Origin of the sequence: Actinoplanes solisilvae (assembly GCF_003999975.1) — a bacterium.
GTDB classification, from domain to species: Bacteria; Actinomycetota; Actinomycetes; order Mycobacteriales; family Micromonosporaceae; genus Actinoplanes; species Actinoplanes solisilvae.
The window spans coordinates 1-56,781 of the sequence record NZ_RJAC01000021.1 but is presented as its reverse complement, the minus strand read 5'-3'; the positions used below and the strand labels follow the sequence as shown (position 1 = coordinate 56,781).

The 56,781-nt window shown below is 70.4% G+C and carries 49 protein-coding genes and 2 pseudogenes (1 of these 51 only partly in view); 28 read left to right on the top strand and 23 right to left on the bottom strand.

Features of this window, described 5'->3' with window-relative positions; translation table 11 throughout:
- The 3 genes and pseudogenes from EER30_RS36235 to EER30_RS36225 all read left to right on the top strand — a co-directional run.
- Positions 1-987: the 3' portion of a serine/threonine-protein kinase gene (locus tag EER30_RS36235; protein ID WP_127505512.1), read on the top strand. Its footprint begins 981 nt before the window's first position; the window shows 987 of its 1,968 coding nt (coding positions 982-1,968); the start codon falls outside the window, past its left edge; the stop codon is at positions 985-987.
- Positions 988-1,022: 35 nt separating this feature from the next.
- A pseudogene (locus EER30_RS50085) lies at positions 1,023-1,484 on the top strand (phospholipase D-like domain-containing protein); the annotation flags it as partial.
- Positions 1,485-1,656: 172 nt separating this feature from the next.
- The gene (locus EER30_RS36225) at positions 1,657-2,151 is read left to right on the top strand and encodes a phospholipase D-like domain-containing protein (protein WP_127505510.1); all 495 of its coding nucleotides are present in this window, start codon (positions 1,657-1,659) and stop codon (positions 2,149-2,151) included.
- Here the strand turns inward: EER30_RS36225 and EER30_RS36220 are convergent.
- A complete protein-coding gene (locus EER30_RS36220; protein WP_127505508.1) occupies positions 2,078-2,881 on the bottom strand; it encodes an ABC transporter ATP-binding protein in 804 nt (267 codons plus the stop codon). The genes EER30_RS36225 and EER30_RS36220 overlap by 74 nt on opposite strands.
- A 72-nt stretch (positions 2,882-2,953) precedes the next feature.
- Between EER30_RS36220 and EER30_RS36215 the strand changes: the two genes are divergently transcribed.
- Positions 2,954-3,538 (top strand): phosphoesterase PA-phosphatase, encoded by a 585-nt coding sequence (locus tag EER30_RS36215; protein WP_240670515.1) that lies wholly within the window; start codon positions 2,954-2,956, stop codon positions 3,536-3,538.
- A 74-nt stretch (positions 3,539-3,612) separates the two neighbouring features.
- Here EER30_RS36215 and EER30_RS36210 read toward each other — a convergent pair whose 3' ends face one another.
- A complete protein-coding gene (locus EER30_RS36210) occupies positions 3,613-4,779 on the bottom strand; it encodes an RtcB family protein (protein ID WP_127505506.1) in 1,167 nt (388 codons plus the stop codon).
- Between the two features lie 189 nt (positions 4,780-4,968).
- On the opposite strand from EER30_RS36210, the gene dacB reads away from it, so the two are divergent.
- The 3 genes from dacB (at position 4,969) to EER30_RS36195 (ending at position 8,490) form a co-directional block, all read left to right on the top strand.
- Positions 4,969-6,495 (top strand): D-alanyl-D-alanine carboxypeptidase/D-alanyl-D-alanine endopeptidase, encoded by a 1,527-nt coding sequence (dacB, locus tag EER30_RS36205; protein WP_127505504.1) that lies wholly within the window; start codon positions 4,969-4,971, stop codon positions 6,493-6,495.
- A 9-nt stretch (positions 6,496-6,504) separates the two neighbouring features.
- Positions 6,505-7,890, top strand: coding sequence for a serine hydrolase domain-containing protein (locus EER30_RS36200; RefSeq protein ID WP_127505502.1), 1,386 nt, complete (start codon positions 6,505-6,507; stop codon positions 7,888-7,890).
- Positions 7,891-8,046: 156 nt separating this feature from the next.
- Complete coding sequence (locus tag EER30_RS36195) at positions 8,047-8,490, top strand: PH domain-containing protein (RefSeq protein ID WP_127505501.1); 444 nt, start codon at positions 8,047-8,049, stop codon at positions 8,488-8,490.
- A 170-nt stretch (positions 8,491-8,660) separates the two neighbouring features.
- Here the strand turns inward: EER30_RS36195 and EER30_RS36190 are convergent, their stop codons facing one another.
- The gene (locus EER30_RS36190; protein ID WP_127505498.1) at positions 8,661-14,081 is read right to left on the bottom strand and encodes an ATP-binding protein; all 5,421 of its coding nucleotides are present in this window, start codon (positions 14,079-14,081) and stop codon (positions 8,661-8,663) included.
- Between the two features lie 136 nt (positions 14,082-14,217).
- Between EER30_RS36190 and EER30_RS36185 the strand changes: the two genes are divergently transcribed.
- Positions 14,218-14,580, top strand: coding sequence for a response regulator (locus EER30_RS36185; protein ID WP_240670514.1), 363 nt, complete (start codon positions 14,218-14,220; stop codon positions 14,578-14,580).
- Here the strand turns inward: EER30_RS36185 and EER30_RS36180 are convergent.
- Complete coding sequence (locus tag EER30_RS36180; RefSeq protein WP_205650575.1) at positions 14,558-15,202, bottom strand: response regulator transcription factor; 645 nt, start codon at positions 15,200-15,202, stop codon at positions 14,558-14,560. The genes EER30_RS36185 and EER30_RS36180 overlap by 23 nt on opposite strands.
- A gap of 7 nt (positions 15,203-15,209) precedes the next feature.
- Here EER30_RS36180 and EER30_RS36175 point away from each other — a divergent pair, with 7 nt between their 5' ends.
- Positions 15,210-15,563: a DUF5999 family protein gene (locus EER30_RS36175; protein ID WP_349290903.1), complete on the top strand. Its 354-nt coding sequence runs from the start codon at positions 15,210-15,212 to the stop codon at positions 15,561-15,563.
- Here the strand turns inward: EER30_RS36175 and EER30_RS36170 are convergent.
- Positions 15,560-15,934 carry a winged helix-turn-helix transcriptional regulator gene (locus EER30_RS36170; RefSeq protein WP_127505490.1) on the bottom strand — a complete coding sequence of 125 codons (375 nt, stop codon included), beginning with the start codon at positions 15,932-15,934 and terminating at the stop codon, positions 15,560-15,562. The genes EER30_RS36175 and EER30_RS36170 overlap by 4 nt on opposite strands.
- Before the next feature lie 102 nt (positions 15,935-16,036).
- On the opposite strand from EER30_RS36170, the gene EER30_RS36165 reads away from it, so the two are divergent.
- The gene (locus tag EER30_RS36165) at positions 16,037-16,402 is read left to right on the top strand and encodes a DoxX family protein (protein WP_127505488.1); all 366 of its coding nucleotides are present in this window, start codon (positions 16,037-16,039) and stop codon (positions 16,400-16,402) included.
- On the opposite strand, the gene EER30_RS36160 is transcribed toward EER30_RS36165, so the two are convergent.
- The 4 genes from EER30_RS36160 to EER30_RS36140 all read right to left on the bottom strand — a co-directional run bounded on the left by EER30_RS36160 (position 16,352) and on the right by EER30_RS36140 (position 19,412).
- On the bottom strand, positions 16,352-17,767 hold the full coding sequence (locus tag EER30_RS36160) for a GAF domain-containing sensor histidine kinase (RefSeq protein ID WP_240670513.1): 1,416 nt from the start codon (positions 17,765-17,767) through the stop codon (positions 16,352-16,354). The genes EER30_RS36165 and EER30_RS36160 overlap by 51 nt on opposite strands.
- Positions 17,768-17,983: 216 nt before the next feature.
- Positions 17,984-18,598, bottom strand: coding sequence for a dihydrofolate reductase family protein (locus EER30_RS36150; RefSeq protein WP_127505484.1), 615 nt, complete (start codon positions 18,596-18,598; stop codon positions 17,984-17,986).
- The gene (locus EER30_RS36145) at positions 18,598-19,071 is read right to left on the bottom strand and encodes an SRPBCC family protein (RefSeq protein ID WP_240670512.1); all 474 of its coding nucleotides are present in this window, start codon (positions 19,069-19,071) and stop codon (positions 18,598-18,600) included. Before EER30_RS36145 ends, EER30_RS36150 begins: the two co-directional genes overlap by 1 nt.
- A complete protein-coding gene (locus EER30_RS36140) occupies positions 19,071-19,412 on the bottom strand; it encodes an ArsR/SmtB family transcription factor (protein WP_127505480.1) in 342 nt (113 codons plus the stop codon). Before EER30_RS36140 ends, EER30_RS36145 begins: the two co-directional genes overlap by 1 nt.
- Before the next feature lie 141 nt (positions 19,413-19,553).
- Here EER30_RS36140 and EER30_RS36135 point away from each other — a divergent pair, with 141 nt between their 5' ends.
- Both EER30_RS36135 and EER30_RS36130 read left to right on the top strand, forming a co-directional pair.
- The gene (locus EER30_RS36135; RefSeq protein WP_127505478.1) at positions 19,554-20,417 is read left to right on the top strand and encodes a LysR family transcriptional regulator; all 864 of its coding nucleotides are present in this window, start codon (positions 19,554-19,556) and stop codon (positions 20,415-20,417) included.
- Positions 20,414-20,968: a DUF6518 family protein gene (locus tag EER30_RS36130; RefSeq protein ID WP_127505476.1), complete on the top strand. Its 555-nt coding sequence runs from the start codon at positions 20,414-20,416 to the stop codon at positions 20,966-20,968. Before EER30_RS36135 ends, EER30_RS36130 begins: the two co-directional genes overlap by 4 nt.
- A gap of 25 nt (positions 20,969-20,993) precedes the next feature.
- On the opposite strand, the gene EER30_RS36125 is transcribed toward EER30_RS36130, so the two are convergent.
- Positions 20,994-21,620, bottom strand: a complete 627-nt coding sequence (locus EER30_RS36125) for a carbohydrate kinase family protein (RefSeq protein WP_240670511.1) — start codon at positions 21,618-21,620, stop codon at positions 20,994-20,996.
- A gap of 251 nt (positions 21,621-21,871) precedes the next feature.
- On the opposite strand from EER30_RS36125, the pseudogene EER30_RS50080 reads away from it, so the two are divergent.
- Positions 21,872-22,514 (top strand): annotated as a pseudogene (locus EER30_RS50080) (class II fructose-bisphosphate aldolase); the annotation flags it as partial.
- A 141-nt stretch (positions 22,515-22,655) separates the two neighbouring features.
- Here the strand turns inward: EER30_RS50080 and EER30_RS49025 are convergent.
- Entirely contained in the window at positions 22,656-23,408 is a 753-nt protein-coding gene (locus EER30_RS49025) for a hypothetical protein (RefSeq protein ID WP_127505473.1), read from the bottom strand.
- Positions 23,409-23,501: 93 nt separating this feature from the next.
- Here EER30_RS49025 and EER30_RS36110 point away from each other — a divergent pair, with 93 nt between their 5' ends.
- On the top strand, positions 23,502-24,518 hold the full coding sequence (locus tag EER30_RS36110) for a LacI family DNA-binding transcriptional regulator (RefSeq protein WP_127505472.1): 1,017 nt from the start codon (positions 23,502-23,504) through the stop codon (positions 24,516-24,518).
- A gap of 47 nt (positions 24,519-24,565) precedes the next feature.
- Here the strand turns inward: EER30_RS36110 and EER30_RS36105 are convergent, their stop codons facing one another.
- The 3 genes from EER30_RS36105 to EER30_RS36095 all read right to left on the bottom strand — a co-directional run bounded on the left by EER30_RS36105 (position 24,566) and on the right by EER30_RS36095 (position 26,509).
- Positions 24,566-24,895 (bottom strand): ArsR/SmtB family transcription factor, encoded by a 330-nt coding sequence (locus tag EER30_RS36105; RefSeq protein ID WP_127505470.1) that lies wholly within the window; start codon positions 24,893-24,895, stop codon positions 24,566-24,568.
- The gene (locus tag EER30_RS36100; RefSeq protein WP_127505468.1) at positions 24,882-25,316 is read right to left on the bottom strand and encodes an SRPBCC family protein; all 435 of its coding nucleotides are present in this window, start codon (positions 25,314-25,316) and stop codon (positions 24,882-24,884) included. The genes EER30_RS36105 and EER30_RS36100 overlap by 14 nt, the downstream gene beginning before the upstream one ends.
- Before the next feature lie 128 nt (positions 25,317-25,444).
- Entirely contained in the window at positions 25,445-26,509 is a 1,065-nt protein-coding gene (locus EER30_RS36095) for a class I SAM-dependent methyltransferase (RefSeq protein ID WP_127505466.1), read from the bottom strand.
- Between the two features lie 107 nt (positions 26,510-26,616).
- Between EER30_RS36095 and EER30_RS36090 the strand changes: the two genes are divergently transcribed.
- Positions 26,617-30,684, top strand: a complete 4,068-nt coding sequence (locus tag EER30_RS36090) for an ATP-binding protein (RefSeq protein WP_127505464.1) — start codon at positions 26,617-26,619, stop codon at positions 30,682-30,684.
- Here EER30_RS36090 and glpK (EER30_RS36085) read toward each other — a convergent pair.
- On the bottom strand, positions 30,655-32,145 hold the full coding sequence (glpK, locus tag EER30_RS36085) for a glycerol kinase GlpK (RefSeq protein ID WP_127505462.1): 1,491 nt from the start codon (positions 32,143-32,145) through the stop codon (positions 30,655-30,657). The genes EER30_RS36090 and glpK (EER30_RS36085) overlap by 30 nt on opposite strands.
- Positions 32,142-32,915, bottom strand: coding sequence for an IclR family transcriptional regulator (locus EER30_RS36080; RefSeq protein WP_127505461.1), 774 nt, complete (start codon positions 32,913-32,915; stop codon positions 32,142-32,144). The genes glpK (EER30_RS36085) and EER30_RS36080 overlap by 4 nt, the downstream gene beginning before the upstream one ends.
- Positions 32,916-33,056: 141 nt before the next feature.
- On the opposite strand from EER30_RS36080, the gene EER30_RS36075 reads away from it, so the two are divergent.
- The 4 genes from EER30_RS36075 to EER30_RS36060 all read left to right on the top strand — a co-directional run bounded on the left by EER30_RS36075 (position 33,057) and on the right by EER30_RS36060 (position 38,180).
- Entirely contained in the window at positions 33,057-33,902 is an 846-nt protein-coding gene (locus EER30_RS36075; protein WP_127505459.1) for an MIP/aquaporin family protein, read from the top strand.
- The gene (glpK, locus tag EER30_RS36070; protein WP_127505457.1) at positions 33,895-35,412 is read left to right on the top strand and encodes a glycerol kinase GlpK; all 1,518 of its coding nucleotides are present in this window, start codon (positions 33,895-33,897) and stop codon (positions 35,410-35,412) included. Before EER30_RS36075 ends, glpK (EER30_RS36070) begins: the two co-directional genes overlap by 8 nt.
- 80 nt (positions 35,413-35,492) lie before the next feature.
- Positions 35,493-37,196, top strand: coding sequence for a glycerol-3-phosphate dehydrogenase/oxidase (locus EER30_RS36065; protein WP_127505455.1), 1,704 nt, complete (start codon positions 35,493-35,495; stop codon positions 37,194-37,196).
- Between the two features lie 171 nt (positions 37,197-37,367).
- A complete protein-coding gene (locus tag EER30_RS36060; protein WP_164842602.1) occupies positions 37,368-38,180 on the top strand; it encodes a helix-turn-helix transcriptional regulator in 813 nt (270 codons plus the stop codon).
- Between the two features lie 19 nt (positions 38,181-38,199).
- On the opposite strand, the gene EER30_RS36055 is transcribed toward EER30_RS36060, so the two are convergent.
- The 3 genes from EER30_RS36055 to EER30_RS36045 all read right to left on the bottom strand — a co-directional run bounded on the left by EER30_RS36055 (position 38,200) and on the right by EER30_RS36045 (position 41,790).
- Complete coding sequence (locus EER30_RS36055; protein ID WP_127505452.1) at positions 38,200-39,165, bottom strand: NmrA/HSCARG family protein; 966 nt, start codon at positions 39,163-39,165, stop codon at positions 38,200-38,202.
- Between the two features lie 145 nt (positions 39,166-39,310).
- Entirely contained in the window at positions 39,311-40,171 is an 861-nt protein-coding gene (locus EER30_RS36050; RefSeq protein WP_127505450.1) for an LLM class flavin-dependent oxidoreductase, read from the bottom strand.
- Positions 40,168-41,790 carry an FAD-binding oxidoreductase gene (locus EER30_RS36045; RefSeq protein ID WP_240670509.1) on the bottom strand — a complete coding sequence of 541 codons (1,623 nt, stop codon included), beginning with the start codon at positions 41,788-41,790 and terminating at the stop codon, positions 40,168-40,170. Before EER30_RS36045 ends, EER30_RS36050 begins: the two co-directional genes overlap by 4 nt.
- Before the next feature lie 72 nt (positions 41,791-41,862).
- Here EER30_RS36045 and EER30_RS36040 point away from each other — a divergent pair, with 72 nt between their 5' ends.
- The 5 genes from EER30_RS36040 (at position 41,863) to EER30_RS36020 (ending at position 48,770) form a co-directional block, all read left to right on the top strand.
- Positions 41,863-42,333 carry a MarR family winged helix-turn-helix transcriptional regulator gene (locus EER30_RS36040; RefSeq protein ID WP_127505446.1) on the top strand — a complete coding sequence of 157 codons (471 nt, stop codon included), beginning with the start codon at positions 41,863-41,865 and terminating at the stop codon, positions 42,331-42,333.
- A gap of 153 nt (positions 42,334-42,486) precedes the next feature.
- Complete coding sequence (locus tag EER30_RS36035; RefSeq protein ID WP_127505445.1) at positions 42,487-44,046, top strand: serine/threonine-protein kinase; 1,560 nt, start codon at positions 42,487-42,489, stop codon at positions 44,044-44,046.
- 11 nt (positions 44,047-44,057) lie between these two features.
- Positions 44,058-44,897 carry an arginase family protein gene (locus EER30_RS36030; RefSeq protein WP_240670508.1) on the top strand — a complete coding sequence of 280 codons (840 nt, stop codon included), beginning with the start codon at positions 44,058-44,060 and terminating at the stop codon, positions 44,895-44,897.
- Between the two features lie 147 nt (positions 44,898-45,044).
- Positions 45,045-47,978: a M36 family metallopeptidase gene (locus EER30_RS36025; RefSeq protein ID WP_127505443.1), complete on the top strand. Its 2,934-nt coding sequence runs from the start codon at positions 45,045-45,047 to the stop codon at positions 47,976-47,978.
- A gap of 123 nt (positions 47,979-48,101) precedes the next feature.
- Positions 48,102-48,770 carry a GTP pyrophosphokinase gene (locus EER30_RS36020; protein ID WP_240670507.1) on the top strand — a complete coding sequence of 223 codons (669 nt, stop codon included), beginning with the start codon at positions 48,102-48,104 and terminating at the stop codon, positions 48,768-48,770.
- Positions 48,771-48,827: 57 nt separating this feature from the next.
- On the opposite strand, the gene EER30_RS36015 is transcribed toward EER30_RS36020, so the two are convergent.
- The gene (locus tag EER30_RS36015; RefSeq protein WP_240670506.1) at positions 48,828-50,666 is read right to left on the bottom strand and encodes a M48 family metallopeptidase; all 1,839 of its coding nucleotides are present in this window, start codon (positions 50,664-50,666) and stop codon (positions 48,828-48,830) included.
- 134 nt (positions 50,667-50,800) lie between these two features.
- Between EER30_RS36015 and EER30_RS36010 the strand changes: the two genes are divergently transcribed.
- Positions 50,801-51,763: a DUF4034 domain-containing protein gene (locus EER30_RS36010; RefSeq protein WP_127505439.1), complete on the top strand. Its 963-nt coding sequence runs from the start codon at positions 50,801-50,803 to the stop codon at positions 51,761-51,763.
- On the opposite strand, the gene EER30_RS36005 is transcribed toward EER30_RS36010, so the two are convergent.
- Positions 51,736-52,542, bottom strand: a complete 807-nt coding sequence (locus tag EER30_RS36005) for an SAM-dependent methyltransferase (RefSeq protein WP_205650574.1) — start codon at positions 52,540-52,542, stop codon at positions 51,736-51,738. The genes EER30_RS36010 and EER30_RS36005 overlap by 28 nt on opposite strands.
- Positions 52,543-52,653: 111 nt before the next feature.
- On the opposite strand from EER30_RS36005, the gene EER30_RS36000 reads away from it, so the two are divergent.
- From EER30_RS36000 to EER30_RS35990, 3 genes are all read left to right on the top strand, one after another.
- Entirely contained in the window at positions 52,654-53,112 is a 459-nt protein-coding gene (locus EER30_RS36000) for a nuclear transport factor 2 family protein (RefSeq protein WP_127505435.1), read from the top strand.
- Positions 53,113-53,529: 417 nt separating this feature from the next.
- The gene (locus EER30_RS35995; protein ID WP_127505433.1) at positions 53,530-54,099 is read left to right on the top strand and encodes a hypothetical protein; all 570 of its coding nucleotides are present in this window, start codon (positions 53,530-53,532) and stop codon (positions 54,097-54,099) included.
- A gap of 44 nt (positions 54,100-54,143) precedes the next feature.
- A complete protein-coding gene (locus EER30_RS35990) occupies positions 54,144-55,310 on the top strand; it encodes a flavin-containing monooxygenase (RefSeq protein WP_127505431.1) in 1,167 nt (388 codons plus the stop codon).
- 6 nt (positions 55,311-55,316) lie between these two features.
- On the opposite strand, the gene EER30_RS35985 is transcribed toward EER30_RS35990, so the two are convergent.
- Positions 55,317-56,042 (bottom strand): hypothetical protein, encoded by a 726-nt coding sequence (locus tag EER30_RS35985; protein ID WP_127505430.1) that lies wholly within the window; start codon positions 56,040-56,042, stop codon positions 55,317-55,319.
- A gap of 33 nt (positions 56,043-56,075) precedes the next feature.
- On the bottom strand, positions 56,076-56,627 hold the full coding sequence (locus EER30_RS35980) for a hypothetical protein (protein WP_127505428.1): 552 nt from the start codon (positions 56,625-56,627) through the stop codon (positions 56,076-56,078).
- Positions 56,628-56,781 lie beyond the last annotated feature (154 nt).

Here is a 56,781-nt window from a genome sequence, read left to right as displayed (position 1 = left end):
GTCGACTCCAAGCCGCCGGTGGTCGCCGGCCCGAGCATCTTCGACTCGCTGGAGCGCAGCGCGTTCTTCGAGCCGTCCACCGGGGACGACGGTTCGTGCAGTCACCAGCGGGGCCTACGCGTGCGGTCCACCGACTCCATGATGTGCGGGCTCTATTCACGGACGGTCTTCCCGGCGGCCCAGAGCGTCGAGGTGCGGGCGACCCTGTCCACCGCGACCTCCTGCGCCGCGATCTGGTTCCGGGCCACAACCGAGGAGGACGACCGGTTCTCCGACAACTACCGTGTGTCGGTATGCCCCACGGCGGTGAGCCTCACGAGCTCGATCGACGGCCGCGAGACCGTCGTCGCCTCGACCGACCGCCCGACCTCGATCGGCACCGCCCACGAGCTGCGCCTGACCGCCGACGACCGGGAGGCGACTCTGACTGTCGACGGCGCTCCGGCCCTGAAGGGCCCGCTCACCGAGTCGTCGCTGATCAGCGGCCAGGTGCTGTTCGGCGTCGTGGCCCGCCCGGGTGGCCGCGCCGACGTGACGTTCGCCGAGGCACGCTTGCGCTCCGGCGCCACCACCGGCTTCCCCGCCGTGCCCGCCTTCACCAGCGGCGACGCCCAGTTCAGCGCGGGGATCTGGCTGATGTACGACGCCGGGCACATCTCCATCGTCGAACCGACCGACTACCTGCCCGGCGCCGAATACTGCCGCCGCCGAGGGCTGCCCGCCACGTCCCCGGCCTGCGTCGAGAAGACCGTCCCGATCCCCAGCTCGTCCCAGGTGGCCGTACCGATCGCCCGCAAGCCGACCTATCTCGACTACCGTCCCGATCGCGCGAAATGCCTCGACCCGGCCACCCACGCCGGCACCTGCACCGTCCCCTTCGGCGACTTCGTGACCGACATCGGCCCCTCCCCCTTCGCGGCCCTCGTAACGATCCGCGGCGGCGAGGTGGTCCGGGTCGCCCGGATGGCGGTGTCGTCGGGGAACTGACACTGGTTTGCCGTCGCGACGTCCACACTGGTGTCATGGGGCTTGACCTGGGCAGTGTGGAGTTTTACGCGGGGCCGCCCGTGCTCGGTGGGCCGGACGACCTCGACGTGGTCATCCGGGATTTCATCGCCGGGGCCACCGACACGTTGCTGATCGCGGTGCAGGAGCTGGATTCGCGGGCCGTGGCCGAGGCGGTGCTGGCGGCCAAAGCGCGCAAGGTCAGCGTGCAGATCGTCCTTGAGGGCGACTACCTGGTCGAGGATCCGCCGCTCGCCGACCCGTGGAGCCTGAGCGGGGACAACGAGCACAACCGGGTCATTCACTCGGCGCTGCTGCGGGCGGGCGTCGACCTGGTCACCGACCTGAATCCGAAGATCTTCCACCAGAAGTTCATCGTGCGGGATCCGGGCGCGCCGACCGCGGCCATCCTCACCGGGTCGACGAACTTCACGCTGACCGACACCGGGACCAACGCGTCGGGCAACAACCTCAACCACGTGCTGATCCTGCGCGGGCAGACCGCGACCGGCCTCTACCTGCGCGAGTTCGAGCGGCTGCGCAGCGGCACGTTCGGCGAGCTGCGGGAACGCCGCGAGTCGAAGCCCCGCGGCGTTCCGCCTCGGCGGCATCCGGGTCAAGCCGATCTTCGCGCCGCACCAGGGGCCGGAGATGGAGCTCATGAAGCAGATGCTCAAGGCCGAGCACCGCGTCGACTTCGCGATGTTCACCTTCGCCCAGTCCTCCGGCATCGACGACACGATGTTCTGGCTGCTCAAGGCCGGTGTCCCGGTGCGCGGGGTGCTCGACCGCGGCCAGGGCAGCCAGGCGTGGGCAGCCACCGTCCCCCTCAAGGTCAAGGGCGCCGAGTTGTACGAGAACACGCCCGGCAACGGGGTGCGCAAAGTGCATCACAAACTGATGGTCATCGACGAGCGCCTGGTCGTGGCGGGCAGCTTCAACTACACCGCCCCCGCCGCGACCCTCAACGACGAGAACATCGTCGTGCTCGGCGACCTCGAGGAGACCAACCCGGCGGCCGAGGCGGCCCAGCGCTCCCTCGCCGCCTACGTCCTCGCCGAGATCGACCGCATCATCGCGAACCTGTCCCGGCCGGTTGCCGACCAGCACGAGCGGCCCACCGGCCATCCTCCATCGTCACGCTGATCGGATGGTCGAACGCCGCCGACACGTGTGACGTGCTGAGCACGTCGACGGCGGGTCCGGCTGCCACCACGCGGCCGGCCGAGAGCAGCAGGGCGTGCGTGGTGCTGGTGGGCAACTCCTCGAGGTGGTGGGTCACTACGATCGAGGCCAGGCGGGGATGCGTACGGTCGAGAAGGTCTATGGTCTCGAGAAGTTGCTCGCGGGCCGCGACGTCGAGGCCGGTGGAGGGCTCGTCGAGCAGCATCAGGCGTGGGTCGTTGATCAGGGCCCGCGCGACCAGCACCCGCCCCCGCTCGCCCTGCGACAGGGTGGGCCAGCGCTCCTCGGACTGGCCGCCGAGCCCGAACGTGTCGATCAGCGCGAGCGCCCGCTCGACGTCCGCCGGGTCGTGAACGATGCGTGGCGGCGTCTCGATCGACCCGTGCAGACCGGTGAGCACGACATCACGTACGGTCAGGGGCGAACGCAGCGGGTGACGCGGGTTGACGTGCCCGATCGAGCGGCGCAGCTGCTGCAGGTCGACTCGCCCGAGACGATGCCCCAGCACGCTCACGCTGCCCGTGGTCGGAAAAGTCAGCGCGCCGCAGAAGCCGAGGACCGTACTCTTCCCGGCGCCGTTGGGGCCGAGCAGAGCCCAGTGCTCACCCTCACGCACGGTAAAACTGACCCCGTGCAGGATCTGCTTGCCCTCGCGGCGGAAGGTCACGTCCTGTAGTTCCACAACGTTCATAAGGCCCTTAAGGATGCCAGGCGGGCCGGTCCGGTGATCAGTGAGAAGCGCCGCAAAACATAGGGTTCGCTGGTGACCTTCAAGATCCGCTTCGCCCGGGTGCTGACCGAGGTGTTCGCGCCGGGCGTGCTCATCGCCGTGCTGCTGCTGGTGGTCGGCTTCCACGCGGGCAGCCAGCCGGGCGTCTCCCGGTGGTGGGGGGCGCCGGCCGCGTTGTTCGCCGCCGGCATTCCCATGGCGTACGTCGTGAGGGGTGTCCGCCGAGGTCGCCTGACCAGTCATCACATCCCCGAGCGCGAGCACCGCCGGGGCCCGCTGATCTTCGGCACGGTGTCGGTCGCCATCGGCACGGCGGCGCTGGTGCTGCTCGGCGCGCCGCGGGAACTGCTCGCCCTGCTCGCCGCCGGGTGCGCCGGCCTGGTCGTCTTCGGGCTCGTCACGGCGTACTGGAAGATGTCGATCCATGCCGGGGTGGCCGCCGGGACCGTGGCGGTGCTGGTCGCGGTGTGGGGGCCGATCGCGCTGATCGGCCTGCCGTTGGTGCCGCTGATCGGCTGGTCGCGGCTGGTGCTGTCGGCGCACACGCTCGCCCAGGTGGTGGCCGGGTCGACCGTCGGGGCACTGATCGCCGCAACAGTCTTCCCGGCCCTGCGCTGAACCGGCCCCGCTGAACCGGCCCCGCTGAACCGGCCCCGCTGAACCGGCCCCGCTGAACCGGCCCGCGCTGAGCGTCAGTCGCCCTTCACGTTCACGATCTGGCGCAGCGTGTGGCGCACCTCCACCAGGTCGTCGGCGTCCTGCATCACCACGTCGATCGGCTTGTAGGCGCCCGGGATCTCGTCGAGGAACGCGTCGGTGTCGCGGTACTCGATGCCCTTCATCGCCTCGCGGAGCTGGTCGCGGGTGAAGGTCTGGCGCGCCTTCGAACGCGAGAGCTGCCGCCCCGCTCCGTGCGGCGACGAGTTCAGCGCCACCTGGTTGCCCTTGCCGACCACCACGTAGGACGCGTCGCCCATCGACCCCGGGATGAGCCCGGCGCGGCCCTTCTCGGCGTTGATCGCCCCCTTGCGCGAGAGCCACACCTTGCGGCCGAAGTGGGTCTCCTGCTCGGTGTAGTTGTGGTGGCACTGCACCCGCTCGAGCTCGCGGACGTCCCCGCCCACGTAGTCGGCGAAGCAGTCCACGACGCGGTCCATCATCTCGTCGCGGTTGGCCAGCGCGAAGTCCTGGGCCCAGCGCAGCTGCTTGATGTAGGTCCAGAACTCGTCGGTGCCCTCGGCCAGGTAGGCCAGGTCAGGGTCGGGCAGGTCGATCCACCAGCGCTTCATCGCCGCCTGCGCGACCTTGATGTGGTGCGTGGCGATCTTGTTGCCGACGCCGCGCGATCCCGAGTGCAGGAAGAGCCAGACCTGCCCGTTCTCGTCGGCGGTCACCTCGATGAAGTGGTTGCCCGACCCGAGCGTGCCGAGCTGCAGCTCCCAGTTGCCGGCGTAGTGGCCCGGCTCGAACCCGGCCTTCTCGGCCTTCGCCGTGAGCTGCTCGATCCGCTTGTGGGCCGTGTCGGTCACGCTCGTGTTGTAGACGCCCGCGCTGAGCGGGACGGCGTTCTCGATGGCGGTGCGCAGCTTGGCCAGGCCCGGCTTGAGGTCGTCGCGGTGGTACTGCGTGCGCACGGCGGCCATGCCGCAGCCGATGTCGACGCCGACCGCCGCCGGGATGATCGCCCCCATCGTCGGGATGACCGAACCGACCGTCGCGCCCTTGCCCAGGTGCGCGTCGGGCATCAGGGCGATGTGCGGAAAGATGAAGGGCAGGCGGGAGGCTTTCTCGGCCTGGGCCCGGGTCTGGTCTTCGAGCAGGCTCGCCCAGTTCACCAGTCGCTTGTTGATCTTCTCCATCACATCGCTCCTTTCCGTCGTCAGCTCCGCCACGCTAGCCCGTCAAGATCGTTGACGCTCGCGAATTACCGCCCGCGGTCGCCCCGGCCCCCGACCGTCCGCCGCCCCTGGCCTCCCGGCCCCGGCCGCCCGCAGAGGCACGGTCCCACGCCGAGGCCACAGATCCGGCCGCCGATCGTTGATCAAGGCATGATCCGCGTACGAGCCTCCGCCGCAGCCCTCATCGCAGCGCTCACCCTCGTCGCCCCTCCCGCCGTGACCGCTGCCGGCCCGGCCCACGCGGCCCCGGTCGTGCGGGAGCCGGCCGGGATCGGGACGGCGATCGACGACGTGCTGGCCGACCCGGTGTTGGCCGGCTCGCAGGTCGGGGTGGTCGTTGCGGACGCTCGGACGGGAGCGACGGTCGTCGACCGCGGCGGCACGCGGCGGCTGCTGCCCGCGTCCAACGCGAAGCTGTTCACGTCGGCCGCGGCCATGTCGATCCTCGGACCCGGGCACCGCTTCGTGACCGAGGCGCGGGCGTTCGGCGTACGCCGGGGTGGTTCTCTCGACGGTGATCTGCATCTGCGGGGTGAGGGGGATCCGGCGTTGACGCCCGAGGGGCTCGACGCGCTGGCCCGTGACGTGGCCGCGTCCGGGTTGCGCGTGGTCACCGGGGATCTGGTCGCCGACGACACCTCCTTCGACTCGCAGCGACGGGGGTTGGAGTGGGCTTGGGACGACGAGGCTTACTCGGGGGCGGCTCCTGTCTCGGCGCTGACGGTGGCGCCCGACAAGAACTATCTGGCGGCCACGGTGAGCGTCAAGGTATCGCCGTCGCCTGTGGACAACGGCCCGACTCGCATTTCCGTCGAACCGGCCGGGGCACGAATGACCGTCGTCAACGAGGCGATTACGGTCGGGAACGCGACCGCGATCTCCGTGACGCGCGGTCATGGCAGCAACAAGCTGACCGTCACCGGGCAGATCGCGGCGAAGGCACAGTCGGTGATCGAGACGGTGGCCGTGTGGGACGCGACAGCGCTGACGGCGAACGTCTTCGACGCGGCGTTGCGGCGACACGGCGTACGCGTGCACGGCCGGATCGTCACGGGGAAGGCCACACCGGCCGAGGCGGCGCTGGTCGCCCGGCATGCCGGGCCGCCGCTGCGGGAGCTGATGGCGCCGCTGCTCAAGCTCTCGAACAACGTCATGTCCGAGCTGCTGGTGAAGGCGATCGGGCGGCGTGCGGCCGGGGTCGGCTCGTGGGCGGCGGGCACCAATGCCGTCGCCGCCTATCTGGGCGGGCTGGGGCTCGACACCGCGACGATGCGGCAGGTCGACGGGTCGGGGCTCTCGCGGCGCAACCTGGTGCCACCGGCGACGTTCGCACGGTTCCTGATGGCGGTGCGCTCCGAGCCGTGGTTCCCGGTCTGGCAGGCCGCGTTGCCCGTCGCCGGTGATCCCGATCCGATGATCGGCGGCACGCTGCGCAACCGGATGCGCGGCACGGTCGCCGCCGGCAACGTGCGCGCCAAGACCGGAACGCTTACCGGGGCCGCGGCCCTCTCCGGCTATGTGACCGGGCCCGGTGACCGTCCGCTGGTGTTCTCAGCGATCATCAACAACCAACTGTCACCCACGGTCACACCGGTGCTCGATCGGATCGCGATCGCGCTGGCGAGTTGTCCACAGCCGGAGAAAAGGGCCGCGAAAAACCTCGGAGCTTCCTTGTAGGTTCTCGGCATGTCACCGACCCAGCCGGATCTGCTGCCCGAGACCAGCCGAGCCCTGCTCCACCGCCTGGCCACCGCCCAGGTCGGCGCGAGGGCGCCCTCCATGATCGCCGCCGTGGTGCGCGACGGCCGTTCGGTGTGGTCGCAGGGCCGCGGCGACGTCTCCGGCAGCGACGTGCAATACCGCATCGGCTCGATCACCAAGACCTTCGTGACGCTGCTGGTGCTGCGCCTGCGAGACGAGGGCCGGCTCGCCCTCACCGACCGGCTCGACGACCACCTCCCCGGCACGACGGTCGGCGACGCCACGATCGGTTCGCTTCTGGCCCACACCGCGGGCCTGGCCGCCGAGCCGCCCGGCCCGTGGTGGGAACGCTCACCGGGCACGCTGCGGCCCGAGCTGACCGACGTGCTGCAAGACGATCCTCGAGTGCATCCGCCGGGCCGGCGTTTCCACTACTCCAACCCCGGCTTCGCCCTGCTCGGCGCCCTGGTCGAGCGCTTGCGCGGCAAGCCGTGGGCCGAGGTGCTGGCCGACGAGGTGCTCGAGCCGCTCGGCCTGACCCGCACGGGCGTGCGGCCCTCCCCGCCACAGGCGACCGGCTTCGCCGTGCATCCGTGGGCCGACGTGCTGCTGCCCGAGCCGGCGCAGGAGTACGGCGCGATGGCCCCGGCCGGCGTGATGTGGTCCACGGTGGATGACCTGGCCCGGTTCGCCGCGTTCCTGCTCGACGGCGACGAGCGTGTGCTGAGCGCCGACACTCTCGAAGAGATGCGGACGCCCGCTTCCGCGCCCGAGGCCGGCGCGTGGGACGCGAGCTACGGTCTGGGCACTCAGATCCTGCGCCGCGGCGATCGCCTGCTGTCAGGCCACACCGGGTCGGTGCCCGGTTTCCTCGCCTGCGTCTGGGTGAGCCCCGACGACGGGCTCGGCGCGGTGGTGCTGACCAACACCACGGCGGGCGTGCCCATCGGCGGCCTGGGGGCCGACCTGCTCGACATCGTCGCCGATAGCGAACCGCGCATTCCCGCCCCGTGGAAGCCGCTGCCCCACGTCGACCAGGCGGTTCTCGACCTGGCCGGGCCGTGGTTCTGGGGGCCGGCCCCGTTCGTGCTGCGCCCGCTGGCCGACGGGTTCCTCGAGCTGGGCGCGCTGTCGGGCAACGGCCTGGGCACCCGCGTGCGCCCCTCGGGCGACGGCACCTGGGTCGGTCTCACCGGCTACTTCGCCGGTGAGACCCTGCGCTTGCGCCGCGGCACCGACGGCGCGGTGACCCACCTCGACCTGGGCACATTCGTGTTCACCCGGCAGCCCTACGACCCGCCCGCCGTCATCCCCGGCGGCGTCGAGCCCCCGGGCTGGCCGACGTCACAACCGGAGAGGGGGCCGGCCTAGAGAGCTTTCCTGCACCGGGCCTCCAGGGCAGACCTCGACCCCGGAGGCTCTCTGGACGTGGCGGGCGGGCCGATGAGATCACTCGCGCTTCCTAATTGGAGGCCTAGTACGATCCCTCGCGTTTGCGCTCACGAAGAGAACCACGGGGAGACGTCAATGCGTGACAAGGTTCAGACGAAGGCGTTCGAGCAGGTCGCCTCGATGCTGCAGCCGGGTGAGCAGCCGGTCGCAGGCACCCGCGCGGTGGTCGGGAAGTTCGGCGCGAGCCGGCTCGGCACGGCCGTCAAGCAGGGGATCGCGATCGACGCCGGTGGGGCGCTGGCGGCGCTGCTGGTCAAGAACAGCAAGCAGTTCGTGGTCGTGACCACCGACCGTCTGATCTTCCTGTCCCAGACGTTCATGGGCGGCGCCGGCAAGACGGTGCTGGGTGAGATCTCCCGCGACCAGGTGACGCTGGCCGAGGCCAAGATCGGCGTGATGAGTGTGCTGCGGCTGGCGTTCGGCGATGAGGGCGAGGGTATCTCGCTCACCTTCCCGGCCGTCGACAAGCGGAACGCCGAGGCTCTCGCCGCCGCGCTGCGGCCCGTCCCGGCGGCCTGACCGAGGCCGTCACTCCGGGACGACCGGCGGCCCGAGACGACCGGCGGCCCGAGACGACCGGCGGCCCGAGACGACCGGCGGCCCGAGACGACCGGCGGCCCGAGACGACCGGCGGCCCGAGACGACAAAGCCGCCCCAGCGATGCCGGGGCGGCTTTGTTCGGTCGCGGGTCAGCCGCGCGGCGTGCGCAGGGCGGCCGAGATCGCCTCGATGATGCGGGGGCGCATCTCGGCGGCCTTGATGACGGCGTCGACCGAGCCGATCTCGACCGCGCGCTGGATGCTGTGGACGCGGTCGAACTCGGTGGCGACCTCGCCGAGCTTCTCGGTTCGCACCGAGTTGCGCAGCTCGTCGAGTTCGGCGGCCAGCGCGCCCCGGTCGGCGCCCGACGCAACGGCCAGGCGGGCCTCCGCGTCCTGCACGCGCGGGTCGGCGGCCGTGCGGGCGTTGACGTCGCCGGTGAAGACGACCGCAGCCGCGGGGGCTCCGCCCAGCACCGAGGCGAACGAGCCCTCGAGGGCCAGCACCGTCATGTTCGGGTTCAGCCGCTTCGAGAAGACCACGAACGCGCCGCCGTGGTAGCGCGAGATCACGGTGAAGACGATCGGGCCTTCGAAGTTGACGATGGCGCGGCCGATCTCGGCGCCGTACTCGAGCTGCAGTTTGCGCATCGACTCGGGTGAGCCGTCGAAACCGGAGAGGTTCGCCAGCACGACCAGCGGCCGGTTGCCCGACGCGGCGTTGATGGCCCGCGCCGCCTTCTTCGACGAGCGCGGGAACAGCGTGCCCGCCGTGTAGGTGTCGGGGCCGTCGGTGGGCGGAAAGCCGCGCCGTGTCACCGACTTCGACTCGATGCCCAGCAGGCAGACCGGGATGCCGCCGAGGTGCACGTCCTGTACGACAGCGGTCTCCGCGTCGGCCATGCCGGCCCAGCGTTCCAGCACCGCGTGGTCCTGGTCGGCCAGCGCCCGCATCACGACCCGGATATCGAACGGCTTCTTGCGGTCCGGGTTCGCGGCCGCCGAGAAGATCTCGCCAACCGAGGTGAAATCCGTGCCGGGCACGTCGTGCGGGTAGGAGGAGATGTCACGATCGACGGGGTCCGACGACGGTGCCCTCCGCGGCCCCGAAGCACCCGGCAGCACGTACGTGTGCTCGTAGTGGGACATGAGCACGTCGCGGGCCGCGGCCAGGTTCGGCGCCCAGTACTGCGCCTGCCCGTTCGGCCCCATCACCCGGTCGTAGCCGCCGATGCCGAAGTTGTCCTCGGCCGACACACCGCCGGAGAAGTCGAGCGACTGCTTGCCGGTCAGCACCATCGCCGAGTCGGGCGTCATGATCAGCACGCCCTTGGTGTGCATGAGCATCGTCGCTTCGGCGTTCCAGTAGGGCTGGGCGCCGACGTTGATCCCGGCGACCACGATGTTGATCTCGCGGCCTTCCTGGGTGAACTCGACGATCCGCTTGAGAGCGGCGGCGACCCAGTCCATGTTCTCGGTGCCCGAGTCCATCGAGATGCGCGCGCCGGCCGACAGCGCGTACCACTCCAACGGAACGTCCATCGACGCGGCGAGGTCGAGACCCGCGATGACGCGCCGGCACTCCTGCTCGGACAGCGCCCCCAGCGCCTTCGTCGGGTCACCCAGCAGAACGACCCGCGTGATGCCCTCGGGGTAGAGCGGAGTCGTGGTCGTGACCACGCCCGCGACCAGCGCCGCCGTGTTGCGCCCCTTGGGACGGTCCACCGGCACGAGAGCGCCGAGCGCGTCGAGGTCGTACTCCTGGAAGTCGCCCAGCAGGCCCGTCAACTCGTACGGATAGACGGTGTTGCGGGCCGCCGCGCGAAGGACCTTGAGCCGGTAGTTGTCGAGCGGCTCGATCGGCTCGTCGGAGGGCGCGCCGATGGTCAGCGAGGGAGCACCGGTCGCGTCGTTCGAGATGCGCACGGCGATCTTGGTCAGCTTGCCGGTGGCCGGGTCGAGGTGGCGCCCGATGAACTCGATCTCCTCGAGCCCGGCGCCGGTGGCGGTCGGGAGCACCCGGCGGGCCAGCATCTCCATCTCGGAGCGGGTGACGGTGATCGGCGGCCACACGTAGATGACGATCCGGTTGGTGCTGAACCGCTTGTCCGAGGGGCGCTGCGACTGGGCCCGCCGGATCGAGTCGAGGCAGGTCGCGATCGTCTCCTCGGCCGTCGGCAGGGCGACCAGGCGGCCGTCGTGCTCGCGCAGCTCGGTCAGGTCGCGCACCTGGGCGAAGGCCACCAGCCGGTCGTCGTTCGGGTTCTCCCGGGCGACGCAGCGGAACAGGTAGATCTCCTCGTCCGAGGACGGCAGGCGGGTCAGGTCGAACTTGCGGAGCCGTTCGAGCTGCATGCGCTGCGCGATGTACGGGTGCAGGCCGCGGATCAGCCGTTCCTCGGCCAGCCCGGTCGACGACGGACGCCACGTGAAGTGGTGGTGCCCGAGCGCGCCGCCGCGACCCGCGACCGTGGTGGTGAGCCGGCGCACCTGCGTGGGCAGCGGGTGGGCGCTCACGATCTCGTAGAGCGCGGCCGCCATCGCGTCGGAGTCGGCCGGCTGGCCCTCCCACGACAGGTAGATGTCGGCGTCGATCGCGACGTCGCCGGCTAGCGCGGCCAGGCCGTCGAGGGCCGTGCCGAGCTCGTCGAACGCGACCGCGGCCGAGACGATCCACGAGCCGTCGCGCTCGGCGACCAGGAAGTCGCCTTCCGTACGCAGCCCGGTGAGTCCCTTGTTGCCGTAGTAGCGGCGGGTCAGCACCTCGAGCATGACCGAGTTGTCGAGACTGGGCCGCATCAGGCGCTGGCCGAGCACGCGGACCAGCGGTTCGGTGCTGCGCACCATCTCGGCGATGCGGTCGGCGCGGTCGGGCGACTTCGGGTCGAGGTCGAGTTCGCGCAGGTTCTTGCGGACGCCGGTGTAGACGCGGGCCCGGTTGCGCAGCAGCAGCGGCTGGCCGAACCACGAGAACACGACGCCGCGGGCCAGGTCGGCCAGGGCCGGGTAGCGCACCTGGGTGGCCGCGATCAGCCGCTCCAGGGCCAGACCGGACGGTTCGCGCAGGGTGTCGTCCGGCGGCGCCTCCCCCAGCCAGGTGCGCAGCAGGGTCGAAACCACCTTGACGTCGGACGAGGCCCGCTGCTGGGCGAGGAAGATGCGGAAGACCGCCGCCTCGAGCTCGGGCGTACGGTCAAGCTCGTTGACGCCGTAGTGACCGAGCGCCTTGGACAGTCGCGTCTTGAACGACTCGGTGAGCCCGGCCCGCTCGGCGTCGAGGCTCTGCAGGTAGGTGTGGAAGTACTCGCGGGCGCTGTGCACGTGGGTGTCGCCGGGGCCGTCCTCGCCGGCCGGCCGGTTGCGGCTCAGCTCGGCCAGGTCGCTGAAGACCTCGAGCAGCTCGATCTCGCCCACCAGCGTCCGGTCGGCGGAACCCAGGTAGCCGGCGAGCACGCGGCGCTCGTCGACCGGGTCGGTGTCGAAGCCGAGCAGCTGGCTGCGCAGGTCTTCGCGCAGGCGCTCGGCCGACTCGGCCGGCGCGGGCGGCAGGTCGATCTCGACGGACTCGGCGGCCGCCTCGACCTCGGCCTCGGTGTCGCCGATCGGCTCGAGCCGCAGCAGCGCCGCCCCCGAGTCGACCTTGGCGCCGACGGCGACCAGCGACTCCTTCACGCGGGCCTTGAACGGCGCGCGGAGCACGGCCTCCATCTTCATCGCCTCGAGCACGAGCACGGGCGCGCCCGCCTCGACCTCGGCGCCGACCTCGAGCGGGACGGCGATGACCAGCGCCGGCATCGGGGAGCGCAGCACGCCGCCCTCGTCGCGGCTGACCCGGTGGGTGACGCCGTCGACCTCGACCAGGTGGACCGCGCCGTGCGCTCCGGTGAGGACCCGGTGGCGCTCGCCGTTGACCGTGATGCGGCCGGTGTGCTGGTCGAAACGCTCCAGCTCGACGTCGGCGGTGCGAACCTCGTGACCGGCCTCGATGCCGACGCGGAACCGGCGGGCGCCGACCCGGGCGACGCGCACGCGGTAGGTGGCGCCGCGCAGCTTCAGGTCGAGGGGGCGGCCGCTCTCGTGACGCACCTGGGGACGGCCACCGAACGCCGTCGACAGCAGACGCTCCTCCTCGGTGCGTTCCTCCTCCTCGTACGCCTGGATCGCGGCGACGGAGAGCGCGACAGCCGAGTGCTTGTGGGAGACGAGGCGGCCCTCACCCCGTACGCGGTCGATCCACCCCGTGTCGGCCGAACCGTCGATGACCTCGGGCTGGTCGAGCAGGTCGAGCACGAAGCTCTTGTTGGTCGCGCCGCCCTCGATGACGACCGTCGTCTCGGCCATCGCCCGGCGCAGGCGGCCCAGGGCCTCGTCACGGTCCTTCCCGTACGCGATGACCTTGGCGATCATCGAGTCGAAGTCACCCGGAATCGTGTCGCCCTCGCTGACCCCGGTGTCGACGCGGATGCCCGGTCCGGCCGGGAGGTCGAGCCGGGCGATGCGGCCCGGCGAGGGGGCGAAGTCGCGGTCGGGGTCCTCGGCGTTGAGCCGCGCCTCGACGGCGTGCCCACGCTCGGCCGGCGGTTCCCCGGTCAGGCGCCCGCCCGACGCGACGTGCAGCTGAGCCTTGACCAGGTCGAACCCGGTGGTCGACTCGGTGATCGGGTGTTCTACCTGCAGGCGTGTGTTGACCTCGAGGAACGCCAGCAGGTCGTCACCCGGGTGGTAGAGGAACTCGACCGTGGCCGCACCGCGGTAGCCCACCGCGACGGCCAGCCGCTCGGCCGACGCCTTCAGCTCGGCGGCCCGCGCGGGCGGCAGAACGGGCGACGCCGACTCTTCGATGACCTTCTGGTTGCGCCGCTGCACCGAGCAGTCGCGCACGCCCAGGGCCCACGCCGTGCCCTCACCGTCGGCGATGACCTGCACCTCGACGTGGCGGGCGCCGGTGACCAGGCGCTCGAGGAAGACGATGCCGCTGCCGAAGGCGCGCGCGGCCTCCTGGCTGGTGCGCTCGTAGGCGTCGGCGAGCTGGTCGGCGTCGCGCACGACGCGGATGCCCCGGCCGCCACCACCGGCGGTGGCCTTGAGCATCAGCGGGTAGCCGATGGTCTCGGCCGAGGCCAGAGCGGCATCCAGGGTGTCGACCGGGCCGCGGCTCCACGGCGCGATCGGCACGCCGACCTCCTCGGCGATCAGCTTCGAGCCGATCTTGTCGCCGAGCTTGCGCATCGCCTCGGGGCTGGGCCCGATGAAGGTGATGCCGATGCGCTCGCACAGCTCGGCGAAGGCCGGGTCCTCGGCGACGAAGCCCCAGCCGACCCAGGCCGCGTCGGCCCCGGTGTCGACCAGCGCGCGCTCGAGCGCCTTGAGGTCGAGATAGGGCCGGGCGGCGGCCGGGCCCAGGTCGTACGCGATGTCGGCCTCGCGTACGAAGGTCGACCCTCGATCGACGTCGGTGAACAGAGCCACCGTCTCGATCGGGGCCGCCGTCTGCGCGGCCAGCTCACGGACAGCATGGATGAGCCGCATGGCGGCCTCACCACGGTTGACGATGGCGATACGACTGAACACCGGAACGAGTCCCTACCTCACGGAAAGCTTCGACAGGAGACTACAGAAGTGCCACGGCGGGGGGTACGGCGTTCGGCCCCGGGTACTACCGCTAGCAGGAATGTGCGATGCCGAACGACGTGGAAGCCTGGTTCTCGTGACACTGCGATGCCTGCTCGTGGACGACAACGACCACTTCCTCGCCGCTGCCCGCGACCTGCTGGAGCGTGAGGGACTGGTGGTTGCCGGCACCGCGTCCGACATCTCCGGGGCGCTGGGCCGCGCCGGTGAGCTCGCCCCCGACGTCGCCCTGGTCGACATCAACCTGGGCGGCGAGAGCGGCTTCGAACTCGCCCGGCTGCTCTCCCCCACACCTGTGATCATGATCTCCACCCACTCGGGTGACGACTACGCCGACCTGATCGAGGCGAGCTCCGCGATCGGCTTCATCAACAAGATCGAGCTGTCCGCCGTGACCGTGCGGTCACTCGTCGGGGTCACCGAGCCTCAAGGAACGTGAGCACGGCCAGCACCCGGCGGTGATGATCGTCGGTCTCGGGCAGGTTGAGCTTCGACAACACGCTGCGTACGTGCTTCTCGACCGTGCCCTCGGTGATCCACAGCCGGCGGGCGATGCCGGCGTTCGACTGCCCCTCGGCCATCTGGGCCAGCACCTCCCGCTCACGCGCGCTCAGCACGGCCAGCGGGTCGTCGCGCCGCCGGGCGCTGACCAGCTCGGACACCAGCCCCGGGTCGATCACCGAGCCGCCCCCGGCGATCCGCTCGACCGCGGCCAGGAACTCGGTCACGTCGGTGATGCGGCTCTTCAGCAGGTAGCCGATGCGACGCCCACCGGCCAGCAGCTCCATCGCCTGATCGACATCGGCGTACGCCGAGAGCACGAGCACGCCTGTCTCGGGCAGCTCGGCCCGGATCTCCTGCGCCGCCTGCAAACCCTCGGTCGTGTGCGTCGGCGGCATCCGCACGTCGGACACGACCAGGTCAGGCTTGGCCGCCCGCACCAGCCGCATCAGCTCGACGGCGTCCCCGGCCTGACCGGCCACCTCGTGCCCCGCGCCCTCCAGCAGACTGGCGATCCCCGCCCGCAGCAGAACGTCGTCCTCGGCCAGCACCACTCGCAACCCCGTCATGGCCTCGATTATCGCGATACCGGCTACCCGGTATAGAGGGGTGGTGGTGGCCTCGATGTGCGGGCGCTGGTTTTTGACGAGTCTGATTGGCATGTGTACGCACTCCCCTGAGTGCCCACCCATCGATATGCCGGGTTGGGACACCGCAGCGCTGCTGGTCCACCACGAGGACCTGGGCTGGAGCATGTTGTGCAACGGCGCGATCCTCATCGACGCCGCCGTGCAGCCCGCTCCCGCGCCGGTCGTGACCGAGATGCCCGCCCGGGTCGAGCGCACGCGGAGCCGTACGCGGACCCGCAAGGCCGTCCCGGCAGCGACCCGGCGCCGGACTGTCGAGCCCATCGCCGCCTAAGTTCTTTTCCCGTACGCGACCCGGCTGGCCTCGATGTGGGGCACGTGCTCCATCGCCCAGCCGGCCAGCGCGAGCGCGGGCGGCAGCAGGCTCCGGCCGGTGGGGGTCAGCTTGTACTCGACCCGCGGGGGCACCTCGGCGTGCACGGTGCGCGACACCAGCCCGTCACGTTCGAGGTTGCGCAGCGTCAGGGTCAGCATGCGCTGCGAGATGCCGGGGATCTGCTGCCGCAGGTCGGTGAAGCGGACCCGTTTCTCGTCGAGCGTGGCGACCACCAGCAGCGTCCATTTGTTGCAGATCTGGTCGAGGATCGCGCGCAGAGTCTTGCCGCCGTCGCCGCGGATCATGCAGGTGTGCTCGTACTCCGACATTGACAACTCCCTGTGCCTGAGGCACACGAATGTGCCTTTTGTACGCGGTCCGGCAGTGCCCCATGATGTGGCTACTTACGATCAGTAACCATAGGGGCTGACATGCACGTCGCGTACTGGGTCGTCGCCGGACTGCTCGCGGTTTTCTACCTCTACTCGGGCGCGTTGAAAGCTCTGCGCAGCCGAGCCCAGTTGCTCCCCATGATGGCGTGGGTCGACAAAACCCCCATGGCCCTCGTACGGGTCATCGGCGTGCTCGAAATTCTCGGGGCACTCGGTTTGATCCTGCCGCCGCTGACCGGCATCGCGGTGGCGCTCGCGCTCGTCGCCGCGATCGCGCTGGCGCTCCTGCAGGTCGGCGGGATCGTCGTGCACCTGTCGCGGGGTGAGGCGCGGGTCGTCGGGCTGAACGTGGCCCTACTGGTGCTCGCCGGGGTCGCGGCCGGGCTTGCGACCGTGTGGCTGTAGCGGGATCCGGCAGGTCACGGTGGTGCCCTCGCCGACCGGGCTGGTCACGTCGAGGGTGCCACCGAGCGCCTCGATACGGTCCTTGAGGCCGAGCAGCCCGGTGCCGCCGGAGAAGTCGGCCCCGCCGGTGCCGTCGTCATGCACGCGCAGGCGCAGCGAGCTGTCCTCGACGTACGCCTCGATCTCGACCACGGTGGCGCAGGCGTGCTTGACCGCGTTGGTCAGCACCTCGGACGCGACGTAGTAGGCGCCCACCTCGATCGGCTGCGGGAGTCGCTCGTCGAGCCGCACATCGACCTCGACCGGGACCGGGGAGCGGCGGGCCAGGGCGCGCAGGGCCGGCCGCAGCCCGGAGTCGGAGAGCACGGCCGGGTGAATCCCCCGAGACAGCTCCCGCAGCTCGTCGATGACGGTCATGAGGTCGGTGCCGATCTCCGAGACCTCGTCGGCCTTCTCGGCGTTGTGCGCCGCGGTGCGCAGTCGCAGGGCCAGGGCGACCAGGCGCTGCTGGGCGCCGTCGTGCAGGTCGCGCTCGATGCGGCGCCGGGCCTCGTCGGCGGCGGCCACGATGCGGGCCCGGGAGCTGATCAGCTCGGCGCGGCTCTGCGCGTCGGCCACCGAGGTCGCGACCAGCTCGGTGTATTCGCTCATGCGGGCCTCGGTGTCGGCCGGGAGCTGCGACTCGGCCGACCCGACGGCGAACATGCCCCAGAGCCGGCCGTTCACGACGACCGGGACACCGACGGCGGTGGAGTCGACCCGCGACATGCGGCCGGTGTCACGCACCTGCTTGATCAGCGCGGGCGGCACCTCGGGGACGGGCAGACCGGCGCAGGCCAGCTCGGTCGTCGAGCCGTCGAGTTCGTACCGGACGAGGTTGGCGGTGTCGCTGTGCAGGTGGTCGCGGACCTCCCGGGTCACGGCGTCGAAGATCCGCTGGGGTTGCTCGCCCTTGGCGATGAGCAACGCGAGGCGGCGCAGGGAGGCCTGGACCTCGGCCATCTGGCCGCTGGCCCGCTCGGCCGCGACCGCCCGGCGCGCGAACACGGTCGCCACCGTGCCGACGATGACGGCCATGCCGAGGAACGTGGCGAGCACCGTGTAGGCGGCCTCGGAGAGATCACGCAGCGGCGGGAGATAAAACCAGTCGTACGCCAGGATGACCGCCGTGCCGACGGGCAGGGTGAACAGGATGCCGAAGGCCCGAGCGAGCAGCAGCACCACGACCAGCAGCAGGACGGCGAACGGGATGGGGTGGATGTTGTCGCGCGCGAGCGTGCAGACCGCCCGGGACACCTCGAACGACAACACACCCGCGATCGCCGCGATGGCGACCTGTAGTGGGAGGGGAATCCTGGACAGCACGCACCGAGGCTGCCATCGCGGAGCCCCGATGCACAACATTCGTTGCTCGCGAACCGATTCTGACCGCTTGGTGTGACGCAGATCGCTCCGTTTCTCAGATCGCGAAGCTCATGGCCGGCAACGTGCTCGCCACCGCCCCGCTGATCGTCGCGTTCCTGGTGGCCCAGCGGAAATTCATCGCCACGATGACATTCACCGGATTGAAGGGACGAACGCCTACCGTGCGCGTACGGAGTAGGTCAGGTGCGTCACCCGGGACGACGACTCCGAACGCACCTGCTTCAGCGCGACTTTCGACGCGTCCACGCCTTCGAACAAGCGGATCCCGGAGCCGAACAGCACGGGCGACAGGGCGATCGAGAACTCGTCGACCAGGCCGGCGTTCACGTACCGCAGGATCGTCGTGCCGCCGCCCGCGATGCGCACGTCCCGGTCACCGGCGGCCTCGCGAGCCTGGTCGAGCGCGGCCTCGATGCCGTCGTTCACGAAATGGAAGGTGGTTCCGCCCGGCCGTTCCCAGGGGTCACGCTTCTCGTGGGTGACGACGAAGACCGGCGTGTGGAACGGCGCGTCCTCGGGCCACGCATGCTCGCCGGCGTCGAACATTCGCTTGCCCATGACGCTGGCCCCCGTACGCTCGAAGGTCGCTTGCAGGATGTCGTTGTCGCGCCCCTCCTCACCGCCCCCGCCGAGCTTCAGGTTCGCCCGGAAGAACCGCTGCGGGAACACCCACGCCTGCAGTTCCATCCACTGGCGCCCCATCAATTCGTCGGCGGACTCGGGCGCTACGAACCCGTCCAGCGACATCGACACGCTGAAGAACACGGACATCAGTTCTCCGCCCCTTTCCGAAAAGCCTTGATGACGTACGCCGCCAGGTTGCTCAGGGTCTGCCGGCCACCCTCGATCGCCCCGTATTTCTCGACCGCCTGATCGCGCAGCTCCTTGGTCGGGAATACCGTGCGCATCACGACGCGGGTCGTCGCGCCGTCGGGCTCGAACGTCAGGAACGACTCGAAGGCGTTCGGGTCGTCGCGGGACTCACCGTGCAGCAGCGCGATGCGCTCGGGCGGGGCGATCTCGGTCCAGTCGATCCACTCCTGATAGTCGGTGCCGTCCGGGCCGTGCATCACGAAATCCCAGGCGCCGCCCTCGCGGAACTCGAAAGCGCGGGTCGTGGTGGTGAAACCGTGCGGCCCCCACCACTGGGACAGGTGCCTGACCTCGGTGAAGGCCTCGAACACCAGCTCTCGTGGCGCGTCGATCACCCGGGAGATCAGGATTTCCCGATTTTCCTCCGCCATCATTCCCCCTGCCGTGCGTGTTTTAGGTCCTGCACATAGGTGTCCAGGCGGTCGAAGCTTTCGTTCCAGAACTGCTCGAAGCCGCCGACCCATTCGTGGATCGGGCGCAGCCCACGGGCGTCCAGGCCGTAGAGCCGCTGTTTGCCCGCCTTGCGGTCGCGCACCAGGCCCACCTCGCGCAGCACCCGCAGGTGCTTGGACGCGCCCGGCAGGCTCATCCCCAACTCGTGGGCCAGGTCGGTCACAGGGCGTTCACCTGCTCGCAGCAGGGCCAGGATGTCCCGGCGCTGCGGTTCGGCGATCGCGTTGAACGCGTCCGACGTCGTCGCTGCTCGTGCCATGCCGCCACGATAGTTTCCGATATAGGAAAACGTCAAGCGGACTAGTGCCGACCTATCGCGGGCCTCGCGGCTATAGTTCGCGGCTATGCGTGCGTATAAGCCCGGGGCCGGCGACTCGGCTCTGGCGTTGCGGCCGGCCCGGTGACCGCGGGCGGCGTCTCGGCCGAATCGCTCGCGTCGTTCGCGGTTTTCGCCGATCACCTCAACTTCACCAAGGCCGCCGCCGAACTGCGCATCTCGCAGCCCGCGCTGCACGTCAAGGTGCGCAAGCTGGCCGAGTCGCTGGGACGGCCGCTCTATCACCGCGACGGCCGCCGTCTCGTGCTCACCGCCGACGGTGAAGCGGTTGCGCGTTTCGCGCGTTCGCACGATGAGCGGCTCGCGCAGTTTCTCGCCGAGTTCGCCGGCGCCGAGTCCACCCGTCCGATCGTGCTCGCGGCCGGCCAGGGCGCCTACCTCTATCTGCTCGGCGACGCCATCCGCACGATGCTGGCCGAGGAACCGGCCCGCCTGCGCCTGATCAACTGCGACCATCGGCAGATGCTCACCGCCGTTCGCAGCGGACAGGCCCACGTGGGAGTGAGTGTGCTCGACGTCCTCCCCGACGACCTGACCGTCACCGAGCTCGCCACTTTTCCACAGGCGCTGCTCGTTCCGGTCGGCCATCGGCTGGCCCGCCGCCGCTCGGTGGAGTTGCGTGACCTGGCCGGTGAGCGAATGGTCGTCCCGCCGCAGCACCGTCCCCAACGGTTGTTGCTCGAACGCTCACTTCGCTCAGCCCGAACCGGCTGGACGGTCGCCGTCGAGGCCGAAGGCTGGCCCCTCATCACCCATTTCGTCGCGCTGGGCGTGGGCGTCGCCATCGTCAACGGCTGCGTGCCCGCGCCGTCCGGGCTCGTGGCCAAGCCCGTCACCGACCTGCCGTCGGTCACTTACCACGTGGTGCACCAGCCGTCCGCCGCCGCTGACCCGCGGGTCGCGGCCCTGCTCGACCGACTCCGATGACGAGACTCCGGCGGCTCGTGGCCGTACTCGTCTCAGCTCTGATCTTCGGCATGGTCGCGGCCCTGATCAAAGGCGACCACGACGGCATCCGCGACACGATCGGCAACCTGAGCACCCCGTGGCTGCTCGTCGCGCTCGCGGCCGGACTGCACACTCGCTCACTCCTGCGTGGCGCGCTGCTCGGCGTGGCCGCCACCGTCACCGCGCTGCTCGGCTTCTACGTGATCGTCGCTGTGACCGCCGACGGCGGACACCTCGAACACGTCCTCCGCGACAACCGCACATGGCTGTTCTCGGGTTTGCTGAGCGGCCCGGTCCTGGGTGCCTTCGGGGCCTTCCTCCAGCGCCGCGCCCCCGACGTCCCCCTGGCCGTGACCGCCGTGACCGGCCTGCTCCTGATCTTCGAGCCGCTCGTCATCTACGCCGCTCGCATAGTCCCCGGCTGGCGCGAGGTCATCCACTGGCACCTGACCCCCGCCATCTACATCGCCGAGGCCCTGCTGGGCTGCGCGGTGCTCGCGTTGGCCTGGCGCCGCGCCAGATCCCGCTGACGCCGCACCCAACTCCGCCGGCGATCTAAGCGGGCAGGTCCGCTCGCGTTGCCTGCGCGGCCGTTCCGCCGGCGGCCCGGGTGCTCAGCGAACCGGCGGTGACAGCCCAGCGCAGCGCGGACGGCAGGTCGTGTCCGCTCAGACGGGCCGCGAGAAAACCGGCGTTGAAGCTGTCGCCCGCCCCGGTCGTGTCGACCACGTCGACCTCTACGCCCGGGGCCGCGCACGAGCCTTCGGGCCACCACGCTTGAGCGCCCCGAGCGCCGTCCTTCATCACGACCGTCGTGCCGGGCAACTTCGCGGCAGCTTCCTCCGGACTGGACGCACCGGTCACGGCGAGCAGTTCGGCGGCGTTCGGCAGGAACACGTCGGTGTGCTCGAGGATCCCGCTGAGCGACTCCCACTTACCGGAGGGATCCCAGTTCGTGTCGAGTGATGTGGTCAGGCCGACGCGATGTGCGCGTTCGAACACTTCGCTCAGTCCCGCGGCCAGCCCCGGCTGCAGGTAAAGCGACGCCACATGCACATGACGCGCACGAACGAGCAGTTCGTCGCTCACATCGCCGGGGCGCAGGGCCGAGATCGTTCCGGGCAGGGTGAGCATCGCGCGGTCGTGCGGTTCGGACAGGATCACGGTCAGGCCGGTCGGCACTGGCTGCTCGCCCCGCCCTCGCCAAGCCCAACACCACCGAACTGGTCGAACTGCTCGGCGACACAACGAGCGTCCACAGGCTGAGCGAACTACTGAGCGATACGACAACCAGCGTCCACAACCTGCTCACCGACGCCACGATCGCTCAGATTCGTGCAGCGACGAGCAGTCCGGTTGTCGTCTCGCTCGGACCGGGCGGATTGCTGGCGGTCACGCCGGACGGCGCCGCCGTCGACCCCGGCGCCTTCAACGTGATCACCGTCGAGCACGCCGAGGCCGTCGTCACCGGCGCCGAGCAGGCCAACCGCCCCGTCATCCTGCAGATCAGCGAGAACGCCGTCCGTTTCCACCACGGCCGCCTGACCCCGATCGCCGCCGCCGCGCGCGGTCGCCCGGGACTCCACCGTCCCCGTTGCCCTGCATCTGACCACGTCGAGTCGGATGACCTGCTGGCCCGGGCCGCCGCCAACGGTTCGGCTCGGTCATGTACGACGCGTCCCGGCTCCCCTACGCCGCGAACATCGTCGCCACCACCGCGGCGGCCAAGCTCTGCCACCACGCCGGCCTGTGGATAGAGAGCGAACTGGGCGAAATCGGCGGCAAGAACGGCGCCCACACCCCCGGCGCCCGCACCGACCCCGCCCAGGCTTCCGCTTTCGCCGCCGCCACCGCATCGACGCCTTGGCCGTAGCGGTCGGCTCGTCGCATGCCATGCACACCCGCACAGCCCGACTCGACCACGATCTAGTCGCCCGGTTGCACGAATCTGTTCGAATCCCGCTCGTTCTGCACGGTTCCTCCGGCGTACCGGAGGACGAACTGATCGCCGCGGTCCGTGCGGGCATATCCAAGATCAACATTGGCACGGCTCTCGACCTGGCCTTCACCGGCGAGATCCGAGCAGCCCTGCGCGACCACCCCGACCTGGTCGAACCCCGCCGCTACCTGGCCCCGCCCGCGACGCCATGGCCACCACCGTCGCCGAAGCGCTACGCCTGCTCGCCGCACCGGTCCGCAGCCGGCGAAGCCGAAGCGCTATCCCTGCTCGCCCTGCCGGTTCACGGCCAGTTGCCCCGAAGGCCCAGCGACTGCCTGCTCCGACGGCCGCCCCGCGATCAGGTCGGCGATGTTCAGCCCCCACCGGCCGAAGCGCGCGTCGAACCCGTCGGCCCGGTCCTTGGCCCGCACACCTTTGGCGGCGTCGTAGTGGTGCCGAGCCCACACCGACCCCGGCCGGGCCAGCCGGAACGCCCCGACCCACGAGATCGGCGGAACAAACACCCCGATCACCGCGGTCGAGTATTTGCCCTTGCGCACGCAGATCAGCACCGCCGCCAGGTGCACCAGGGCAGACACCACCACAACCACATGCCCGGCGCCCAGCCCGTCCGTCGCGGTGATCGGATTCAGCCCGAGCAAGGCCAGCCCCATCACGCTGAGCGTCAACGCGACGAGCTGCACGGACAGCTGCCCCTGGGGCGACCAATAGACGTCCTTCAAATGCAGGATCAGCGCGAACTCGTCCAGGATCAGCGACGACCCCACCCCGATCAGCACCCCCGCCACCTCGGCCCACGGCCGTGTGCCGCCCGTCGCGACCGACAGGTACGCACCGATCAGGGTGAGAATGATCCCCGGCACGGCGTGGTGGATGTGCACTCCGCCCGAGATGTTGTTCCGGAACGGCCCTCGGCCCGCCCGGATCATCCGCGTGATGGTCCGCGTCGACAGGAACGTGAGCAGGAACGACACGAACAGCAGCAGGAACGGCAACCGCCCAGTGGTCATGGCAACCTCGCGATCATCCTGAGGGCATGTCCGCACGATAGCGGCCGGAAATCCCGATGCGGGACCACCGGGCGGCCCTCATAGACTGGGCGTATGTCACACAGGAGACCCACGCTCGCCGACGTCGCCGCGGAAGCCGGCGTCTCCAAAGCGGCCGTCTCCCGCGTCATCAACGACGCCCCCGGAGTCGCCGCCCAGACCCGCGAACGCGTACGTCAGGTCATCACCGACCTCGGCTACCGCCCCGACCCGGTCGCCCGGGCCCTGGCGTCCGGCCACGGCGACGTGGTCGAGCTGGTCATCGTCGACGACACGTCCGTCTTCGGCACGAGCCCCTACTACGGCCGCGTCACCGCCGGCATCCTGCAGGAGCTGGCCGGCAGCAACGCCCAGCTCCGCGTCCACGTGGTCGACGAGCTGAACACCGCCGCCCTGCTCAACCGCATCGCCGCCTCGGTCAGCCTCGGTGTCCTGCTGATCAACGTGCCACCCGTGCTGGCCGGTGAGTTCTACCGCCGCTGCGAACGCGTCGTCACGATGGGCCCCACCGTGCCCGGCCTGCCCTTCGTCGGCCTGGAGAACCCCGAGGGGGCGTACGCGGCGGTTCACCATCTTTTCGAGACGGGTCGCCGCCGCATCGCCGCCCTGCACGGTCCCGACGGCAACTCGTGCGCCGAGGGCCGCCGCGAGGGCTACCGCCGTGCCGTCAAAGACCTCGACCTGCCCGAGATCTCGGCCACCGGCAAGTTCCGCCGTGAGGCCGGCTACGAGCTGACCCAGCGCCTGCTGGCCGAGCACCCCGACCTCGACGCGATCTTCGCCGGGTGCGACCTGCTGGCCACCGGCGCGATGCAGGCTTTGGGCGACGCCGGCCGGCGCATCCCCCGTGACGTGGCGGTCGTCGGCTTCGACGACAGTGTCATCGCCGAGTGCGCCAATCCGCCCATGTCCTCGGTCCACCAGCCTGTCGAGCAGATGGCCGCCGCCGCCACGAGAGCCCTGATCAACCGTCAGATCGCCCCGCACTGGCGCTGTGTCTTCCCGGCCCACCTGCAGATCCGCCAGAGCACGGCGCCCCTGAGCACGGCGTCTGAGCGCACGGCGGCCTGAGCAGAGCGGCCTGAGCAGAGCGCCTAAGCACAGCGGCCTGAGGCCGGCTATCCCAGCCGGTCCCGGAGGGCGGCCAGCGGCCCGTCCCAGTCGCGGGCCAGCACGCCCAGGAACTGCTGCGCCACCTTCATCGGTCCCGAGTCCAGGCGGTAGCGGACCCGGCGGCGCTCGCCGGGTTCGGCGATCACGAGGCCGGCCTCGCCCAGCAGGGTGAGGTGCTTGGCGATGGCCTGCCGGGTGATCGGTAACCGGGCGGCGAGGTCGGTCGCGGTGGCCGGGCCCCGGGCCGCCAGCGCGGCCAGGATCGCTCGCCGGCTCGGGTCGGCCAGGGCCGCGAAGACCTCCTGCGCCACGGACTCCAGGTCAGAGTTTTCCATCGAGATACGCGACCAGCTCACCCAGTTCGTTCTTCCAGCCCTCGGTGTTGCCCGAGAACGCCTTCTTGTGGTCGTCGTCGGGCAGCTGCGAGAAGCCCGACTCGACCACGGTCAGCGTAGTGCCGCCCCCGTTGGCCTCCAGCGTGAACTCCACATAGGTGCGGCGCGGGTCCCCGTCGGGCAGCCCGTAGATCGGCCACGTGTACGCGAACACCCGCGGCGGTTCGAGCCGCTCGATCGTCAGCGTCGCCGTGTCGCCGCTCTCCCAGCACAGTTTCGCCTGCCCACCGATCCGCAGGTCAACCTCGGCCCGGTTGCCGAACCACGTGCCCAGCCCCTCCGCCGTGGTCAACGCCGCCCACACGCGCTCCGGCGCCTGCGCCAGCTCGACTGTCCGCTCGATCCGATCCGGAAATGCCATGTCCGCCTCCTGAATAGCAACCACTTGGTTGCCACTCAATGTATAGCAACCAACTGATTGCGTCAACGCCGAGCGGAGACCGATCCGGCGGACCGGTCCGGCGACGCTGCCGGACCGGACGCCGCGGATCACGGGCGCAGCTGGAAGACCATGTTGAACGGGGTCTCGGCGATACGGTCGAAGCGGGTGAAACCGGCGCTCTCGGCCACCGCGCGCAGGCGCGACTCGCCGGCCTGCGCCCCGAGGGCCGCCCCGACCTCCTGCGACAGCGAGTTCGGCGTGCAGAGCAGCGTCGACGCGCCGTAGTAGACCGCGCCGACCGGGTTCAGGTTGTCGGCGATCGCGTTTCCCGCGTACGGCTCGACCAGCAGCACGCTGCCCGCCGGGTCCAGGCTTTCCCGCAGGTGGCCGAGCACGCCGGCCGGGTCGCCCATGTCGTGCAGGCTGTCGAAAAGACAGATCAGGTCGTACGTCCCGGACAGCTCCTTCGCCCGTCCGACCTCGAACCGCGTCCGGTTGCCGACACCGCCCGCGGCCGCACGCTCGCGCGCCGACGAGATCGACTCGTCGTGGTAGTCCGTGCCCACGAACGTCGACGCCGGATACGCCCCCGCCAGCAGCACCGTCGAGGCCCCCAGGCCACAGCCCACGTCGGCCACCCGGATCCCCGTCCGCAACCGCTCCTCGACGCCGTCCATCGCGGGGATCCACTCCGCGGTCAGGTGCGCGTGATACCCCGGCCGGAAGAACCGCTCGCAGCCCTCGAACAGGTCCTTGTGGTGTTCGTGCCAGCCCACCCCCGCTCCCGTACGGAAGGCCGTCACCATCCGGTCGGTCGAGCGCACCGCCGCCAGCATCAGCTCGAACCCGCCGATCACGCAGGCCGGGCTGCTCTCGTCGGTGAGCGCGATCGCGTTTTCCACAGGCAGTTCGAACCGATCGTCCCCGGCGTACGCGACGTAACCGGCCGCCGCCTGTGCACACAGCCATTCCCGCACGTATCTCTCGACCGTCCCGGTGCTGTCGGCCAGCTCGCCCGGCGTGATCGGGCCGGCCCCGGCCATCGCCCGGTACAGGCCCAGCTTGTCCCCGATCACCGCGAGCGACCCGTTCAGCATCGCGCCGAAGTCACCGACCGACTTGAAGACGAATTCCATGAGCTTCTGCTCGTTGACCGCCGTAGCCGTAGTCATCTCAGTTCCCTCTCCTCAGTGGTTGCCGGGGAACGTAACCAGCCCGTTTTCCCATCTCTGTCCGTTTGCTGTCCGCACTGCGCGCTCGAACAGCGCACAATCACCGCGTGGCCGACGCACTGCGCGTTCATCTGCTCGGCGGCTTCCGCGTGGAGGTCGCCGGCCGCGACGTGCCCGACGGCGAGTGGCGGCGCAGTGGCGCGACCGCCCTGGTCAAGATCCTGTGCCTGCATCGCCGCCTGCACCGGGACCAGGCCGTCGACCTGCTCTGGCCGGACGCCGCCGGCGACGTCGGTCTTCGCCGCCTGAACAAGGCGCTGCACTACGCCCGCCGCGTGCTCGGCTCCGACCGGCTCCGGCAGCGCGACGGCATGCTGCTGTTCGCCACGGACAATCTGTGGACAGACGTGGACGCATTCGAGCAGGCCGCGCGCAAAGGCGACACCGAGGCGGCCCTGGCGCTCTACACCGGCGACCTTCTCCCCGAGAACAGGTTCGACGACTGGGCCGAGCCCCGCCGCACCGAGCTGCGCGACGCCGTGGTCCCCCTGCTGCTGGCCCGGGCCTCCGGCGGCACCCCGCAGCAGGCCGAGCGAGACCTGCTACGCCTGATCGCCCTGGACCCGCTGCACGAAGAGGCCTACGCCCGCCTGATGCGCCTGGAAGCCGGCCGGGGCCATCGCCACGTGGCGCTCCGCTGGTACGACCGCTTGGCCGCCCAGCTCCGCGCCGAACTCGACGTCGAACCCCGAGCCGACCTCCAGCAACTGCACCGCACCCTGTCGACCGGCGGGGTGGTGGAGGAACAAGCGCGAGGAACGGCGGGCGTCCGGGCGGGGAAAACGGCCCGAGCCGGGGCGGGCGGCCAGGCAGCGGAACTGGATGGAAGTGCGCACGGCTCGGCTCCACGGCGAGCGGGAGCTCCGGCGGCCGCGAGAGCCGAAGAGCGCGCTGTCACGAGAGCCGAAGAGTCCGCCCGCACAGGCCCGAGCGAATCGGGCGGGAATGGGCCGGACGAGGAACGCAAGCTCGTCACGGTTCTCGACGCGGACCTTCGGGGCGTTCGGGGCACGGCGGCCGACGCCGATCCGGAGAGTGCGCGCCGCGAGATAGCCCGGTGGACCGACCAGCTCGGCGAGATTGTCGCTCGCTGGGGCGGCGCGGTGCAGCCGCTGCTCGGCGGCGGGGTGATCGGCATCTTCGGCTTCCCGACGGCCCGCGAGGACCATGCCGTCCGCGCGCTGCGGGCCGCCTCCGAGATTCTGCGTCGCTGCCCGGCCCCGATCCGGCTGAGCGTCGACACCGGCCAGATCATCGCACCGGCCTCCGGGGCCGAGCTCTCCCGAATCGGCGGTGCCGTCCTCGACAGCGCCGCTCGCCTGCGGGCCGCCGCCGCCCCGCACACTGTCCTGGTCGCCGACCGAACCCGCCGGGCCGCCGAGCAGGTCGAGTTCCGCGCCGGCGCCTCGAGCCCGGCAGCGTTCAGCCCCGGCCCAGCGAACCGGGCGGCGCTCAGCCACGGCCCAGCGAACCCGGCGGCGAACGGTACCGACGACCCGGCAGGAAACGGCTCCGCGGATCCGGCGGCGAACGGCTCCGCGGACGCGGCGGGGTTCCGCTTCAGCGACGCCTACTCGGTGGGTGCGCCGCCCGTCATCGCCTACCGGCTTCTGAACGGCGAAATCGATCGAGCCGCGCCGACGAAATCCGCCCGCGAAACCCCCATGATCGGCCGGGCCGACGAGCTCAAAGCTGTCCTCAGCCTCATCGACGAGGCCGTGACCAGCGGCCGCCCTCGCCTGATCACGGTCACCGGCGTCGCCGGGATCGGCAAGACGCGGCTCGTGCACGAGATCGTCGCGCGGCAGGAGAACGCCCGGGTGCTGGTCGGCCGGTGCCTCGCGGCCGGGGACGGCATCACGTTCTGGGCGCTCGGCGAGATCCTGCGTCAGGCGTGCGGCATCCCGCTCGGCGACTCCGGTGCCCGCGCCCAGCAGCGTCTGCGGGACCACCTGCGCGAGGTCCTCGAGGGCCAGCGCCTGACTCCGGCCGAGCTCGACACCACGATCTTCGCCCTGGCCACCACCGCCGCCGTACGGCTCCCCGACAACCCGCTCGACGCCGCCGACCCGCGCGAGGTCGCCGACGAGCTGAGCCGCGCCTGGCCCCGCCTGGCCACCGCGTTCGCCACCCGCGGCCCGTTGCTGCTGGTCGTCGAGGATCTGCACTGGGCCGGCGCTCCCCTGGTCGGCATGCTGTCGCGCCTGGTGACGCGCGCCCACGGCCCGATCGTCGTCCTCACCACGGCTCGGCCCGAGTTCCTCGAGTCGCAGCCCGGGCGCCCCGACGTCAGCATGGTGTCGCTGCGCGAGCTCCCGCCCGACGACAGCCGTACGCTCCTGGCCGCTCTCCCTCATCCGCCGAGCCGCCGCGACGAGATCCTGGCTCGGGCCGAGGGCAACCCGTACTTCCTGGCCCAGCTCGCCGCCCACGCGAAGGACGACGACTCCCTGCCCGACACGCTGCACGCCCTGCTGGCCGCCCGCGTCGACGCCCTGCCCGCCGACGAGAAGCGCCTGCTGCAGGCCGCGTCCGTGATGGGCCGCGTCTTCTGGACCCCGCCGCTGCGTGCTCGCCTCGGCGACAACTTGCCGACGATCCTGGCCGCCCTAGAGGACAAAAGCCTCATTCATGCCCGGGACGACGAGTACGCCTTCCAGCACGCCCTGCTGCGCGACGTGGCGTACGCGAGTCTGCCCGCGGCCCAGCGCGCGGCCGGGCACGCCGAGGTCGCAGCCTGGCTCGAGGAGGTCTCCCGCGAACGCATCGACGAGGTGATCGAACTCGTCGCCGTGCACTACTCAGCCGCCGCCGACGGCCCTGACGCCGACGAGTGGACACGCGGCAAGGCCTTTCGTTCGCTGATCACCGCCGGCATCGCCGCCCGCCGCCGCTGGGCCGTCCCGCGCGCTCTCGACCTGCACCGGGCCGCCGTACGGCATGCCGCGACCCCGGCCGAGCGGGCCGGCGCGCTCGAGGCGATCGGCGACGACCACGAGACCGCGTACGCCGGTGACGAGGCCGTCCAGGCGTGGCGCGAGGCGATCACGGCGCTGCGCAACGCCCCCGAGCACGGCGATCGGCGGGCCGGTCTCTGCCTGAAGACCGCGCAGATGGTCGTGGCCCGCTGGGGTGGTTTCCGCGCGCCGGCCGATCCCGCTCTCGGCGACCGCGTGATCGACGAGGGCCTGGCCGCGGTCGCCGACCCGCCCACGAAGACCCAGCTGCTGGCGCTGCGCGCGCTGTGCGGGGGCCGCTGGGCGTGGACCGGCCGTGACGACCCCGTCCCGGTGACCGGCCGGCAGGCGGCCGCCGACGAGGCCTGCGCGCTGGCCGACCGGCTGGGTTCGCCCATGTTGCGCGCGCAGGCGCTGCTCGGCCTGACCGCGGTCCGGTTCCTGCAGGAGCGCTACGACGACGCCGTCACGACCGTGCTCGACGAGGTGGCCCTGGTCGAGCAGGAGGGCCGCAACCGGGACCGCGCGCTCGGGCACGCCATCGCCTGCCTGGTCGTCGGTGGTGTCCGCGGCGATTACGAGCTGGCCCTGGAGCACGCCCATCGATCGTACGACTGGGCTCGTGATCTTTCCCCGCACGACCGCCTGCACGGCACCGCGGCGGTGCTGGTCTGCCTGGAGGAGCTGGGCCGCTGGGACGAGGTCGACCCGTTCCTCGACGAGCACCTGAGCCTGCGCCAGGGCCCGATCGTCGGCATGGCCTGCCCGTACATCCGCAGCGGTCCGTTGACCGGAGCCCTCGCGCTGGCCCGCCGCGGCGATATCGCCCGCGCCCGCGAGGTCGCCGCCACTGTGAGCGTCGACCTGAACTATCCGGGGATGGCCGAGGTCGTGCGCGCCCGTCTGGCCGTCGTCACCGGCGACGTCACAACCGGACGTGCCCTGGCCGAGCGGGTCGTCGCGCTGGGCCGCCGCCCCGGCCCCGAGGAGATCCCGCACGAGGCCCTCGCCCTGGTCGAGGCGTTGCGCGCGGCCGGCGACCACGACGCCCTGGCCGGCTTCCTTCCCCACGCGAAGAAGACGGCCGCCTATCTGGCCCCGCTCAGGTCGGCGCTTACGAAAAACAGGTCAGCCCTGGATCCAGTCGAACGTGCGTGACACCGCCCGCTTCCAGTTCGCGTACTCGCTGTCGCGGCGCTCGGCGTCCATCGTGGGCATCCACTGCGCCGCCCGGTGCCAGTTCTGCCGCAAACCCTCCAGATCGGGCCAATAGCCGACAGCCAGCCCAGCGCCGTACGCCGCCCCGAGCGACACGGTCTCAGCAGCGAGCGGCCGCACCACCGGCACATCGAGAACGTCGGCGATGTACTGCATGAGCAGATTGTCGGCCGTCATCCCGCCGTCCACGCGCAGCGTCTTGAGCGCCAGCCCCGAATCGGCGTTCATCGCGTCGACCACCTCGCGCGTCTGCCACGCGCTGGCCTCCAGCACGGCTCGGGCGAGGTGACCCTTGGTGATGTACGAGGTGAGCCCGACGATCACCCCGCGGGCTTCGCTGCGCCAGTGCGGGGCGTAGAGGCCGCTGAACGCCGGCACGATGTAGCACCCGCCGTTGTCGCTGACAGTGCGCGCCAGCGTCTCGATCTCCGGCGCGCTGGCGATGAGTTCGAGCTGGTCACGGAACCACTGCACCAGCGAACCCGTGATCGCGATCGAGCCTTCCAGGGCGTACGCGGCCGGTTCGCCCTTGATCTGATAGGCGACGGTGCTGAGCAGGCCGTGGGTCGAGCGCACCAGTTCCGAACCGGTGTTGAGCAGCAGGAAACTGCCCGTCCCGTACGTACATTTGGCCTCACCCGGCGCGAAACAGGTCTGGCCGAACAGGGCCGCCTGCTGATCGCCGAGTGCCGCACCGATGCGCACCCCGGGGAACGCCGCGGTGGCCGTGCCGAACACGCCGATCGACGGGCGCACCTCGGGCAGCATCGCGCGCGGGATGCCGAAGAACTCGAGCGACGCCGGCGACCAGTCGAGCGTGTGGATGTCGAGCAGCAGCGTGCGGCTCGCGTTGGTCACGTCGGTGACGTGCAGCCCGCCGGTCAGCTTCCAGATCAGCCAGGTCTCCATCGTGCCGAACAGCACCTCGCCGCGCTCGGCCCGCTCGAGCAAGCCGGGTGTGTGGTCGAGCATCCACCGCACTCGCGGCCCCGAGAAGTACGTGGCCAGGGGAAGACCGGACCGGTGGCGTACGCCCTCAGCGCCCGGAAGGTGGTCGAGCCGGCCGACCATCGTGTCGGTGCGGGTGTCCTGCCAGACGACGGCGTGCCCGATCGGCTGGCCGGTCTTCTTGTCCCACAGGATCGTGGTCTCGCGCTGGTTGGCGATGCCGATGGCGGCGACCTGGTCGATGGTGGCGCCCGCCCGGCGCAGCGCCTCGGGGCCGAGCCGTTCGACGTTGCGCCAGATCTCGGCGGCGTCGTGCTCGACCCAGCCCGGCTTCGGGAAGTGCTGCTTGTGCTCCTGCTGGGCGAGCGAGACGAGCTGGCCCCGCCGGTCGATGACGATGCACCGGGTCGAGGTGGTGCCCTGGTCGATGGCGACGACGTAGCGCTCGGTCATGGGGCCCCTCCTCGGAATGTCGCTCCAAGATCACGGGAGACCGCGCGGGCGGCGTCCCTCACATTGGCCACCAGCGCGGGCCGCGGGCGGTAGTGGCTGTCGCAGATGCGTTCGACGTGGCCCGAGATGCCGATCGCGCCGACGACGAGCCCGCCGTAGGCCCGGATCGGCGCGGCGATCGACGCCTCGCCGCGGTGCAACTCCTCGACCTCGGCGCTCCAGCCGGCCTCGCGTACCGCCCGCAGGGCCTCGGTCAGCTCACGCTGGGTGCCGGCCGTACGGCTGGTGAACCGGTCAAGTGCGGCGGGAGCGGCGGCGCCGTCGGCACGGTAGGCCAGCAGGGCCTTGCCGAGGGCGGTCGCGTGGATCGGCAGGAGACTGCCCACGTCGAGCGTCTGGAAGGTGTCGTCGGGCCGGAAGACGTGGTGGACGACGAGCACCTGGCCGTCGAGCACGGTCCCGATGCGTACGGCCTCACCGCTGCGCGCGGCGAGCGGGTCGGCCCAGTTGATCGAGCGGGAGCGCAGCTCGTTGACGTCGAGAAAGCCGGTGCCGAGCCGCAGCATGGCCGCGCCGAGCTGGTAGTGGCCGCTGACCCTGTCCTGCTCGACGAAGCCGACCTTGCGCAACGTCTGGAGGATGCCGTGGGTCGTCGGTTTGGCCAAATCGAGCGAACGGCTGATCTCGGCCAGGGAGAGCCGCCCGGAACCGCCCGCGAGCAGCCGCAACACCGCTGCGGCGCGCTCGATGGACTGCACTGTTCCCGGCACGTTTCGACTCTATGTCGCCGAGCCGCCACGTCCAGCTTTCCGACGTTCGACATTGTCGAATGGCGTTCATTGTCCGTGCTCGACTCGATACCTAGCGTCCGGGGCAATGGCAGCCCCAGTGGTAACACGGTAGGAGGGCACATGGCACCACCTCGGAAAGTCCCGGGAGGCATAGTCGGCGAACTGGCCGCTGAGTTCGCCGGGACCATGATTCTCATTCTCTTCGGTGTCGGCGTGGTGGCCCAGGTGGCCGCGGCCGGCATCGGTGATCACGACAGCATCGCCTGGGCCTGGGGCCTCGGCGTGGTGCTCGGCATCTACGTAGCCGGGCGCGTCAGCGGGGCGCACCTCAACCCCGCCGTCACCGTCGCGCTCGCGGTCTTCAAAGGCTTCGAGTGGCGCAAGGTCCTCCCGTACGCCCTCGCGCAGACCCTCGGCGCCTTCGTGGCCGCGCTCCTCGTGCGGTGGAACTACACCGAGGTGCTGCACGCGGCCGACCCGGGCCTGACGATCAAGACCCAGGGCGTCTTCTCCACGCTGCCCGGCAACGGGACTTTGCCGGTCGGCGAGTGGGGCGCCTTCCGCGACCAGATCATCGGCACGGCGATCCTGCTGTTCCTGATCCTGGCCGTCACCGACGTGCTGGGCACTCCCCCGGGCGCCAACCTGGCCCCGTGGATCATCGGCCTGATCGTCGTGGCGATCGGCATGGCGTGGGGCACGAACGCCGGATACGCCATCAACCCGGCCCGCGACTTCGGGCCGCGACTCGCCAGCTTCCTCACCGGGTACGGCGGAGCATGGCGGGACCAGACAGGGTATCTGTATTTCTGGATCCCTATCGTGGCACCCATCATCGGTGGCGTTGTCGGCGCCGGCCTGTACCAGGTGCTGGTCGGACGGTTCCTGCCCTCGGCGGGACCGCAGGAGCCGGGAGAGCTGCCCGAAGGCCACGGCCGAGAGCATTTGGAGGCACGCAATGGCTGACTTTGTCGGCGCCATCGACCAGGGCACGACCAGCACCCGCTTCATGATCTTCGATCACGGCGGCAACGAGGTGGCCCGCCACCAGCTCGAGCACGAGCAGATCCTGCCCCAGGCCGGTTGGGTCGAGCACAACCCGGTGGAGATCCTCGACCGGGCGGGCACGGTCATCCGCACGGCGATGCAGAAGGCCAACCTGCAGACGACCGACCTGGCCGCGCTGGGCATCACCAACCAGCGCGAGACGGCGGTGGTGTGGGACCGCAAGACCGGCCGGCCCTACTACAACGCCATCGTCTGGCAGGACACCCGCACCGACCGGATCGCCTCGGCGCTCGACCGCGACGGCCGCGGCGACGTCATCCGCCGCAAGGCCGGCCTCCCGCCGGCCACGTACTTCAGCGGCGGCAAGATCCAGTGGATCCTGGACAACGTCGACGGCGTACGCGCGGCGGCCGAGCGCGGCGACGCGATCTTCGGCAACACGGACAGCTGGCTGATCTGGAACATGACCGGCGGGCAGGACGGCGGGCACCACCTCACCGACGTCACCAACGCCAGCCGCACGATGCTGATGAACCTCGAAACCCTCGACTGGGACGACGAACTCCTCGGGTTCTTCAACATCCCCCGCTCGATGCTGCCCGAGATCCGCCCGTCGTCCGACCCCAACACGTACGGGGTGGTGCGCTGGCCGAACCCGTTCGGCGGGGAGATCCCGCTGACCGGCGACCTCGGCGACCAGCAGGCGGCCATGGTCGGGCAGGTGTGCTTCGCGCCCGGCGAGGCCAAGAACACGTACGGCACCGGCAACTTCATGCTGCTCAACACCGGCACCGAGCTCGTCCGCTCCGAGAACGGCCTGCTCACGACGGTGTGCTTCAAGTTCGGCGACGCGGCCCCGGTCTACGCCCTGGAGGGCTCGATCGCGGTGACCGGGTCGGCCGTGCAGTGGCTGCGCGACCAGTTGCACATCCTCAACGACGCCTCCGAGAGCGAGCGGCTGGCGTCGCAGGTGCAGGACAACGGCGGCGTCTACTTCGTGCCGGCGTTCTCGGGTCTGTTCGCGCCCTACTGGCGCTCGGACGCGCGCGGGGCGATTGTCGGGCTGTCCCGCTACAACACCGACGCGCACATCGCCCGGGCCACGCTCGAATCGATCTGCTACCAGAGCAAAGACGTGGTCGACGCGATGGCGCAGGACTCCGGGGTCAATCTGGACGTGCTCAAGGTCGACGGCGGCATCACGGCCAACAACCTGTGCATGCAGATCCAGGCGGACGTGCTCGGGGTGCCGGTCAGTCGCCCGGTGGTCGCGGAGACCACCGCGCTCGGGGCGGCGTACGCGGCTGGTCTGGCCGTTGGTTTCTGGAAGAACACCGACGAGCTGCGCGAGAACTGGAACGAATCGAAGCGCTGGCAGCCCGAATGGAACGACGAGCAGCGGGCCGAAGGCTATGCCAAGTGGAAGAAGGCCGTGGAACGGACGCTGAACTGGGTAGACGTGGACTGAGGCAGTAACCGCAGCCGATTACCGGAAGGAACAAGAGCTGTGTCTATCCGCGGCGGAAAACCGAAAGGAACTGAAGCGGGATGACAGTCGCACTTTCCCCCACCTATCGGGCATCGGCGCTGGCCGCACTGGCCGACGCTGAGCTCGACGTCCTGGTGATCGGCGGCGGAGTGGTCGGAGCGGGGGCGGCGCTCGACGCCGTCACCCGCGGCCTCTCCACCGGACTGGTCGAGGCGCGCGACCTGGCCTCGGGCACGTCCAGCCGCTCGAGCAAGCTGCTGCACGGCGGCCTGCGCTACCTCGAGATGCTCGACTTCGGCCTGGTCAAAGAGGCGCTGCACGAGCGGGACCTGATCCTGTCGCGCCTGGCCCCGCACCTGGCCCGGCCGGTCCGGTTCCTCTACCCCCTCAAGCACCGGGCGTGGGAACGCGCGTACACCGGGGCCGGCGTGACCCTGTACGACACGATGGCGCTGGGCGGCGGCATGCCCCGGCACCGGCACCTCACCCGCTCGCACGCCCTGCGGGTCTCGCCGGCGCTGCGCAAGGACGCACTGGTCGGCGCCATCCAGTACTACGACGCGCAGGTCGACGACGCCCGGCACACGATGTTCCTGGCCCGGACGGCGGCGGCGTACGGGGCGCACGTGGCGTCCCGCACCGAAGTGGTCGGCTTCCTTCGGGAGGGCGAGCGCGTCACCGGCGTACGGGTCAAGGACCTTGAATTCGACACGACCTTCGAGGTACGGGCCCAGCAGGTGATCAACGCGACCGGGGTCTGGACGGACGACACACAGAAACTCGTCGGCGAACGCGGGCAGTTCCACGTCCGCGCCTCGAAGGGCATCCACCTGGTCGTGCCACGCGATCGCATCCAGTCGTCGAGCGGGCTGATCCTGCGCACGGAGAAGAGCGTGCTCTTCGTGATCCCGTGGGGGCGGCACTGGATCGTCGGCACGACCGACACCGACTGGTCGCTGGACAAGTCACATCCGGCGGCGTCCAGCACCGACATCGACTACCTGCTGGAACACGTCAACACCGTGCTGACCACGCCCCTGTCACGGTCGGACGTGCAGGGGGTGTACGCGGGGCTTCGGCCGCTGCTGTCGGGCGAGTCGGAGGCCACGTCGAAGCTGTCCCGCGAGCACATGGTGGGCAGTCCTACGCCGGGGCTGGTCGTGGTGGCGGGGGGCAAATACACGACATACCGGGTGATGGCCCGCGACGCGGTGGACGCGAGCGTGCACGGTCTCGGGCGCTCGGTGCCGCCGTCCTGCACCGAGAGGGTGCCGCTGCTGGGCGCGGACGGGTTCCCGGCCCTGTTCAACCAGCGCCGGGTGCTGGCGTCCTCGTCGGGATTGCACGTGGCCCGGGTCGAACACCTGCTGGGCCGGTACGGCAACCTCGTGCACGAAGTCCTCGAACTGATCGCGGCGGACAAGTCGCTCGGGCAGCCGCTGGGCGGGGCAGACGACTACCTGCGGGCGGAAGTCGTGTATGCGGCCAGCCACGAGGGAGCTCGTCATCTCGAGGACGTTCTGACCCGGCGTACTCGCATCTCGATCGAGACCTTCGACCGGGGGGTGGCTTCGGCTCAGGAGGCGGCTGATCTCATGGCCGGCGTGCTCGGGTGGACGCCGGAGCAGACGGCCAACGAGGTGAAGAACTACCGGCTCCGGGTCGAAGCTGAGCGGGCCTCCCAGGAGCAGCCGGACGACGAGACCGCCGATGCTGCTCGGCTAGGGGCGCCGGATGTGCTGCCGTTGACTGCGGGGACGTAGGTCCTCCAACGCTGCGACGGCCGGTCGCCGTCGTCATGTTGGTCCTCTGCGCGTTCTTCGTGATCTGGTCTCGGAAGAAGCGCACCTGAGGCGCCCTGCGGGGGCGGACGGAGATCACGTTTTTGGTGCCCGGGGTGGGCGTTGTGGGCGTCGGCGAGTGACCATGTTGTTGTGGTTGCGCGCAAGAACACCGAGCTGGGGGATTTCCTGCGGGCCCGCCGGGCCGCCCTGACACCGGCCGAGACGAGCGTGCCGGTTGTGCCTTCGGCGCGGCGGGTGCCGGGGCTGCGGCGTGAGGAAGTGGCGCTGCTCGCGGGGATGAGCGTCAAGTACTACACCCGCATCGAGCAGGGTGAGAACCATCAGATGTCTGATGCTGTGCTCAACTCGATCGCGGATGCGCTGCGGCTGGATGAGACCGAGCGTCGGCATCTGGGGCGGCTCGCCAATCCGTCGGGGCGGCGGGCGGTGGGGCCCGAGGCCGTTCGGCCCTCGCTGCGGTCGCTGGTCGAGGCGGACACCGAGCGGATGGCCTACATCGTGGGCCGGCGCTTCGACCTGCTGGCCGGCAACCGGGTCGCGTACACGCTGCACGGCTTGGAACAGGGGCAGCCGGTCAACCTGGCCCGGCGGCTGTTCCTCGACCCGGCCGCGCGGGCCACCCACACCGACTGGGAGAAGGCCGCGCGGAATACGACCGCTTATCTGCGTCTGGCCGTCGGCAACTTCCCGGACGACACCGAGCTGGCCGAACTGATCGATGAGCTGCGGGCCGGCAGCGCGGACTTCGGGCGGCTGTGGGCGGCGCAGACGGTCGACGAGTGCACCGAGGCTGTGGTCGGGTACAGGCATCCGCTGGTGGGGGAACTGCTGCTTACCGTTGAGGCCCTGAACGTGCCGGACGCCACGGGACAACAGGTCGTGTTCCTCACCGGTGCCGACGCGGCGTCGCAGAAAGGGCTTCGCCGGCTCGCCAACCTGTGACGAGCCGGCGGTCGTACGGTCAGGCCTTGAGCTGGTCGCGGTGCTCGTTGGCCCACTGCTCGAGCGGCTTGAGCTGGGGGTTGATCTCGCGGACCAGGTTGAGGTCCCGGTTGCCTACGAAGGTTTCGGCGGCCTCCGAGTAGAACTGGAACATGTTGCCGACCTCCATGGCGAGGTCCCACTCGGCGGCGCGCATCTGGTCGAACGTTACGGGCACGTAGGTGACCTTCTCGCCCAGCACGCGGCCGAAGAGCTCGGCCAGCTCGGCGCCGGTGGCGTGGGCGCCGGCCAGGCCGACGGTGCGGCCGATGAAGCGCGGGCCGGCCTTGAAAATGCCGTACGCCGTTCGGCCGATGTCCTCCGAGGCGACCATCGAGAGGGCGGTGTCAGCGAGCGGGAGGGCCAGGATGAGGCTGCCGTCCTCGGCGCGGCGCGGGCCCTGGCCGGCCAGGAACGACTCGTAGTAGAACGTCGTCTCCAGGAACGTGGTGGGGATGCCGAGCTGCATGAAGTACGCGTTCTGCTCGCCCTTCACGTCGAAGTGCGGCACCTTGTAGCCGTCCTCGAGGTCGGGCAGCTCGCTGCCGAGGTGCTCGAAGTGCGGGCGGGTGTCCTCCAGGGTCGACCACACGACGTGCTTGAGGCCGGCGGTCTTCGCGGCGCGGGCGGCGTTGCGGGCCTGGTCCTTCTCGCGCTGCGAACGGTTGCGGGTCTCGGACTCGGGCAGGGCGTCCCAGAAGTTCGTGACGATGTACGCGCCGTAGGCACCGGCGAACGCGGCGGCGATGCTCGCCTCGTCGTCCAGGTCGGCCTCGACGACCTCGGCGCCGCGGGCGGCGTACTCCTTCGCCTTGTCCGAACCGGCGTTGCGGGTGATCGCCCGAACCGCGAACTGCCCGTCCGGGTCGTCGAGGATGGCGCGTACCAGGCCGCCACCCTGCGAACCGGTCGAACCCAGCACAGCAATGATCTTCTTGTCGCTCACGGTCCTGTTCCTCGATACTCGATCTCGATGAGGTCGAGTAAGAGCTTGACGTGTCAACCACACCCCGGACTGACCACGTTTCGGGTACCCACGCCAGGGGGTGGCTGAGGGCTTTGCCACCCCCTGGCGGAGGCCGACTGGAGCGTCAGGCTCCCCGCTCGCGCTTGACCAGCTCGCGCACCGCGGGGGCCACCTCCGCCGCCAACGCCTCGGCCATGGCGTGGTCGTCGCCGCCGATGATGAACGCGCTGATGCCGTGGTTCAGGGCCAGGTCGGCGAAGTGGTCGATCCAGCTCGACGGCGGGCCGTCCATGCGCATGAAGTTCATCAGGCGGCGTACGGCGGCTGGGTCCCGGCCCGCCGAAAGAGCGGCCTCGTCGATGCGGGCGTTGGCGTCGGGCAGGCCAGCCGGGCCGCCAGGAACGTACTCCATCGTGGGCAGCCAGCCGTCGCCCAGAGCACCGGTCAGCGCGAGCATCTTCGGTTTGTAGGCGCCGACCCAGACGGCGATGTCGTGGGCCGGCGCCGGTCCGCGTTTCGCGCCGACGACGTTGTAGTAGGTGCCGTCGTGGTTCACGCGGCTGCGGGTGTCGGTGTCCCACAGGTCGCGGATGATGGCGATGCCCTCGGCCAGGGCGTCGACGCTCTGGGCGGGGGTCAGTTTGCGGCCGCCCATGGCCGCGATCGCGTCCTGGAAGCCGCCCGCGCCGATGCCGAGCTCGAAGCGGCCGCCGCTCAGGATGTCGAGCGAGGCCGCCGCGCGGGCCAGCGGGGCCGGCGGGCGCAGCGGCAGGTTGAGGACGTTGCCGCTGACCCGGATCCGCGAGGTCTGAGCGGCCACATAGGACAGCAGGGTCCACGTGTCGTAGAACGCGGGCTGGTAGGGGTGGTCCTGGAACGTGACCAGGTCGAGGCCGGCCCGGTCGGCGGTCTGGGCGAGCTCGACCGCGCCGGGCGCCGGCGTCACGAACGTACCGAAAAGCAGGTCGTGGCCATAGTCGGTCATGAATTTTCCTCGGTCGCAAAGGGCGTGAAGGGCGTGCTGGGTGTGATGTTGAAGTTGTCGCGGAACAGGTTGGTCGGGTCGTACCGGTGCTTCAGGGAACGCAGGCGGGCGAGCACCGGCGGCGGAAACGCGTCGGCGACGCGTTCGGGCCGCAAGTCGGTGTCGAAGCTGAGATAGAGGCCGTCGAAATGCGCCGCGAGCCGGTCGAATTGCGAGTCGAGGCCCTGTCGGTCACCACCCATCGCGGCCACGCTCATCTCGGGTGTGCGATAGGAGAACGCCATCTCGCCGGGGTCGACATCCGTGATCGCGCCGCCCATGTGACGCAGCTGGAAGTAGTAGACCTGACCGGAGCGCAGCAGCCGGGCCGCGTCGCGGGCGAACGCGTCGGTCAGCACCGGCACGAACGCCGACCGCGCGACCGGCTCGCCCCGCCCGTGCTGCCCTTCCGGACCGACGTCGGCCGCCTCCCCCATCACGTCGGCGTAGCGGGTGATCACCACCTGCTGCTGGGCGAGCATGCCGATCGACGCGAAGGGCGTCAGCCGTGAGATGACCACGTCGGGATCGTCGGAGTCGACCATGCCGTACAGCTGAATGACCGACTGTCCCTGCCGTGGCGGGCCGGTGACCAGGAAGACCGTCGTGTCGCGGGGCGCGTTGCGGGCGACGGCACCGTACTGCTTCAACGACTCCTCAAGGTCGGCGCTGACCAGCACGAGCTTGGCCCAGCCGACCTCGCGCACCTCGTCGACCTCGAACTCGAACGCGGTCGCCACCCCGAAGTTGGCTCCGGCGCCGCGCATCGCCCAGAACAGGTCGGGGTTCTCGGTCGCCGAGGCGCGCACCGGCGTGCCGTCGGCCAGCACCAGCTCGACTGCCCGCAGGTGGTCGATGGTCAGCCCGTGCGCCCGCGACAGCAGCCCGATCCCGCCCGCCGTGGCCAGGCCGCCGACCCCGACGCCGCCGTAGTCACCCGACCCGAGCGCCCAGTCGTATTTGTCGAGAGAGACGGCGACCTGTTTCCACGTCGCCCCGGGCCCGACCCGTACGAGACGTGCCGAAGGGTCGAGCACCTCGATCGTGTTCATCCCGCTGACGTCGATCACCAGGCCGCCGTCGTTGGTCGAGCGCCCGCTGATGCCGTGCCCACCGCTGCGCAGGCCGAGCGGCAGATGCCGGTGCCGCCGCGCGAACTCCAGCGCCGCGGCCACTTCGGAAGGCGTACGCGGCTGAAGGACCAAACCCGGTGAACCGCCTCGCAGATAGGTCGACCGCCGCCCGCGAAAGCTCCGATCGCCCGGTTCAAGAGCCGGAACCGGAACGCCGTCGTAGTCGATGCCGTCGCGCCGAAGTGCCCGAGCGGCAGCCGGATCCGCGTCGACCACGACCCGGCCGCCGGTCAGCGTCTCCAGGCTGTCCAGGGTTTTCTCCCTCATGGCATCGGACGACGCCTCGAAGGACACGCCGATCTTGGTCCCCGAGGTCCGCCCGGCCAGCCACACCGCGGTCGTCAAGGGATCGAGCCCCTCACCACTGTCGCGCAGGACGACATCGCCGTCACGAGCCGCTGCCACCAACTCCTCCGGAGAGGCCAGCGCCAGGTCGAGAGAAGTCATCTTCATCCTCCATCATCTTCTGGAGAGATAGTATTGCGAAAAGACGATCTGACCAAAAGATAGGATGGACCGGTGAGCGATGCGACAGCGGACTTCGGCGCGGCCCTGGGCACCCTGCTGCGGTCCTACACCGACCGGGTCGGCCCCAAACTGGGCGATTTCCCCCACGGCTCCCGCGGCTACCAGACCCTCAGCGAGGTCGTCCACGGCCAGGTCCCGAGCCAGGCCACCCTCGCCGCCCGCCTGGGCATCGACCGCACGATGATGACCTACCTCATCGACGATCTCGAGAAAGCCGGCCTCGTCGAGCGCCGTCCGAACCCCGACGACCGCCGCCAGCGCCGCATAGTCGCCACCGAACTGGGCCGCGAGTCGATCGCGAAGCTCTGCATCCAGGTCACCGAGGCCGAGGAGGCCGCCCTCGATGGCCTCGACGCCACCGAGCGCGCCCTCTTCCGCCGCCTCCTCGACAAGGCGTCCGGCTCGCCCCAGCACACGACCGAGGCCTGCTCAATCGTAGAAAGTGCCTTGAAAGCCGTATAAGTACGCCCGCACACCTGACACCACCGCAATAGGGCCGTTCGCACCGCTGCGGCTACTCGCCGTCGCTGGTCACGGCCGTCCCCGACCTCCGGGCCAATACTTGTGGTTGCGCAAGTGTTTCGCCGCTCGCGATCCCGGGCATCGGCGACCTTCATGGAAAGCGGGTTCCTCGCCGGCGGACGTTACCGGCTGATCGAGCGTCTCGGCCACGGCGGCATGTCCGTGGTCTGGCGCGCCACCGACGAGGTCCTGGGCCGCGACGTCGCCCTCAAAGTGCTCGCCGCGCAGCTCGCCACCACTGAGCTCGCCACCGCGCAGGCCGTGCTGCGCCATCTGCGGGACGAGGCCCGCGCCGCCGCCGGACTGCGGCACCCCAACGTCGTCGAGGTCTACGACTACGGCGAGTCCGCCGAGGACGGGCGCACCCTGCCCTATGTGGTGATGGAGCTGGTCGACGGCCGCTCCCTGCACGACCTGCTCAGCGGAGGTGCGCTGCCCTGGCGACTGGCTGTCGTGATCGGTGCTCAGGTGGCCGCCGCGCTGGCCGCCGCCCACACCCACGGCGTCGTGCACCGCGACGTCAAACCGGCCAACGTCATGGTCACCTCGACCGGCGCCAAGCTCGTCGACTTCGGCATCTCGGCCGCGGCCGGCGCCGACGACGACGCGGCCGGTGAGATCCTCGGCACCCCCGCCTACCTGGCCCCGGAACGCATCAGCGGCGGCCCGACGTTGCCCGCCACCGACGTGTACGCCCTGGGCCTGCTGCTCTATCTCGCTCTGGCCGGTCACCAGCCGTGGACGGCGTCCACCGTCACCCAGATGATGCGGGCGCACGTCTACTACGAGCCCGCCCCGCTCCCGCCGGTCGCCGGACTGCCGTCGCCGGTCGTGCGGCTGGTCCGCCGCTGCCTGGCCAAGCGCCCGGCCGAGCGGCCGTCCGCCGCCGAGGTCACCGAACTGCTCAGCGAGATCGCCGGGCTTCCACCGGCCCAGCTCCTCGACGTGCCCCGTCCCCACGAGGGCCACGAGCCTCATCGGACCGCCGCCCTGCCCACCTCGGTGCGCCCGCCCGCAGCCGGTGGCCGGATCGTGAGCGCGGCATCGCGTACACCCCGGCGCCGGGTCGCGTCCGTCGGCGTCGCCGCTGTCGTCCTGCTGGGCACCGGCCTGACCGCGTGGGCCGCCACCGACGACAATGCCGGCTCCCCCGCCGTCGCCGTCGCCGGAACAGCTCCGACCGCGGCGCCGTCGCGTACCTGCACCGTCCGCTACGCCCTGAAGGGAACCGCCACCGGCCGGGCCGCGGCCGACGTGACGATTCTCAACACCTCCCCCGTCGCTGTCCCGGCCTGGCAGCTCTCGTTCGCCCTGCCGTCCGACCAGCGCCTGCTCAAGGGCTGGTCAGGCACCTGGAAACAGCAGGGCCGTACGGTCGTCGCCGCGGGCGGCCGGCTCCCCGCCGGGGGCACGGTGGCGACCGGCTTCGCGACGGCCTACGGCAGGGTGGCCACCCTGCCCGTCACGTTCCGCCTGAACGGAACCGAGTGCCAGGCCGAGATGTCCGTACGGGCCCCGGCCGCTACGACGCAGCCGGTGAACCGGTCCACGGCAAGAAGGCCGGTCGCCGATCCACCCGCGGCCAAGCAACCCGGCCCCGGAAAGCCGAAGGTCAAGCCGAAGCCCAAGGGCAAGGCGCTCGGACACCGGTAGGCTGAGCTGCTGTGATCGGCTCCGACTGGTTCCTGCTCGGCGCGCCCTGGGACTGCTCGGGCACGGGCCGCGGCGAACAACTGGCCCCCGCCGCCCTGCGCCGGGCCGGCCTGAGCGATCTGGTCGACGTCGACCTCGGTGACGCCGCGACCACGATCACCAGCACCGACCGCGACCCGGCCACCGGCATCCGCGCTCTGCCGGAGACCGTCGCCGCCGCCCACGCGCTGGCCGAAGCCCTGCACACCGCCCGCCGCGACCACCCTGACCGTCGGCCCCTGATCCTCGGCGGCGACTGCAGCCTGCTGCTGGGCGTCTTCCTCGACCTCGGCGACACCGGCCTCTGGATCGTCGACGGTCACCCCGATTTCGTCGACCCGCCCGACTCCGACACCGGTGAGACAGCCGACTCGGAACTGGCCATCCTCACCGGCCGGTCCTCGCTGTCCGCCCTTTCCCCCGCCGACGTGGTCCTGATCGGTCACCGCACCGCCGACCTCGACCCAGCCTCCGCCGCCGAGCTGTCCCGCCTCCCCGCCGACCTGCTGGCTCTCGACGCCCGAGCGGTCATCGACTCCCCTGCCGCAACCGCCGCCCTGGCCGCGGCTCATACCGGCGCCCGTCCAATGTGGCTGCACGTCGACGTGGACGTCCTCGATCCCGCAGCCCTGCCCGCCGTCACCTATCCCCAGCCCGGCGGCCCCGGCTTCGACCAGCTCGCCGCCCTGCTCACCCCGTTGGCGGCCGCACCCGCCCTGTGCGGGGTCAGCGTCGCCGACTTCCGTCCCGATCTGGACCCGGACGGCCGCCGGGCCGAGCAACTGGTCGAGCTTCTGTCCCGCGTCCTCTGAGAACCGTCGCGGTAGCGCTCTCCCCTCCCCTGACCGGCCATTTCATCACGTCCTTATAGATGTATTTAGATGTTTGTACTATGTCGCCACGGGGTCGGGGTGGGGTCGGATGGCTGTGGTAACAGCCATTCCACTCCAGGAGGTACCGTGCGCACCCCACCCCGTGCGTTGGCGGGAACCGCTGCCGGATTACTGGCGGCCACGATCGTGTTGACCGCCTCACCGGGCGCGAACGCGGCGCCCGCCGCTCCGGTGAAAGCCCCGTCCGAGAAGGTGCAGGGCGACGACCACCATGACCATGTCATCGACAATCGCCAGGGACGCGTAGCCCCGACGAGCAGCCAGCGAGCTGCCGCCGCGGGCGCGCAGGCCCGGTGGAACAGCCTTGGTACACCCTCGACGCTGACCGCGACCGGCGCGGCGCTCGAATCGGGTCTGCCCGCCGACAACATCGCGGCCGCCCGGGCATACGTGGACAAGAACCTGGACGTGCTCGGGCTCACCGCCCGGGGCGCGGACGCGCTGGAGCTGCTGACCACCTCACCGATCGGAGAGGGTGCGGCGGTCATCTTCCGGCAGAAGTTCGGCGAGCTGGTCGCCGGGCGCGACGGTCTGCTGTCGGTCGGCGTACGGGACGGCCAGGTGTGGTTCGTCAGCTCGTCGCTGTCGCGCGACGCGAACACGCCCGAACCGGCCACGATCGACGCCGCCCGCGCCGCGGCCCTGGCGGCCGAGGAGGCCGGCGTTTCCGGCGCGACCGTGCTGGCCAACAAGCTCGTCGCCGTGCCGACCCCGAGCGAGGGCGCCCGCGCGGCCTGGCAGGTCACGTTCGGCGCCGGCCTGAGCGGGGCCGACCCGGTGGCGTACACGAGCTATGTCGACGCTCGTGACGGCGGCATTCTCGTACGCGAGGACATCGTCAGCCACGACAGCGACAACCCATCGTGGGACGTCTTCCCGAACTCGCCGCCGACGAACTACTCGTCGGCCGACACCCGGAAGACCTTCTGCTGGACGCCGCAGCGCCGTTGCGACGAGGTCGTGGGCACCAGCGCTTCGCCCCAGCCGTGGGACGTCGTTCCGAGCACGGGCGAGCCGAGCTTCACCACGAAGGGCAACAACGCTTTCGCCGTACACAATTGGGACTCGAACGACCCGTTCACCGTGGGCACGGAACTCGCGACGCCGCGGCCGAACCGGGACTACCAGTACAGGTGGACGAACCAGTGGTACCGGGAGCGTTGCTCGCCCGACGTGTTCACGACGCCGCAGCGCAACGACATCGACGCCGCCCGGGCCAACCTGTTCGTGCAGCACAACCGCATGCACGACTGGTCGTACCACCTCGGGTTCACCGAGGCGACCTGGAACATGCAGGACGACAACCAGCGTCCCGGTGGGCTGCCCGACGACCCGGAACAGGGCAACGCGCAGGCCGGCGGGATCAGCGGCGGGCCGCCGACCTTCGCGGCGCGCAACAACGCCAACCAGATCACGCCGCCCGACGGCGAGGCGCCGATCACCAACATGTACCTGTGGCAGCCGGTCGCGGCCGCCTTCTACGGGGCCTGTGTCGACGGTGACTACGACATGTCCGTGATCGGGCACGAGTACACCCACGCGATCACCAACCGCATGATCGCCGGGCCGGACGCGGGTCTGAGCTCGCCGCAGGGCATGAGCGAGAGCTGGTCCGACCAGCTCGCGGTCGAATACCTGGCCGAGCACGGGTACGCGCCCAAGGGCGAGCGGGGCTTCACGGTCGGCGAGTACGTGACGACCGACGCGGTCGCCGGCATCCGTAACTACAACATGAGCAACAGCCCGCTGAACTACTCGAGCGTCGACTACGACTTCGTCGGGCTGCAGGTGCACGCGTCCGGTGAGGTGTGGAGCGCGACGAACTACGACATCCGGCAGGCGTTCATCAAGCGGTACGGCCAGGGTTCGGCGTCGCTGAACAAGGCGTGCGCCAACGGCAAGCTGCCGGTGACGAAGTGCCCGGGCGGCCGGCGCTGGATCCAGCTCGTGTTCGACTCGTTCCTGCTGCTGGCCAACAGCGCCAACAGCCAGGTCGACGCCCGGGACGCGCTGCTCGGCGCCGACCTGGTGCGCTTCGGCGGCAAGAACCAGGACATCCTGTGGAACGCGTTCGCCAAGCGCGGTCTGGGTGAGGGCGCGGTCAGCCTCGGGGCGGGCGACGCCGACCCGACGCCGAGCTTCTCCTCGCCGTACGCGAAGGAAGGGACCTTGAAGTTCCGGCCGGTGGACGAGAAGGGCAAGCCGGTCGCGGGCGCGAAGCTGTTCGTGGGTGACTTCCAGGCCCGCGCGGTCGCGGTGGCCGACACCGACCCGGCGACGCCGCTGCCCGACGAGGTCAAGCTCGTCGCGGGGGCGTACGGATTCATCGCGCAGGCGCCCGGCCACGGCCACGCGCGCATCGCGAAGACCCTGGTGCTGCCCGTGCTGACCCGCACGCTGGGGGTCAAGTTGCCGACCAACCTTGCGTCGGCGGCAGCGGGCGCGGTGGCGACCGGCGACGGCATCAACCTGGCCCGGATCACCGACGACGACGAGGCCACGAACTGGGCGTCGCTCAACAGCCCGGTGGCCGGCAAGCAGGTCACCGTCGATCTGGCCGGCGGGGTTCAGACCGTACGCCGGGTGCAGGTGAGCGCGCAGCTGCGGCCGCCGGTCACCGGGGACCCGGACGCCGGCACGCAGAACCGGTACTCGGCGCTGCGGCAGTTCAAGGTGCTCGCGTGCACCGCGACGGCCACGGTGACCTGCTCGAACGCGTCGGAGTTCCGGCACGTGTTCACGAGCAAGCCGGACGCCTTCCCGGCGGTCGCGCCGCGGCCCCGGGTGAAGGACCTGAAGATCAAGTCCTTCGACATCAGGCCGACGACGGCCACGCACCTGCGCCTCGAGGTCGTGACCAACCAGTGCACCGGCGGTCCCGACTTCGCCGGTGAGCAGGACGCCGACCCGCGGGCGACGACCGACTGCGCGACGGTGACGACGGCCAATCCGCAGCCGCTGAACGTGCGCGTCTCGGAGTTCCAGGCGTACGGGAAGTAGATGCTCTTGCCCGGGCTGCCCTTCGGTGGCGGCCCGGGCAAGAACTTTGGGCCCTCCTGTGATCCTGGCCGCACGCTGGGCCTACGGTTGTAGGCGTAAGCCGCGCACAGGAGATTAGGAACCGTGACGACCGAGGACGCCGATCGCGAGATCGCTTTCCGGCCCGGACCCGGGCTGTTGATCGACCACTCGGACGATATGACCCACTTCATGTTGGTTTACAAGTTCGGTCTGGCCGAGATCGGCACCAAGATCACGATTCTGGCCGAGGAGCTGGCCCACCGCGGCCGGGGCAACCCGATCGAACACGTCAGCCCCCGCCTGAAGACGACGGCCAGCATCACGGCCAAGGCCCGGCGGATCAACTGCCCGATGACCGTCGACGACGTGCGCACCCGCATTCGCGACATCGCGGGCATCCGCATCGTGTGCAGCTTCGTCTCCGATGTCTACACCGTGGCCGACATGCTGACCCGCCAGCCCGACATCAAGCTGCTGCAGACCAAGGACTACATCGCCCAGCCCAAGGCCAACGGCTACCGCAGCCTGCACCTGATCGTCGAGATCCCGGTCTTCCTCAGCGAACGGGTCGTCTCGGTGCCGGTCGAGGTGCAGCTGCGCACCGTGGCCATGGACTTCTGGGCCAGCCTCGAACACAAGATCCATTACAAGTACGACCCGGTGGTGCCGGGCGCCGTGCGCGAGGAACTGGCCGCGGCCGCGGAGGACGCGGCTCGCCTCGACAAGCGCATGGAACGCCTGCACCGCGAGATCCACGGCCCCCGCAGCTAGGGCCTCTCGCGTGGGCCCCGCCGCACCCCCACGCGACCCACCCGATAGGCCATACCGTCAGCCCTCGTTGCGCTCGTTGATCCGGTTCAGGACCCCCTCGAGCGTGTCGCGGCTCTCGCCGATCACGTCGCTGCCCCAGCGCTCCTGCACCTTGACCGTCGAGCCGTCGTGCAGGGTCAGCTCGGCGTTGATCGGCACCGCCTTGACGATCTTGGTGGAGGCCACCTCCTCGAACGGCACGAAGCGGTAGATCCTGGCGAGCTCGGCCGGGTCGTTGGCCGAGAGCAGCCGGCCGATCCGCTCCTCGCCCTTGTCGCCGCCCTTGGGCGCGGGCACGAACAGGAAGCCCCGGCTGAGCAGGATCAGGTCGTGTTCCTGCTCGTCGACCTTCACGTTCGAGATCGCCCCGATCACGCCGGCGCCGTTCGCGGTCGCCTTGGCCTCGACGACCTTGGCCGCCTCGACCTCGATGCCGGCCTGCTTGAGCCGCACCCGCGCGTCGTCGAGCGTCTCGGCGTTCACGGCCAGCTTGGCGATCTCGGCGTAGTCGAGGGCCGCCCCGCCGCGGTCGACCAGGCTCACCGGCTCCGACCAGGAGTGCTTCCAGTACGCGACACCGCTGCGCAGCGCGGCCAGCGTGATCAGGTCGTCCATGATGCCGGCGAACTTGGCGGCCGCCTCCTTGCGGGTGGCCTGCGGGAAGAACTCGGCGGCCAGCTCGCCCAGCCGGCCCGCGGCGACCAGGTCGAGCACCTCGGCCAGGCCGGCCTCGGGCACCGCGGCGAGCCGGGCGGCCGAACGGAACACGCGGTCGGCACGGTTCTGCACCACGCGGGTCGTGGCGGCGGCGGTGAACTGCGCCCAGGGCAGCACCTCGCGGTCGCCGAAGTCGACCACCTCACGCTGCAGGGCGAGCCAGGCCTGGTCGCTGTGCGGCAGCAGCACGTCGGCCGGGCGGTCGTCGACCGGGTGGTTCACCGGCGGCATCGCGTTCATCGCGGCGATCCGCTCGCCGATGGCCGGGTGCGTGTCCCAGCGGGAGGTCTCGGTGTCGGGCTCCTCGTCGCGCAGCCTGGCGAGCTCGTCGGGCCGGGCCGCGAACAGGTGCCGGAAACCGCCGAACACGTCGTCGGGCGCGACACCGCGCTCCCAGCCATACGAGATGTAGTTGTTGAAGTAGAAGCCCCAGGCCGCCGAGACCACCGGGATCTCGCGCATCGCCGAGGTGGCCGCGGCAGCACCGGCCACGCGCACCGACACCTCGTCGGCCTCGAGCTCCTGGCGGCGGGCAACGCCGTTGCTGACCAGCAGGAACAGCCGGCCGTAGCCCTTGAACACCCAGCCCGCGACGTTGAACTTGCCGACCCGGCTCAGCGTCTCGCGCAGGGCCAGCCGACCGCGATAGGTGATGCCGGCCAGCCGGGTGTGCGACCCCGAGTAGTGGCCGAGCTCGTGCGCGATGACCGAGCGGAGCTGGTCGACGGTGAACGTCTGCAGCAGCGGCACGCCCAGGTAGAGGCGGCGCGTGCCGGCGATGAGGCCGAGCAGCTTGCTGTCCTCGCTGACGGCCGCGTTGACCTCGGCGACGAGACGGATCTCGTCGGGTGCGCGAGTGCCGGCCTCGCGGGCCATGTCGGCGACCAGGCGCCACAGGTCGGGCGCCTGCTGCGGCGTGATGATCAGGCCCTCGGGCTCGTCGGGCTTGACGCGCATAGCCTTCCACAGGCCGACCGCGACGGCGCCGAACGCGGCGATCACGATCCAGCTCAGTTTGACCGCGCCCGCGCCGTGGATGTGCGTCCAGATCTCGTACAGAAGAAAGCCGGCCGCGGCGAGCTGGAGCAGGCCCAGCACATAGAAGCCGATGAGCATGACGACCGACAGGACGGCACGCATCGCTGTGTTCATTAAGGTGTTCCTTCCCCCGTTCAGCAACCGTCCAGCTTCGAACGGCCGTCGGAAAATACCGGTAGTTGATCGCGCGAGCAAGACCCTTAAGATCTGCTTCCACCACGGGGAGGGAGATCGATATGTGGCCGTTCCGCAAGAAGCAGCCGGCCGGGCTGACCATCGACGAGACGCACGGTGACCCGACCGCTGTCGCGCTGCGTGACGCGTTGCGCGCGAGGGACTGGAAGACCACCCGCGACATCTTCGAGCCGGTCGCCGACCCGGACGCCCGCGCCTACCTGATGTCGGTCGCGGCCGGCGTCGACGGCCTGCAGGACTGGGTCGGCGAATGGCAGGCGGCCGCACCGCAGTCGACGCTGCCGCTGCTGTTCAAGGGCTGCCACGGCGTGTTCTGGGCGTGGGAGGCCCGCGGCTCGTACGGCTCCGAGCACACCAAGCAGGAACAGTTCCGCGAGTTCTGGCGCCGCCTGAAGATCGCCGAGAACGCGCTCGACGACGTGGTCGCCCGCGACCCCGACGACGTGACCGCGCTGACGTGGCTGGTCACCTCGGCCCGCGGCCGTCAGGTCGACGCGACCGAGGCGCGGCTGCGCTTCGACGAGGTGGTGAAACGCCACCCCGGCCACGTGGTCGCGCACGAACAGATGCTGCAGTACGTGTGCGCGAAGTGGTTCGGCAGCGAGGAGCAGATGTTCGAACTGGCCCGCTCGGCGACCGCGGCGGCGCCGGCCGGAAGCCTGGTGCCGAACATCCTCGCGACCGCCCACCTGGAGAAATACCTGAGCGCGAACAGCGCCGAGCACATGGAGACCGACGAGGTGCGGGCCGAACTGCTCGCGGCGGCCGAGAAGTCGGTGCTGCACCCGTCGTTCCGGCCGCACTTCGGCTGGCAGGCCCGCGGCAACACGTTCGCGATGGCGCTGGCGTGGGCCGACCTGCACGACGCGGCCGCCCGGGTCTTCGACCTGCTGGGCGACCAGGTGACGAAGTGGCCGTGGCAGTATCGCAACGGAGGGAACCCGGCCTCGGTCTTCACCGAGTACCGGGACATCTCCTACGGTTTGCGGGCGACGACCGCATAGATGCCCAGGTCGTCGCTGACCGGGCGGTCGGCCGGGTCGTCCTCGGCCCGCCAGTCGCTGACCAGCACGATGCCCGGCTCGACGATCTCGAGGCCGTCGAACCAGCCGAGGATCTGATCTTTGCCGCGGGCGCGCACGTCGGTGCCGCCCGCGGCGAACATCTTCTCGTACGCGGCGATGCCCTCGGGCGAGCTGAAGTCCATCGTGCCGTGCGTGATCGCGACGAAGCTGCCCGACGGGAGCACGTCGACCAGGGTGCGCACCGAAGCGGCGGCCTGCGCGTCATCGTGGATGAAGTGCAGAATGGCGATGAGCAGCAGCCCGACCGGCTCGTTCAGGTCGAGGGTGTCACGCAGCGCCGCGTGCTTGAGAATCGCCTCGGGGTCGCGAAGATCAGCCTCAAGGTACGCCGTACGCCCCAGCGGGTCGCCTTGCAGCAGGGCGCGGGCGTGCACCATGACGATCGGATCGTTGTCGACGTAGACGACCCGCGACTCGGGCGCGACGCGCTGGGCGACCTCGTGCGTGTTGTCGGGCGCGGGCAGACCGGTGCCGACGTCGAGGAACTGCCGCACGCCCTCGCCCCCGACGAACCGCACGACGCGGCCCAAAAACTTGCGGTTGGCGCGCGCGAGCGCCACCACGATCGGGAACGCCTTCGCGATGGCGTCACCCGAGGCCCGGTCGGCGGCGAAGTGGTCCTTGCCGCCGAGCCAGTAGTTGTAGCGCCGCGCGGGGTGCGGCACGGAGGTGTCGATGTTGTCGCCCACGACCTGCATCATAGTCAATCCGTCAATGTCCACACAGGACGTCGGTGGGGTTTCCCACAGGGCTATGAGCTGCGCGACAATGCGGTGACGAGGCGACTACCTGGGGTAAAACTTCGGGGTATGACAGACAGGCCACCTCTTCCGCCCTTCACCCTCGAGACCGCCATGCGCAAAGTGCAGGCCGCAGAGGACGCTTGGAACACCCGCGACCCCCAGAAAGTGTCACTTGCCTACACCGAGGACTCGGTTTGGCGAAACCGCGACACGTTCGTCACCGGACGGGCCGCAATCGTGACATTCTTGACCGGCAAGTGGGAGCGCGAACTCGACTACGCCCTCCGCAAGGCCCTGTGGTCGTTCACCGCCGACCGCATCGCCGTGCGCTTCCAGTACGAGTCCCACAACGCCTCCGGGCAGTGGTTCCGCAGCTACGGCAACGAGCTGTGGGAGTTCGACTCGCACGGTCTGATGCGCCGCCGCGAGGCGAGCATCAACGACGTCGCCATCAATGAGAGCGATCGGCGGATCTTCGGGCCTCGGCCTGAGTCGGAGCATGGGCAGGACATTCCTCTGCAATGAGACTCGGTCGCCCTGGGACGGGGTGGGCCGGGAAATGGGTCACCGGCCGCTGGCGGCAACGAAAGCCGGGCGGTCACCTCAAAGGGCGTAGGCCCTGCTGCCGCGCGGTGGTCACCACGGCGCGCAAGTAACTGCGCGCGGACCCAGGCGGTGGTCAAGCGAACGAACCGTGCCGCTCACCCACCGGGCGCGGAGCGCCCTGCAAGCGCGCAGGCCCAAAACCGGGAACGGGTCGCCGAAGACCTCGACCCGAGGTTGGGTGCTCTCCTCGCGCAACCAATCCGCAGGTGCTCTCCGAGCGCTCGGCCGGGGGTGTGGGGGCAGCGCCACCACGGTCTTCCACCAACACCAACCCCGTAACACGCAGGCACTCCGGCTCGTTGATGTCGGCAACCTCGCGAAGGGGGCGCACAAGCGATGCGAGTCTGGAACTGGATCAGGGACCACCGAACGCAAAGCGTCATCTGCCTGGTAGCCCTGCTGGTAGGAATCCTCGCCCTGGCCCGAGACGTGATCGGCTACCAGATCCTCGAACCGCCACGACCCGCCCCCGATCGAGTGACGCCCCCGTCAGCGCAGCCCTCCCCCGACGGGTCGCCAGGAGCGGTAAGGCGCGGCCCGCACCCGCTGCACATGATCGGCGGGCAGCCAGACGTATTAGAGACGGAGGTGGACCTGGACGACAAGGCGCTCAACTGGGGCGTCAACACCTGCGGCGACCACTGCGACCTGAACCTCCGAGGCAGCCCGAACGGCGTAGAAGAGGCGTACGGCAACCTCGCCCTCTCCCCCGCCGACCGCGGCTCCTGCCGGGCCACCACGGCGTACGGCTTCACCCTGACACCACGAGAGGCGACGGAAGGCAAGCAACTCTGCGTCCTGACCGACGAGGGCCGGCACGCGGGCCTCGTCGTCAAGCACGTAAGAAAGAGCAGCCCCGACCGCCTGGAGGAGATCGTCTTCGAGGTCACGGTCTGGGAGAAATAGGACCCTGCGCGGCAGCTGGATCGACCGTCCCGCACACTCTCCCCATGGCGGATGTGACGGTCCTCGGCGCCGGGGCGGCCGGGCTCGCGGTGGCGGCCCAGCTCAAGGCTCAGGGTGTGGACAGTGTCGTGCTCGAGCGCGGCCCCGCCGTGGCGACGAGTTGGCGCGGTCGGTATGACCGGTTGCGGCTTCACACCGTACGGCGGCTGTCCGGTCTTCCGGGTATGGCGATCCCGCGAGAGTACGGGCGGTGGGTGCGGCGGGATGATCTGGTGCGCTACCTGGAGGCGTACGCGGAACGCTTTGGTCTGGACGTTCGGGGCGGGACGACCGTGGAGCGGGTCGAGCCGGGCGCTGACGGGTGGTCGTTGCGGCTGGCGGACGGGTCGGAGCAGTCGGCGCGGGTGCTGGTGGTGGCGACGGGCTATCTGCACACGCCGGTGGTGCCGGAATGGCCGGGGCTGCCGTCGTGGGAAGGCACACTGACGCACTCGGCCGAGTATCGCAACGCCGTGCCGTTCGTGGGCAGGAACGTGCTGGTGGTCGGGCCGGGCAACAGCGGGGCCGAGATCGCCACCGACCTGGCCGAGGGTGGCGCGGCGTCGGTGAGCCTGGCGATTCGTACGCCGCCGCACATCGTCCGGCGTACGACGGCGGGCTGGCCTGCGCAGATGAACGGGCTGCTGCTCGGCCGGCTGCCGGCGCGGCTCTTCGATCCGATGGCGGCCACCCTGGCCCGCCTCGAAATGCCCGACCTCAGGCCGTACGGCATCGCCCGCTCGGCGAAAGGGCTCGGAACCCGTTTGCGCACCGAGCGCTATGTGCCGTTGCAGGACGTCGGGATCGTGCGCGACGTCCTGGCCGGCCGGGTGCGACCGATTGCCGCCGTGCAGGGTTTCACGCCGTCGTCGGTGCTGCTGGCCGACGGCACGAGCATCGAGCCAGACGTGGTCATCGCGGCCACCGGGTACGGCACCGGGCTGCGCGACCTGTTCGAGGAACCGGCACTCTTCGACGAGACGGGCGTGCCGCTCGTGCACGCCGGGGCTGCGGCTCGCCCCGGTCTCTACTTCATCGGGTACGACGTGACGCTCGGGGGCATGCTGCGCCAGGCCGCCATCGAGTCGCGCCGTGTGGCCCGCGCCGTCTCCGCCGTCGTCGGACCGCCGCGAGCGACGTCGCCCGGACATCACATCCAGTCGTCCTCGTAGGGCTCGTCAACCGGCCGCCTCGAGCGTCAACTGCAGGTAGCTGTCCGGTGTGCCCGTCGCTTCCCGGGCCGGCTCGTTGCTCGGCTGCACGCGGATCGACACCGTGTCGCCGCCCTCGACCGACACGGTGAGCGGGGCGCTGCCCGTCCAGTCGATGACCGCGCGGACGGTGTGGCGGCCCGGCCGGACCGGCAGGATAAGCTCGGTGCCGTTGCGGACGACGCCGGCGACCTGGCCGTCGACCTCAAGCTGGTAGGTCCGGAAACGGTCACGCCACACCCGCGACGGACGGTGAATCCGCAGATACGACTCTGTCGTCTTTCCTGCGCGACCTTTGCGTCGCCGCTCCCGCCGATTGCCGTGCGTCAGTGTCTCGGCGGACGCCCAGCGCTCCGGCGCGGTCGGCGCCGTTCGCAGCCTCGGCGGGACCGCGAAGTCGAAGCGGCCCCACCAGCCCACCGGCGGGATGAGGCAGAAGAGCAGAACGCTGACGATCCACAGGGGCACGTCGTACAGCGCGCCGGGGTCGTCGCTCTCCAGGATCGTCGCCACCAGCACCGCCAGGAACAGCGCGGCCAGCGCGAGGTGGGTCACCAGCCAGACCCGGTCCCGCCACCGGACCCGGCTGGCCCGCCACGAGCCGCGCCACCAGGACGGCAGCAGGAACAGGGAGCCGACCGCGTAGAGCAGCCCGAGAGCGGTGCACCAGAAGCCGAAGTCGCTACGCCACACGGGTAAGCCATCCGTTCACGAGCCGCCTCTCGCTCATCGGCTGCACTTCGCTGACCCGACGAACTCGGTGACCTCGCGACGCAGGAACGCCAGAAAGTCCTGCAGATTCGCAGCCACCGCTGTCGCACCATCCGCGTCGTACGTCTCGCCAGTGAGAGCGCCGCCCGACAGTCGAAGAACCGGCGCGTCCTTCCCGGCGGACATGGCGAACAACGCTCCGCCGCCGCCGCTGCCGAACACGATTACCGTCCGCCCGTCGCTCAGCCGGCGCGGATGGTCCGGATCCTCACCCGGCAGCGGCGGACGGTGGATCCAATAACCGTTGTTGATGTCAGGTAGCCGCACTTCTGCCACAACCTGGTGGAACAGCAGCAAATCGGCCGGCAGGTCGCCACCGTGCAGGTCAGCCAGTCCAGCAAGCTCTGCCGCAGTGGCTGGCCCGCTGACCTCGTGCTCGCCTGGCGGGAATCCGAACCGCGGTTCGAAAATGCTCAGCAACTCGCCGATTCCGGTGCGCACGTCAGCGCGCCATCGCTCGATCCAAGCCTCGTCCAAGCCGCTCTGCCCTTCCTGGCCGATCCGCACGCGAGGCTACACATGGCCATCGACGACGGACCCGCCTGAAAGACATCCCAGGAGTTTGAATGTCAAGCGGCAGCGTCGATGAGGTGAGCGGACCAGGCGGTCGCCTCGTTGTAGGGTGTGCCGGTTTTGAGGCATCCGTGCAGGATGCCGACGA

What these genes read in the sequence shown, in the direction of transcription:
- EER30_RS36225 (WP_127505510.1), top strand. Translation starts at nt 1,657, where the DNA reads ATGGAGCTCATGAAGCAGATGCTCAAGGCCGAGCACCGCGTCGACTTC.
- EER30_RS36220 (WP_127505508.1), bottom strand. Translation starts at nt 2,881, where the DNA reads ATGAACGTTGTGGAACTACAGGACGTGACCTTCCGCCGCGAGGGCAAG.
- EER30_RS36210 (WP_127505506.1), bottom strand. Translation starts at nt 4,779, where the DNA reads ATGGAGAAGATCAACAAGCGACTGGTGAACTGGGCGAGCCTGCTCGAA.
- dacB (WP_127505504.1), top strand. Translation starts at nt 4,969, where the DNA reads ATGATCCGCGTACGAGCCTCCGCCGCAGCCCTCATCGCAGCGCTCACC.
- EER30_RS36200 (WP_127505502.1), top strand. Translation starts at nt 6,505, where the DNA reads ATGTCACCGACCCAGCCGGATCTGCTGCCCGAGACCAGCCGAGCCCTG.
- EER30_RS36195 (WP_127505501.1), top strand. Translation starts at nt 8,047, where the DNA reads ATGCGTGACAAGGTTCAGACGAAGGCGTTCGAGCAGGTCGCCTCGATG.
- EER30_RS36175 (WP_349290903.1), top strand. Translation starts at nt 15,210, where the DNA reads ATGGCCTCGATTATCGCGATACCGGCTACCCGGTATAGAGGGGTGGTG.
- EER30_RS36170 (WP_127505490.1), bottom strand. Translation starts at nt 15,934, where the DNA reads ATGTCGGAGTACGAGCACACCTGCATGATCCGCGGCGACGGCGGCAAG.
- EER30_RS36165 (WP_127505488.1), top strand. Translation starts at nt 16,037, where the DNA reads ATGCACGTCGCGTACTGGGTCGTCGCCGGACTGCTCGCGGTTTTCTAC.
- EER30_RS36150 (WP_127505484.1), bottom strand. Translation starts at nt 18,598, where the DNA reads ATGTCCGTGTTCTTCAGCGTGTCGATGTCGCTGGACGGGTTCGTAGCG.
- EER30_RS36145 (WP_240670512.1), bottom strand. Translation starts at nt 19,071, where the DNA reads ATGGCGGAGGAAAATCGGGAAATCCTGATCTCCCGGGTGATCGACGCG.
- EER30_RS36140 (WP_127505480.1), bottom strand. Translation starts at nt 19,412, where the DNA reads ATGGCACGAGCAGCGACGACGTCGGACGCGTTCAACGCGATCGCCGAA.
- EER30_RS36130 (WP_127505476.1), top strand. Translation starts at nt 20,414, where the DNA reads ATGACGAGACTCCGGCGGCTCGTGGCCGTACTCGTCTCAGCTCTGATC.
- EER30_RS49025 (WP_127505473.1), bottom strand. Translation starts at nt 23,408, where the DNA reads ATGACCACTGGGCGGTTGCCGTTCCTGCTGCTGTTCGTGTCGTTCCTG.
- EER30_RS36110 (WP_127505472.1), top strand. Translation starts at nt 23,502, where the DNA reads ATGTCACACAGGAGACCCACGCTCGCCGACGTCGCCGCGGAAGCCGGC.
- EER30_RS36105 (WP_127505470.1), bottom strand. Translation starts at nt 24,895, where the DNA reads ATGGAAAACTCTGACCTGGAGTCCGTGGCGCAGGAGGTCTTCGCGGCC.
- EER30_RS36100 (WP_127505468.1), bottom strand. Translation starts at nt 25,316, where the DNA reads ATGGCATTTCCGGATCGGATCGAGCGGACAGTCGAGCTGGCGCAGGCG.
- EER30_RS36095 (WP_127505466.1), bottom strand. Translation starts at nt 26,509, where the DNA reads ATGACTACGGCTACGGCGGTCAACGAGCAGAAGCTCATGGAATTCGTC.
- glpK (WP_127505462.1), bottom strand. Translation starts at nt 32,145, where the DNA reads ATGACCGAGCGCTACGTCGTCGCCATCGACCAGGGCACCACCTCGACC.
- EER30_RS36075 (WP_127505459.1), top strand. Translation starts at nt 33,057, where the DNA reads ATGGCACCACCTCGGAAAGTCCCGGGAGGCATAGTCGGCGAACTGGCC.
- glpK (WP_127505457.1), top strand. Translation starts at nt 33,895, where the DNA reads ATGGCTGACTTTGTCGGCGCCATCGACCAGGGCACGACCAGCACCCGC.
- EER30_RS36065 (WP_127505455.1), top strand. Translation starts at nt 35,493, where the DNA reads ATGACAGTCGCACTTTCCCCCACCTATCGGGCATCGGCGCTGGCCGCA.
- EER30_RS36050 (WP_127505450.1), bottom strand. Translation starts at nt 40,171, where the DNA reads ATGACCGACTATGGCCACGACCTGCTTTTCGGTACGTTCGTGACGCCG.
- EER30_RS36045 (WP_240670509.1), bottom strand. Translation starts at nt 41,790, where the DNA reads ATGACTTCTCTCGACCTGGCGCTGGCCTCTCCGGAGGAGTTGGTGGCA.
- EER30_RS36035 (WP_127505445.1), top strand. Translation starts at nt 42,487, where the DNA reads ATGGAAAGCGGGTTCCTCGCCGGCGGACGTTACCGGCTGATCGAGCGT.
- EER30_RS36015 (WP_240670506.1), bottom strand. Translation starts at nt 50,666, where the DNA reads ATGCGTGCCGTCCTGTCGGTCGTCATGCTCATCGGCTTCTATGTGCTG.
- EER30_RS36010 (WP_127505439.1), top strand. Translation starts at nt 50,801, where the DNA reads ATGTGGCCGTTCCGCAAGAAGCAGCCGGCCGGGCTGACCATCGACGAG.
- EER30_RS36005 (WP_205650574.1), bottom strand. Translation starts at nt 52,542, where the DNA reads ATGCAGGTCGTGGGCGACAACATCGACACCTCCGTGCCGCACCCCGCG.
- EER30_RS36000 (WP_127505435.1), top strand. Translation starts at nt 52,654, where the DNA reads ATGACAGACAGGCCACCTCTTCCGCCCTTCACCCTCGAGACCGCCATG.
- EER30_RS35995 (WP_127505433.1), top strand. Translation starts at nt 53,530, where the DNA reads ATGCGAGTCTGGAACTGGATCAGGGACCACCGAACGCAAAGCGTCATC.
- EER30_RS35990 (WP_127505431.1), top strand. Translation starts at nt 54,144, where the DNA reads ATGGCGGATGTGACGGTCCTCGGCGCCGGGGCGGCCGGGCTCGCGGTG.